The organism is Leptospira gomenensis, assembly GCF_004770155.1.
Taxonomy (GTDB): Bacteria; Spirochaetota; Leptospiria; order Leptospirales; family Leptospiraceae; genus Leptospira; species Leptospira gomenensis.
The window spans coordinates 1-52205 of the sequence record NZ_RQFA01000079.1 but is presented as its reverse complement, the minus strand read 5'-3'; the positions used below and the strand labels follow the sequence as shown (position 1 = coordinate 52205).

The window sequence follows — 52205 nt, the reverse complement described above, 5'->3', positions numbered from 1 at the left end:
TGAATGATGGAGGTCCTACCTTCCACAAGATCTACAATTATATTCTCCACCTCGATCTCTCCAGCAACCGGATCGCCCGAATCCTAAACTGCGAACCGGAACACAGCTTTTACGTGTACAACCACCCAACTCTCTACGATTCCTAAAAAAGGCGATTCCAAACATACAAACCGGCAAACAATTCCATACCTGCGGCAAGTGCAATATGCGCATACAAACCTCCGCGAATCGAACGAGTCCGTAAACTCAGAGCCCCCATCACCAAACCTCCGAAAAAAGAACTTAGAATTTCACCTTGCGGTTTTTCAAAATGAACGATACCGTAAACGAGAGCCGCCATTCCTACGGAATGGTATTTACCCGCGACGCTCAGGTAACGAATTAAGAATTTCCGAAAGAAAAATTCCGTAAAATAAAACGTGGAAAGATACACGAACTCGAACGATAGGGTCGTAAACCAATTGGCACGATACAAAAGCTGTTCCGAACTCAACGGAGCCCTCGGATAAAATTCCTGAAAGCCGGGAATCAAAGATCCGAATCCGGCCAAAACAAAACCGCCGACTAAAATGGGAAAATAGGAAGGATTTCCTTTTTTTTCGAAAGGGATATCCGGGATCTTCGCGATTTTGCTCCTATAAAAATCGTATAAAACCGGAAACAATAATAACGGAAAAAACTGAGTGAATTGTTTTAACACCTTCCAGGCCCAAAAGATGTAAGGTTTAGGTAAGAATATTAGAATTTTCTCATACGGAGGTTGCAAAAATTCCAAAACGACCAGACAAAACCAAAACGAAAAAAGAAAACCAAACGCGCCGGTTCGTCTAAATTTTTCTTTTTTGCGTTTAGAAAGAACCAAGTAGAATCCTAAAATCAGAATTCCGTATAAAAAACAGGAGCCGGAGATTTTGATAAGGAGGTTTGGCGAAGAAAAAATCGGAAATCCAAATTCTTCGTTTAAAAAAAGAAATACGAATGCGGTTCCGTAAAGGCCGAATAATAAAGAATAAATTCGGGAATTTTTTCTAAAAAAACCCCTTAAAATCCGAACGATTTCCATCCAAACCTGTGTTTTACAAAACGGTGGATTCTTTCCATTCGTTTCGAGAATTGCAAAAGAATTTCCAGAAAATTTTCGACAAAGTCCTGATTTAAGGTTGCTAAATCAAATATACTTTACAAAAAATCCAATATATAAAACTTTGGAAGTTAAATAGAGCCGTTTTTTCTTAAATCCGAGCTATTTTTGGCCTTCGATGATAAAATCAGGCTGGATATCCGAGCCTTCGATTTAAGACTGAGAGTATCGTATGTCACCGCAAGAGTTAGAACTGAAACTTGCGCCTTTGAGCCTGGAAGATTCCTTGGAATGGATCAGCAAGGAATTCGGCGATTCTGCGGCTTTTTCCACCAGTCTCGGTTTGGAAGACCAGGTGATCACTCACGTCATTTTTTCACGAAATCTGAATATCCGCGTTTTTACCTTGGATACGGGCCGGTTGTTTAACGAGACATACGATCTTCATCGTTTGACTAACGCAAGTTACGGTAAAAGGATCGAAACTTTTTTTCCGGAAACTATATCGATCCAAAATCTGATCAATCGCAAAGGCCCCGACAGCTTTTACGAATCGGTAGAAAATCGAAAAGAATGTTGTCATATCCGCAAAGTGGAACCTCTCAACAGAGCTTTGATCGGAGCGAAACTTTGGATCACGGGGATTCGTGCGGAACAATCGGAGTCCAGACATTCTCTCGCCAAAGTGGAATTAGATTCGTCCCGAAATATTTTAAAATATCATCCGCTTTTAGATTGGGATTTGGAAAAAACCCAAGATTACATCGACACGTTTAGAATTCCGGTTAACGTTCTTCATAAAAAAGGTTTTCCTTCCATCGGATGCGCTCCTTGTACTAGGGCGGTTCAACCGGACGAAGACGTTCGCGCCGGAAGATGGTGGTGGGAAGCCGACAATCAAGAATGCGGATTGCACGTCGTGGACGGTAAACTCGTCCGTCAAAAATCGGGTCCGAAAAGAGCGTTATGAATTCTACTATGAATAAATCCAGACTTACACATCTCGAACAATTGGAAGCGGAATCGATTTACATCCTTCGGGAAACCGCCGCTCAATTCGAAAGACCGGCACTTCTTTTTTCCGGCGGAAAGGATTCGATCACCCTCGTACATCTTGCGTTGAAGGCGTTTCGTCCCGGCAAGTTTCCGTTTCCTTTGGTTCACATAGATACCGGTCATAACTTTCAGGAAGCCCTCGATTTTCGGGATGAGCTTGCTTCCAAAATCGGCGAAAAACTGATCGTTCGTTACGTTCAGGATTCTATCGATCAAGGAAAGGCCGTTGAGGAAAAGGGTAAATTCCCGAGTCGCAACGGAATCCAAACGGTCACACTTCTTGATACGATCGCCGAATTCAAGTTCGACGCTTGTATCGGAGGCGCGCGTAGAGACGAAGAAAAGGCGCGCGCCAAGGAAAGGGTTTTTTCGGTTCGCGACGAATTCGGTCAGTGGGATCCTAAACTACAAAGACCCGAACTTTGGAATATCTACAACGGTAAAATCAGTCCTGGCGAAAACGTCCGCGTATTTCCGATTTCCAATTGGACGGAATTGGACGTTTGGGAATACATCCGCAAAGAAAACATAGCGCTTCCTTCATTATATTTTTCTCATAAACGAGAAGTAATCTATCGCGAGAATCTTCTCTTTCCCGTTTCGAAATTCATTACGATCGATGCGGGCGATCGCGTGGAAGACAAGATCGTACGTTTCAGAACGGTCGGAGATATGACCTGCACCGCGGCCGTGGATTCGCAGGCGGATAACATAGACGATATCATCCTCGAAATCCAAACCACTCGAACCACGGAAAGGGGTTCGCGTCTCGACGACAAACGTTCCGAAGCGGCTATGGAAGATAGAAAAAGAGGAGGATACTTCTGATGGATTTATTGCGTTTTATCACCGCAGGAAGTGTGGATGATGGAAAGTCCACTTTGATCGGAAGACTCCTCTACGACAGCAAATCGATTTTCGAGGATCAACTCGAAGCCATAGAAAAGTCGGCGAGAGGCAATAACGGACAAATCAATTTGGCTCTTCTTACCGACGGTCTTAAGGCCGAACGCGAACAGGGAATTACGATCGACGTCGCTTACAAATATTTTTCCACTCCTAAGAGGAAATTCATCATCGCGGATGCGCCGGGTCACGTTCAATATACGCGTAATATGGTTACCGGAGCGTCGAATTCCAACCTTGCAATCATTCTGATCGACGCAAGAAAAGGTGTCATCGAGCAAACCTATCGTCACTCCTACATCGCGTCGATGTTGCGAATTCCGCATCTCGTTGTTTGTATCAATAAAATGGATCTCGTCGAATTCTCCCAAACACGTTTCGAAGAGATCAAAGCGGAATATCTCGACTTCGCATCCAAATTGGATATTAAGGATATTGAATTTATTCCGATCAGCGCCCTCAACGGGGATAACGTGGTCGATAAGTCCGCGGAACTTTCCTGGTATCAAGGCAGAACTCTTCTCAATCATCTGGAAGAAGTTTACATCGAAAGCGACGAAAATTTCGAAGACGCTCGATTTCCGGTGCAATACGTGATTCGCCCGCTTTCGGACGAATTCCACGATTACCGCGGTTATGCCGGTCAGGTTCGAAGCGGAGTTTTTCGCAAAGGGGATACGATCACCGTTCTACCCAGCGGATTCACCAGTACGATCCAATCCATCGATACGTATTCGGGTGAAGTGGAAGAGGCGTTTCCTCCTATGTCGGTCACGATTCGTTTGACGGACGAGATCGACATCTCGCGCGGAGACATGATCGTAAAGGCGGAGAATCTCCCGAAAGTTTCCCAGGATTTGGAGGCGAACATCTGTTGGATGGATTCGAAAGCTCTCGTGGCGGGAAACAAATATCTACTTCGTCAAACGACTAACGCGGTAAAGGCGATCGTCAAAGAGATAGAATTTAAAGTCGCCCCCGACACGCACGCAAAACTTGAAGCGGACAAAGGACTCGCACTCAACGAAATCGGTAAAATCAAAATTCGTACCGCAAAACCCGTAAGTTTCGACGAATATAGAATCAATCGTTCCACAGGAAGTTTTATCCTCGTGGACGAAGGTACGAATTCCACAGTCGGAGCCGGAATGATCACCGGAATTGGAGCCTAATCGATGTTAAACGAGGCTGAAAGGACGGATCTTTCTACCGGTAAGGTTTATCTTGTCGGCGCCGGTCCCGGTAATCCGGAAGATCTGACTCTGCGCGCTTATCGTATTTTGAACAAAGCGGAAGTGGTTTTGTACGACGCTCTTTTGGATCCTTCCTTTTTGGAACTATTTCCGGAAAACGCGATCGTTCATTACGTAGGAAAACGTTCCGGAGCTCATTCCGCCACGCAGGAGGAAATCAACGAACTTCTCCTTTCTTATGCGCTGCGAGGAAAGAACGTAGTGCGTCTCAAAGGGGGCGATCCTTTCGTTTTCGGACGCGGAGGAGAGGAATTAATAGCATTAATCAATCATAATATAGAATACGAAATCGTTCCGGGCGTAAGCTCCCTCAATGCGGGATCCTCCTTCGCTGGCTTTCCTCTAACTCACAGGGGACTTTCTCGTCAGGTTTTGATCATGGACGGTCATACCGTTCTGAACGAAAATACCGATTGGACTTGGTTTGCGCGGTTTCAAGGGACCATCGCTTTATTTATGGGAACCTCGTCGCTCCCGAAAATCGCCTCGCTTTTACTCGAACACGGAGCCGATTCGGATTTACCCGTTGCGCTCGTAGAGAATGCTTCTTTAGAAAATTTTAATATTCAAATTTCCACATTGAAGGAAGCTGCGAGTTTCGCTATAGAAAAGAAAACGAAAGGGCCGGGGATCATTTATATCGGCAAAGTGGTCCGTTTTTCCGAAGACAAGGATTTACGATCGTCTTTTTCCGGAGTAGTGGAAAAAACTTCTTACGGGACGATTTCGCAAAAGATCCGGGGAGAGGAAAAATGAGCCGTAAATATCCGGCGTTTCTTAATTTAGAAAATAAGAATGTTCTTTTAATCGGAGGCGGCAAGGTCGCTCTGGAAAAACTTCCGCATCTGATAGACTGCGGCGCAAAAATTTCCGTAATCAGTCTCGAGGCGTGTTCGGAGGTTCGTTCCATTTTAAGGGATCACCCCGAAATCAAAATCGAATATCGCGCCGTGGAATTTTCCGATCTTCAAGGAAGAGCTTTGGTTTTTTCCGCGACCAACGATCCCGAGTTGAACCGAAGACTCAGCGACTACGCTCATTCCTGGAAAATTTGGATCAACTGCGCGGACAACCCCGCTAACTGCGATTTTTATTCCGCGGCTGTTTTTAATCGCGGGCCGATACGAGTTGCGGTTTCGACGGAAGGAGGTTTTGCCGGTTTATCGGGAGTCGTTAAATCGACGTTAGATGAATTGATTCCGGAAGACCACGAGGCCGAATTTCTCGATCTGATCGAATTCAGAAAAGAATTAAAAACGATTCTTCCCGACGCCGACAAAAGGAAAAAAGCGCTGCAAAATCTGATTCTGTCCCTCAGGGAAGAATACTTTAAACTCCCCTCCGGTCGGGGAACAATATAACGAAATTATAAACTCCCAAAAAGGTAAAAGGCTAAGTTATGTCAGAAACTAAAGAATTGTCCCCCGTGGAAGAAATCAAACTCAACTCGAATAATCTGAGAGGAAAGATCGCGGAAGGTTTGGACCGCAATATCGATTCGTACGAAGAAGAGGAAAAACAACTTCTTAAGTTCCACGGACTCTATCAACAAAAAGATCGGGACCGCAAAAAGGACGAAAACGGAAACGACATCGAAGCTCCGACCAGTTTTATGATCCGCGGAAGAATTCCCGGAGGAAGGCTTACCGCCGAACAATATCTGGTCTGGGACAACTTGGGAGATAAGTTCGGAGGCGGTGCGATTCGGTTGACGACGAGACAATCCGTACAACTTCACACTCTCCGCATCTTTCATTTAAGGGATGTTATGCGAGAGATCGATCGAATCAATCTTTCCAGCATGGGGGCCTGCGGAGACGTTGTTCGTAACGTAACTCAGGCTGTGAACCCGCTCGGGAAAAAGGATCTTTCCCTTTTGGACGGAGTGGCGCAACTTCTATCCGATCACTTCAAATATAAAACCAACGCTTACGCCGAAGTCTGGCTCGGAGACAAACAAGTCAATAAGGATCAGGACGATCCTATTTACGGAAAAACCTATCTTCCCCGTAAATTCAAAATCGCGGTTACGTTGGCCGGAAACAACACCGTCGATCTTTATGCAAACGACATGGGTTTTGCCGCGACGCTGAGTTCCTCCGGACAAATCGACGGCTATTTCGTGTTTGCTGGAGGCGGTTTCGGAATGACGCATAACAAACCGGAAACGTTCGCGAGGGCGGCGAGTTTGTTGGGTTGGGTTCCGGAAGCGCAATTGATTCCGGTTGCGGAAGCGATCGTTACGGCTCACCGCGATTTCGGAGACAGAACCAATCGTAAACACGCGCGTTTAAAATACGTTCTTGCTGATAAAGGTGTGGAATGGTTCCGCACCGAAGTGGAATCCCGCTCCAAAGCCAAGTTCGACGTAAATAAACAACTTCCCGCTTGGGAAATCCCTTCCTATCTCGGTTGGTCCGAAAGGGAAGACGGAACTTTGGCTCTCGGGTTTCACACGCTTGCGGGCCGCATCAAGGACGTTCCCGGTAAACCGTTGAAATCCGCGTTACGCGAAATCATAGGCGGTTACAAGTTGGACGTTCAGATCAGCGCGGACCAGGATCTGATTCTTATGGGGATCAAAAAAGAGGACCGTCCGAAGATCGAAAAAAGATTAGAAGAATTGAATGTAAGCGCGAAAAGCCCTTCTCCGTTGTTCGATCGGGCTCTCGCGTGTCCCGCGCTTCCGACTTGTGCTCTCGCTTTGACCGAATCGGAACGCTCCTTTCCAGAACTTCTCAACGGAATTCAAAAGGTTCTCGATAAACTCGGATTGAGCGATCGAGCGCCCGTCGTCCGCATGACCGGTTGTCCAAACGGATGCGCCCGTCCTTATTCCGCGGAAGTAGGTATCGTCGGTCAACAAGCAGGAGGAAAATACTCCCTGTTTTTCGGTGCGGACGCGGCGGGAACGAAAGTGGGGGATTACGTAGCGAAGAAAATCGCCCTCGCCGACATTCCGGCACAACTGGAAAAAGTGTTCGTACTTTGGAAGGAAGAGGGAAATCCCGGAGAAAAATTCGGGGACTATGTAAACCGTTTTCCTTTGGACAAATTTAGACAGGCGATCGGTTCTTTTTAAGAATATTAAAAAAATCTAATTTCTTCGACTACGGGTTTCATTTTCGCGATTTTTCCCGAGGTCGAAGAGACTAGAAAAATATTTCCCGCGTGTTCCAAAACGGCAGTAATTCCAGAAATCGAAGAACCGGTGAAATCCTGATAGTTTGCCATGACGTCGCCGAAATCGTTCATCGAAACGACTAACCCTCTGGGGTTTTTTTGAACGAAAAAAAACGCGGGCAATCCGCTTAGTAAATTTTTGATCTCGGGATATTCCTGAATACGATCCAATATTTCATTTCTATAATATGGAATTCCGATCCAAAATGCCGCGGACTTTCCGGAAATCAAGGTAGGAATTCCGGGAATATTGGTAAGAAAGAATTTTTCTATCCCCCGTTTTTTTCCGGTCAAAGGAACGGACGATATCCTATGACGAAACGGTTCGGACACGAGTAAAAAACGTCCGTCTCGGGATAAGGCGATTCCCGCGGGATAATACAATTCTTGATTCAAAATTTCTAATTTACTAAAATCAGGTTCCGCGATCAAAATCATTCCTTCGGGTTTGGCGGATAGTTCCTCCAAAAAGGAATTATCCCAGGAATGTTCTAAGCTGGAAACGGTGAAAAAAATCCTTCCGTCTCGGGCGACGTCGATTCCGTGGGGAAATCGAAGCGGAGTTCCGTCGGGAAGTTCGGAAATCACCGTCCGCACGTTTCCGTTTTTGTCTATTCTGACGATTCCTACCTCTTCCACACATACGAAAAGATTTCCAGCTTGATCGAAGTCCAGTCCCAAGGGTCTTCCGCCTAACAATGCGAAGGTTTCCGTCTTTTCGTTGGTCCGAATGCGTACGATTCTGCGATCGGCGGTACCCGTATAAATCGAACCGCCGGAATCGATCGCGATTCCGTAGGGACGATCCAGGACTTCTTTGTGGATCCATTCCGCTTCGAGAAGATGATTGTTCTTTCCCAATTCGAACGGCGAATCCGTTAGATACGTTTCCGTGGAAATGCCAATGGATCGGATGAAGACGATTCCGAAAAATACGGAACAGACACAAATCAAAACGACCGAAAAAAGAAAAAATTTCCTAAACATGTCCGTTAAAAACCGGTTTTTGTCTTTGATTGAATCTTCTGACTTCGAAGTGAAGATGATTTCCAGTGGCTCGCCCGGTTTGTCCCACTTCGCCGATCTTCTGACCTTTGCGGACTTTTTCTCCCGGCCGGACGGACATGGAACTGAGATGACCGTATAACGTCTGATAGCCGAGTTTGTGATCCACGACGATCAGATTTCCGTAACCGCCTTTTTGTTTGGAGAAGGAGATTTCGCCGTCGGCGGAAGCGTAAACGGGCGTACCTTCTTCGGCGGCGATATCGATTCCGCCGTGAAAGGTTTCTTTTCTTGTGAACGGATCCTTTCGTTTTCCGAAACGGGAAGACACGATTCCCTCCTCGCCCAAAGGACGATAAAATGCCATTCCGTAAAAGAAGGAACGCTCTTCTTTAGGAAGTCCTTTGCCGGGAACGAACCAAAGTCCTTTCGATTCGTCGTAGCTGAAAAATTTTTCCGAAAGACGATATTTGTCGGAAAGTTTTTTCCTTGCGGAGGGAGAATTTTCCCTTTCTTCGAAATCGTAAATTCCCCTCATATTCGGGATTAAAAGTTCCATTCCGGGATAAATGTCGTAAGGAGACGAAAGGCTGTTCACGGAAGAAATGGTGTCGATGTCCATCCCGGTTCGGGCCATGATTTTGAAAAAATTATCCTCGTGTTTGACCACGTAACGATAGAATTCCAAAGAAGTAAGATCGGATCGTTCCAGATTGGAAACGGAGATCCGCAGGTTGATTTTTACGTCCTCTCGAAGACGTTTGACCGAGTCGTTGTTGTAGTCTAGATTTTTTAAAAGTTCGGCCTTTTGCCGTGAACCGATAGGAATCGTATAAAAAAATAGAAGTAGAGCGGCGGGAATCAATCCGATGGGACATTTAATCGATCGAATCATGGTCTTATACGTGTAGAATCGGCCGATTTTAAAAAAACAATGACGCAAAAAAAGAGACAGAAATGCTTGTAACCGAGACTTCCGACACGATGGACACATTAGAAAACTCCGGTACTCCGAAAAAGAATCCGTTTGAACCGGTTTTTATCGCGTTTCAGCAGCTCCTGGTTTTGATACTAGGAACCTATGTTCTTCTTCCTTTAATCGCCACTTCCATCGTTTTGACGGTTTTGATTTCTAAGGAACTTCCGAGCGATTTTCCGTATCTCGACGCGGAAACCCGTGCGGAAATTTACAAGGAAACCACTGAGAAATTCCAGAAGGAAATCCAATCGAACACGAAACAGATTTATCAAAGATATATCGAAGTTATGGTAAAGGAAAAACCGTGGTTGCTGATCGTGGATCGTTTGGTTTGGGCCTTGTGTTTTATTCTTCCGGCGTATTTTATTTTGGGGCGTTTTTTTAAGGGCGCTTATACGAATCTCGGGGATCCGTTTTCGTTGCGTACTATGTTTACCGGAGCGGGCCTCGGCGGGCTAGTTTTTTTATTCGTCATCGTATTCGGTTTTTTTCTCACGAAAATTTTCGGCAAACAAACTCCGAACGAATTTCAGGAAGCCTTGTTCCGGGAAATCAAGGGAAATCGTTCCCTTTTGTTATGGTCCCTCTATAGCGTAGGTTTAATCACCGGAATCGTGGAAGAGGTTTTTTTCCGGGGATTCTGTCTGAAACAATTTCAGGCGAGAGGTTTGGAAATACCGGGTCTGTTGTTTACATCGATCGTATTCGGCTTGGCGCATTATAGCGGACAATCTTCCGTAAGTGTTCCTATTCTTCTGAGTTTTGTGGGGATGTTCTTCGGGCTTTTTTATCTGCGAACCGGAAATATCTGGTATTCCATATCGGCGCACGTTAGTTACAATTCCATCATGTTGTTGATCGCTTTCATAAAAGGAGGTGAAATCCAGTGAATGTTTCCCAGAAAATCCGGACGGGAATTCCGATTCAAACCCCGTTCGTTTTCGGAATCGTTTTGATTCTCCTTTTTTGCTCCGTTTCGCTTTCCGCCTCCGAAGTGATCGAGTTACAGGGAAATATCGAAGACAACAACATGAAGGTTTTTGAATCCTTGAATAAGTTCGCGGAAGGTTCGATCAAGTTCAGTAAAAACACGAAAGGATTCAAATATCATTATACGAATCCGTGGTATTCCAGATATTCCTTCAACGTTTATCTCGGCGAATTCGCGAAACGCGAAAACGTAAGTATTTTGCGCATCGAAACTTCGAAAGCAGGAATGGAAAAGGCGTTTCGAAATTACTTTAAGGAAGAATTGACGAAACGAGACGCCGCGGGAATCGGGACCGTTACCGATCCTTCCCGTACCGAGGAAAAAGGGGAAAGGTTGGAGCGTAAATCGCATCTGATTTCCCAGGGATTGAATCTCGTTTCACCCGTGTTTTCGGTCCTTTATAATTCCAGAAAATCCCCGGTTTATCTTTCCGGTGATACGTTTATTCGTTCCTCGTTTTACTTTTTGGCGGATTTGATCGTAGGCGGATTGGCGTATTATTTCGTGATGAACAACAATCATAAAAAAAGTATGTGGGACAATCTTTTTCTAAAGGAAGGTCCGAGCGGTAACGTATTCGAGGCGAGATACAGCGGTGTTTTTATCGCGGCTCTCGCGATTCCGAGGTTGTATCGTATGACCGGCGCTTTGGAGGACACGACATCTCACAATCGTCTTTTCGAGTTGTCGTATTCGTTTCGTTATTAATTCGTACCGTTCGCGGATGAACCGTATCGTATTCCTTTCATTCGAAATTCGCGATTCTTACAAAGATGGAGCAGAGTAAACAACCTTTATTTAGAATCAGCGGTAGAAGATCATTATACTTCTATTGTATTCTCACCGGTATCGTATCGGGACTTGGAGCGTTTTTATTTTCCCGACTTCTCGCCGTGTGCGAATATCTGTTTTTAGAAAGGGCCGCGGGTCTGACCTTACCGCACGCATCCGGCGAATTTTTAGTCGAACCCAAGGACGTGTCGAATTGGGGGATTCCTTTTGCGGACGAATACCGGCCTTGGTTTCTTTTTCTTCTTCCGATTTTTGGCGGTTTGCTTACGGGTTGGATCGTAAATAAGTTTTCACCCGAATCGGGAGGAACCGGCTCCGATGCGATGATCGATTCCTTTCACAATCGCGAAGGTAAGATGAATCCCGTCGTTTCGCTTATCAAATCCGTCGCTACGATCTTCACTCTTGCAAGCGGAGGAAGCGGAGGAAAGGAAGGTCCTATTTCCCAAATCGGGGCGGGTTTCGGTTCTTTGTTGGCGACGTTATTAAAAGCGGGCGCAAGAGCCAGGAGGACGCTCCTTCTTGCCGGAACCGCGGGCGGTCTGGGGGCGATCTTTCACGCTCCTTTGGGCGGAGCGCTCACTTCGGTGGAAATGATTTACCGGGAGGACATCGAAAGCGATTCCCTCATTCCGTGTATCATTTCCTCCGTCTCCGCGTATCTCGTATATTCCGCGTTAAACGGTTTTAAGACGGTTTATCGTGTGGCAGACACGGAATTCAGCCGTTATACCGATCTGATATTCTATCTCGCTTTAGGCGTTTTGTGTTTTATATGCGGGGACATTTTCATCCGTTTTTTCAGACGTATTCAGGCTTATTCCGCCGGATTGCGTATATCTCCGATCATTAAACCTGCGTTAGGTGGAATCGTCGTGGGAACGGTGGGGCTTTTTCTGCCGGAAACGATCGGAACCGGTGCCGGAATCCTTCAAGTCGCTTTGGACGGAAAAGATCCGGTCGGAACACAAGGGTTGTTTTCGGTTCTGTATCGTGACGCCGGATTATGGTTGGTCTTTCTGTTTTTTATCCTCGCCGGAATGAAAATGATAACCACCTCGTTTACCATCGGAACCGGCGGTTCAGCGGGAATGTTCGGACCTTCGCTGTTTATCGGAGGTATGCTCGGGGGCGGAGTCGGAACACTTGCAAAAATTCTAATGTATCCGGATCTTTCCGTAACCTCGTTTATACTCGTCGGAATGGGAGCTTTTTACGCGGGAGTAGCAAGCGCTCCCATCGCAGGAATGATCATGATCTGCGAAATGATCGGAAGTTATACGTTATTACCGCCGTTGATGGTGGTTTCGATTTTGACGTTCGTCTTAAGTCATAAATTGAGTTTGTATAAGGCTCAAAAAGAGAATCGTTTCCAATCTCCGGCGCATTTTTGGGATATGAATCGGGACTTTTTGGAGGAGTTATCGGTGAATTCGTATCGGGATCGTTTACGGAAAATCGCCGTAACGTACGAGAACAGACTTCTTTCCGAATTGGAAGAAGAGGCGTTGAAGATTCAAGCCAGCGATTACGTCGTTTTAAATCGGGAAAACCGTTATCTGGGAATTTTGTCGTTACGAAAAGTCAGACATACTTTGGAATCGCGAAACTCCGCCGGGAATCTGATCACCGTCGGCGATGTGATCGATACGGAAGCTCCTGTTGGTGGTCCCGAAGATTCCCTAGCGGGTTTGCTCAAATCCTTGATCGATCAGGATCTTGATAAGATTGCGATCCTGGAAAACGGGACGTTTATCGGTTATTTACGTTTCGCCGATCTAATGAAAATTTATTTTGAAAATACGTTTCCGAAACTTTCGAAACCCGCCTCATCCGAAGCAAAGTTGTAGATCAAATTTCTGATTGTAGCGTACGCTCTAATTTTTTCGATATTTTTCTCGACTTTTTATGCCCAGCTTATAAAATACCCCTACTTTTTAAAAACAACTGGTATTTAATAATAAGCAGTAAAGCCGGTTGTCCTCGGATTGGATCTTCCTTTGCTTCGGGAGGGAAAGAGGGTAGGCGAATTTGGAACATTTAAAGTTAAAAAGAATCCTAGAAATCGGCGTACTTTTTGGGATCGTTTTGCGAAATGACTTGCATGCGGGAAGTTACGGAGACATCTACGGCGCTCATCCTGCAGCGGCCGGGATGGGAAGTGCGGTGACTGCGATCGTCAACAATTCTTCGGCGGTTTTTTACAATCCTGCGGGTTTGGGGCGTTTGTCGGAAGGAGATTTGATTCTCGCAGGTATAGAAAAAGAAGCCCGAAATAAAGACCAGGAAATTCCCGAAAATAAGGACACTACTTCCGCAACCCAAACCGCCGATTCTTTAGTTACTGATCCGGCGACACAGCCGATCGTCGCGACCGGTCCTTGGTACAAGCGACTTTGGGGCGACACAAAGGAAGGATTTACGAAGGACGTTCTGAAATACAAGCCCCTCAATCGTCCCGAACGAAACGTCCATGAACTTACGTTTCAATATCATTATGCTAATCCGACATCGCATACGACGGCTCCTCGAAATCAAAGTATCGATAAAATTCAGGATAGTTTCGTAGGTTTAGGGCTTACTCTCAATCTGAACGATATGTTCGATATCGGCAGAGGAATTCGATTCGGTATCAACGCACTGGTTCCCGGATCCGGAAATCTTCTGACTATAAACGATCAAAATCCCACGGTACCACGTTATCTGCAACAGGGCATAAGCAACGAACGACCTACGATCATGGGCGGCTTAGGTTTAGAAATTTGGAAAGACAGAATTTTTGCCGGAATCGGCTTTACCGCCCTCGCCGGAGGGAGCGGAAGTATTTTGATGAAGGATGTTCCGATTTCTCCCGATCCTGTTTCTCCGAATTCGCAGGTCATACTTACCGTAAAACCTTTGGTTAACCCGACGTACGGTTTACAATTCACGTACGGAAAATTCAGCTTAGGTGCTTCCTATAAACGAGAAACCCTTATGCAGATCGATCCCGTTCCGGCACGAGCGCAGGCAACGGTTTTAGGAATTCAATTGGACTTCGACCTTGCGATTTTAGACGGATTTAATCCGAGGGTGTTTTCTTACGGTATCGCCTTTCGTCCCAACGATCGGCTTGTCTTGAGTTTGGATGCGAATCGAGAAATTTGGAGCCAGTTTAAGGTTTCGAGAATCAAGGAAAAATATTCGGAAGCCTTTTATCTTCATGATACGACGAACTTCCGTATCGGCGCGGAATACGCTCTTTTCAAATTTTTAAAGACGAGATTGGGTTTTGCCACCCGCCCCACACCGCTTCCTTCCATGCCGGGAACGAACAACTGGATGGATTCCGATCGTAATATATTTAGTTTAGGATTTTCTTATATATTTAGCCCTACGACGTTTCGATTTATGAATCGTTTGAAAAAGCCGATCGTCTTTGATTTGGTCGTGGAAAATCATCAGCTGAAAGCTATGGAAGTAAATAAGTACAATCCCACGGAAAGAAACCCGAATTACGCCTATGGAGGATATATTTGGAGCGTCGGGGTTTCTATGACCATTTTCTTTTGAATTCCAATGAATGCTCCCAAGTTATAAAAAAGTGGATTTATTCGTAACGTCCGATATTCCAAGTTTTTTAAAAGAGGTCCTTTTTTGTTGACACGAGCGTTCGCTACAGAGCAAATTTTGGGGAAGAAGTCGGGTTTTGTTGAGTAGTTTTGGTTTGGTCGGAACTCCGGACAAAATCGACCTTTTGCAAATATCAAATAGGAAAAGCGAATATGGAAAAAAATTTGATCGAGTTGATAACACCCGTCTTTTTCGTACTATTAGCGATCGAACTGGTCACCGGATATGCGATCAAAAAGCCGGTTTATCGTTTTAAGGATTCCGTAAGCAATCTGACGGCGGGAATTTATATGCAGGTGTTCGCCGTTTTCGTCACGGTCGGACTCGTATCGATCTACGCTTGGGTATATAAGAATTTTGGAATTTTCCAAATATCGAATACTTCCGTTTTGGGGTGGATCGCCTGCTACGTGTTAGCCGATTTTTTCTATTATTGGTATCATAGATTCGGACACGAAATCAACGTTTTCTGGGCGTCGCACGTCGCACATCATCAAAGCGAGGATTATAATTATACGGTCGCGCTGCGACAAGGCGTCTTTCAAAATCTATTCTCGCTTCCGTTTTATCTTCCTTTGGCCGTGATCGGATTTTCTCCGTTGATGTTCGTTCTTTGTATCCAAATCAATTTCGCTTATCAATTTTGGATTCATACCCGTTTGATCGGTAAATTAGGTATTTTAGAATACGTTCTGAATACACCTTCTCAGCACAGGGTTCATCACGCACGCAATCCTAAATACATCGATAAAAACTACGCAGGAACCTTCTCGATCTGGGATCGTATGCTGGGTACCTTCATCGAAGAAGAAGACGAACCGATTTACGGAATCGTAAAGCCGCTTCAGACGTGGAACCCCGTTCACGCACAAATACATCACTTCGAAGAGTTGTTCGGAATATCCTGGAGAACGAAACGTTGGAGGGACAAAATCGCCGTTTGGTTCAAACCTCCGGGTTGGGTTCCTGCAGATATCGGAGAATTTAAAGCTCCCCCCGAAATCGATAAAAAAACATACAAAAAATTTAATACTGAAATTCCACCAAGTTTGATGACTTACTCCGCGGTTCAATTCGTTCTCGGAGTCGGAGGTTCTATGATTTACATAGAGTTTAAGAAGGAACTTCCTCTGTTGGAAATGTCCGTTTTGGGCTTTTATATCCTCTGGACTTTCTGGAACATCGGTGCGATTTTCGAAACTAAAACGAGCGGGCTGATTTCCGAAATCGTGAGGATGAGTTCCATCGTTCTAATTTCATTCCTGTTTCCGATGGACTTTAACGGAGTAGAAAAACTCCAAGTCGTTTTGAGCCGGGAGTGGATCGTCGCACTTCCCCGAATTCTGCAAATCGGATCGATCGTTTCCCTCGGAATTTTGGGCGGTTTCTTAATCAGTCAGAAACGATTCTTCAGCGTTAGCGGTCGAAAAACCCGAACACAAAGCACATTTTAGACCTCTTCCTTCGATCGGGAAAACGGTTGACCCGACTCGGGAACCGGAGTTTCTTTCGTGAAGAAAGAGACCCGGTTTCCTGGAGATGAAGTCGTATGTTACGTTCCCTTTTTACGCTTAAATTAGAAAAAAAATTATTTCCGATTTTTTTGATTAGCTCTTCGATTCTTCTACATCCCATCCAAAGTCAGGAAGAGGATGAGGGAGCAGATCCATCGGCCGGAGTTTCCGCCGCCCTCACTTCCGGTCCAGAAAAAACGGACCGTTCCAGAATCCAATCCGTCGTCCTTTACTCCAGCTTCGCGTATGTGACTCGCAGCTTAAGAACGAAAATTAAAGCGGGAAGTTCGGAGGTTTTTATCGGAGAGATTCCGGAACAGGTTTCGGAAAGAACGATTTCCGTCCGCTTTCCGGATTCTTCCGGTAAGATCAAGATCCGCGGAATTCGGGGAAAAATTTCCGTACAAAGAAAAGCGAGGACGAAAGAGATCGCAACCTTGCTAAAACGACAGGAAACTTTAAACGATCAGATCGAATTGTTGAGCAACGAAATTCAGGAATTGATCGAAGAAGAAAAGTCCATCGTAAAAATTTCTCCCGTGCTCCGAGGGGATCAGTTTCACCAGGAAGACGTAGCCGATCCGGAATTTTTGTCCGGCTTTCAAAAACAATATCAGGAGCATCTTCAACAATTATCCGCTGTTAGACAAAAGAAATTGGAGATCTTGGATCAAGTGCGGGAGGAAGGTTTGGTCGTCGATGCTCGGTTGGATCATCTCGGGAGATTGGAATCCAAACGAAAAAAAGAACTTTATCTTGAAACGGAATCCGATGAAGAATCCGAAGCGTTGGTTGAATACAAATATCTGATTCCCGGTGCGAGTTGGTTTCCCCGTTATTCGCTGCAACTTACCGACGAATCTAAGAGCGGCGAGTTGAGATGGTTCGCCTTGGTTCGCAACGATACGGGAGAGGATTGGGAAAAAGTAAAATTATTTTTTACCGCTTCCAATCCGGATCTCGATATCGATCTTCCCGTCGTTCGGGAATGGAGAATTCAAACACAATCCTCCGTGGACGATCTTAAGGTTCAAGCTGAAACGGCGGCTAACGACGAAGAACGCCTTCGCAACGACGATTCCAATATTTCCGCAGGAACGGCTCGGGAAAAAACCAAAGAAGAGGCTAAGAAAAAAAACAAACGCGCATATCCTTCCAAAGCGGACGGGTATGCTCAAAGCGGGGTTGTTATGGGTAAACCTTCGCCCGCTCCTATGGAACAATCAAGACAAATCATCGAGCAGAACTATAACAATCGAGCCAACTCCTTGAGAACCGAAGAGAATCTCAATCAGCTTAAAAACGATCTGGCTAATCAGCAATATAACTTTAAGAACGGTCAATACGATCAGGCAAACTACTACGGACAAGAGGCGTTGAAAAAATTCTCCAAACTTTCGGATTTCTCGCGGAAGGAATTGAATTCTCTGGAAACTTATACGGAAGATCTGTTGCGAAAAGGAAGTTTGATTTCTTCCTCTCAAAAGGTCCCGGGAGGTTTGATTCCTCCTTCTCCCTTAGAGGGTTTCGATTACCAATATTCTTCCGGAATTTCGGAAACGATTCCTTCGGACAGATCGCTAAATAAGGTTTTTCTAAAGAAGAAATCCCTGTCCTTGATTCCCGGTTATGCGGCTTCGCCCGTCGCGGGACCGGGCGCTTATCTCACCGTTGAATCCGCGAATACGGACGGCGAACCGCTGTTAGCCGGACCGATGGAGGTTTTTTCCGGTAATACACTTTTGGGAAACACGGTGTTGGGGGTGAGTAAACCGGGAGAAGCGATTCGAATGGAACTCGGACAGGATCGAGACATCACGGTTGCACGTCGGGAAACTTCCTTCGAACAAAAGGAAGGTGTGATTTCATCGCGCACTAAAATCAAATACAAGGTAAGTTTGGAGATTCGGAATCGTAAAAAAAGAAACACTGCGATTACTTTGATCGATCGTATTCCTTATACGGTGGACGACAGCGTGGAGATCAGGTTCGAAGCGGGTAAGGACGTTCCGGAAAAGAACGAGGAAGGAATTTTAACTTATAAAACTGATCTTCCTCCGGGAGGAAAGAAGATTATAGAATATGAATATTCGATAAGTTATCCGTCCGAAAACAGACTTATCAGAACGCCCGGTGCGGGAGGTTATTAAGATGATGGTTATTTTTACTAAAAACGTTATCGAATTTATCATTGAGGTTCGGGGAAAACGAACCTTAAAAAATCGCAGTTTCGTAACTCACCGCGGAAAGGGAACTTTCTTCGTGTTTTTCTTTTTGTTCCTCGCGTTTTCGCTTTTCGGGAAGGAGGTGGAATTAAAGGTTCAGGACGTGACCTTATACGAATCCTCCGCCGGAGTGTTACGATCTGGGAAAATCAATCTCGAACCGGGAGTTAACGAATTATTGATTCGTAATCTTCCGGTTCAGCTTAAGGACGAATCCTTAGTCGCCTCCGTGGAACTCGCGGGCGCATCGGTGGTCGGATCAAGTACTTGGATAGAAACCGGCGCAATCATCCACAACGTGGAGGCTTTGGAATTACAAAAACAAATCCGAGTCGTGGAAAAGGAAATCGAAGGATATGAAAGCAAGGATTCCAATCTGAGGAATCTTAAGAAAATCCTGACCGATACTAGGTTTAAACTTGCGGATATGATTTCCCGGAATCTGTTTTATCGAAAGAACGAATCCGAGTCCAAGAAATGGTTTCAATCTATTTTAAATAATCGTAATTCGATTCACGCCGCTTTGGCTTCTTCCAAAGAAGTTCACAGATCTATCAAGGATCTTCATAAAAAACTTTCCGATCTTAAAGACAAACTGGATATCATTCTTTCTTTGTCCGAAAAATCCTCGAGGTTAACGAAGGTGCTGGTGAGTTTTGCGGGTTCCGAAAAACAAGAGGCTAAACTTAATTTAACTTATCAAACCGGCGGAGTCTCCTGGAAGCCTTTCTACTCCGTTCGAATGGAAGGTAGAGAGAAGATAGACTTCGAATATTTGGCCGAGATTGTCCAAGAAAGCGGGGAAGATTGGAACAATATTAATCTTCTCTTATCTACATCCAGTCCGGACGTCAGCGGAAGAAGACCTCGATTGACCAGCCAAAGATTGTACGATCAGAAAAAACAGGCCGACAAGGACGGTTTAATCGCGGTTCAAAATCAGAGCGCGACTAACGAAGTCGGAAACTCCGTCGAAGTAGAATCTCCGGAAGCGAATACGGACCCTAATCCGGGTAAAAGCGAGGAATCCGGAAGCGGATTTTTATTCCGTTATTCCAAGCCGGTCACGCTACCTTCGAGAAAGGAATCGAAAAAACTTTCCCTCTCCACTTTCAAAACGGACGGCGTCTTTAGCGCGTTCTACGTACCTCATTTGAAACGTTATCCGCTCATTCGAGGTAGTTTTAAGAACCTTTCCGAGTTTCCCATTCTACCCGGAGAAGCCGCGGTTTTTAGACAAGCGGGAATGGTGGGGACGTCGAATTTCGGTTATATCAGTCCGGGTGAAAAAGCGGAAATTTCTTTCGGGTCCGAAAACGAAATCCGTGCGGTATACAGAAAAGAATCCAATCAAACGAAGGAAGGACTTCTGTCCGGAACTAAGGTGATCGAAAAATCGATCCGAGTTGAGTTGGAAAATTTCGGGAAAGAAACCAGGACGCTTTCGTTTCAGGAGTCGATTCCGGTTTCCGGCGTGGAGACCGTGCGCATCAGCGTCGATCCCGGAACGACTCCTGGTTATACGGAAATACGGAAGGATTCTGGAATCTTGGAATGGAAAATCGAACTTTCGCCGAATAAAAAACAGGAAATCAAACTGAAGTATAAGGTAAGTTTTCCCGCGGAATTCGATCTTCACCTGTGACGTCTAACGTAACTCCTCTTCTTCGGTGACGTCCAAAGGAGAGGGGACTTCGGTCATATCCCAAAGCTCCAAAACCCCCGATAATCCGTTTTGTTTGGGGATTTCGAGAGTGAATTTTCCCTTACTTTCCGAAAGATCGAAACAGGAACTTTGATTTACGATTATACTTTCGGGCGAACTGATTCGTTTCGATCCCAGTACGGCGCCCGTTTTTCCGGATGAGTTTTTTAAATTCAAGATTATGCAATTTTTCGAATATTTATCCGCACCGGTTTTAAAACCGAACTCGATCGTATAAGATATTTTTGATTCGGTTTCCAGTTCTTTATCGATCTTCTCGAACCAGATCATACCGCGTTTCCGATCCTTGAACGTCTCCTTCGTCTGCGAAAATGCGGTGCTTTCGTTTTCGTTTAAGGAATCCAAGGCGATATGAAACGAAGAGTCGTCTTCTATTCCGAAGTATCTTCCTCCTCCTTCTTCGGAAAGAATTTTCATCTGTTGTTCCTCGTTCGACTTAAGACCCAATCCTAATATGTGGAATCGGAACGGGATTTTTTGTTTTTTCAACGTCTGGAGTTCCTTCTTAGGATCTCCGTAACAACTTTCCACTCCGTCCGTTACCAATATGATTTCCACTTTTTCTTTTTTTCCTGCGGCAATCGTTCCAGCTATGCGGATCGATTCCGCCAACGGAGTGGCTCCGGAAGGTGTTAATCCGAAAAGACGATTCTTAAAGTCTTTGCGGTTTTCCGGTTCTAAAGGATGATAAAGTCTGGAAGAGGAACATCCCGGAATACGGTTTCCATATGCTAAAAAACCGATTTCGGTTTCGGCAGGCAAGGAGGCAATGTATCGGCTAACGTGCTTTTTGGCGAGGTGCATTTTCTGATAGATTCCCAAATATTCGTTCATGGAACCCGACGCGTCCACGATGAATAACTTGGAACTTTTTTTCGTTTCCGAAGCGGAAGGGAATCCCGCGATCGCAAAATATACCAGTACGATAAATAGACGTTTTGAACCGACGCGCATACTAATACTTGTTATCGGTCGATTCCTAAAAATCTTTCGTCGTGTGATTCTTTTTCGGAAAGGAAAAGAGGGTTTAGGGAAACTAAGATCGGTTAGGCGATTTGGTTCGCGGTATTTTTCGCGGATTAAAGATTCCAAAATATAAGTTTGGCGGAAACTTCTGTCCCATTTCGCTCGATTTTTAGTTTTCCGATCGATCCGTAACCGACTTCGAAACGGAATCCCGTTTCCAAAGGAAGATTCAAATATTTGCAGAGAATACTTCGAATCACTCCGGCATGGGTCACGATACCTATCTTTTCATCCGAGGGGAAGTTTCGTTTATTTTCTAAAAAGGTCGAAACACGATCGAAAAGTTGTCCGTAACTTTCTCCGTTGGGGGTTTGGGCTTGGACGAAGTTTTCGGTCCAAAAAACCGATTCGGATTCGGGAATTTCAGACCATAGTTTTCCCTCCCAGGATCCGAAATTCAACTCCATCAGTAAATCAGAATATTCTAATTTATTTTCGAATGATTCGATTATTGATTCCGCCAAAAGAGAACATCGGAGGCTCGGACTCGAATAAATCCTGTCGGGGATTATCCTCAATTTGGAGATAACGCCGGATATGTCCGTTCGATACGAGGAAGCCAGCGGTACGTCCGTCCTTCCATAACAAGTCCCGGTAGGAACGTCCGGAGCGGTGTGTCTGATCAGATAAAGTTCCAAGATACGGAAATTCCTAGATAGATCATCAGTTCGGTCGTTTGTTGTGTGAAACCTAGGCAATCTCCGGTAAAGCCGCCGATCCATTTTCTAAAATAATATCTAAGATAAAATACCGTTCCGAAACAAAGCGCTACTGCAAGGAGTACGTTGGAAGTAAGATCCTGATTTTTTAACAGTAAATAGAACGCAGGAAGCCATCCGAAAAAAACGGAAACGATAAAATCCGAAGGAGGTAATTTTTTTACCATAGGTTTCGATTTGGAAAGATCGTTGTCCCGCGAATAAGGAATTAACATCATCAATAACAACGCGAACCAACGACTGATCGAGTGCGCAAGCCAAGTCGTTAAAAGAAAAATCGAAGGTGAAGTACGAAGCAGATGAACGAGAAGATAGAATTTCAGACCTAAAACGAGGATCAGTCCTAAGGATCCGAAGGTTCCGATCCGACTATCCTTCATGATCTCGAGAATTTTTTCCTTGTTCCAGCCGCCGCCGAAGGCGTCGCATACGTCCGCTAATCCGTCTTCGTGAAAACCTCCGGTAATCAATACGCTTACGATCATTCCTAAAATCACCGATATTTCCGGCGGTAACAAAAAGGAAAATCCGTAGATGGAAAACGAAGAACCCGCGAATACGATCCAGCCTATCAAAGGGAAATAACGCGAAGACCTGGAAACCGTAGCTTCGGAATAAAGATAAAAGAACGGAATCGGCAACCTAGTGTTGAACATCAAAGAGGCGCAAAAACGATTCAGCTCTTCCCGTAACGTCGAAAATATCAAAGTTTACGATCCACTTTGGCGCTTTCAAAGGAAGCCATTTCGTTCAAAAAGGAAACCGCAGACTTTACGATCGGATACGCGACCGCACAACCCGTTCCTTCTCCTAAACGTAAACCGAGATCCAGAATCGGTTTTACATTAAATTCTTCTAATATATATGAGTGGCCGGGTTCGACTGATTTATGACAAAAGACCGCATTGTCTTTAAGGGAAGGTTCCATTTTCGACGCGAGCAAAAACGCGGAAGAAGCTATAAAACCGTCGATCAAGAGGATTCTTCCTTTTTTCACCGAATCGATCATAGCGCCGATCATCATCGCGATTTCGAAACCTCCGAAAATCATAAGAACGTCGAAAGGGTTGTGGAAAGAATTTTTGTATTTAAGATAACATTCCTCTAAGATCACTTTTTTCTTTTCGAAACCCTGATCGTTCAAGCCGGTTCCCCGCCCGGTTACCTCCTTGAGATTCTTGTTCAGTAAGGCCGCCGTTATCAGACTTGCGGAGGAAGTGTTTCCGATTCCCATTTCACCGAATCCGATTATATTACAATTTTTTGATACGATTTCCTCCGATACCCAGGTCCCTCTTTGAAGGGCTTGTTGGCATTCTTCGCGGCTCATGGCGGGTTCCATTAGTATGTTTCTGGTGCCGAATCCGACCTTTGCGTTGATAAAATCGGGGTTTTTGGAAAACGAGTCGAGAGGAAAGGAAAAATCCACGCCGGCGTCGATCACCTTCAATCGGATGGAGTTTTGCGCGCAGAACACGTTGATTGCCGCTCCTCCATTCAAAAAATTGAATACCATTTGGTAGGTTACTTCTTTGGGAAACGCGCTGACGCCAGAATTGGCCAATCCGTGGTCTCCTGCAAAAACGAGGATATGGGGATCTTTCAATTCGGGTGAATCCGTATTTTGAATCGATCCGATTTGTAACGCAAGAACCTCCAACATTCCGAGGGATCCGGGAGGTTTCGTTTTAAGGTCGATCTTGTTTTGTAATCTAGTTAGAAGCTCTTGTTCTACGGTTTTCAAACGAAACGTCCTTTTGCTCCGGACCGAAGGCGGCCTTCGCTTTTATCCTCGCTTCGATTCGACCCAAAAATACGAAAAGTATCGGAGTATAGATGAGGTCTCCGAGCAGAGTTCCTCCAAAATAAGGGATGGCGGCGATATAGCAAGTCAATAAGCCTTCGAACGTTCCCGGATAAAAGGAAGAGAATGCCCAGACGGAAAAATTGGAGAGAAGAAAAAATTGTGTACTCGCAAGAAGCGTTACCGAGAGTAGTCTCGAAATTTTTACGTTACCTTTTAACAACGTTTTTCCGAGAGCGACGTTGAGCAGTAAAGAGAAATAAACCAGCGCGAAACCCGGATAAAACGCAGCGTATCCGTGAATTTGCGCGAGTATGATATCCGTTAAAAAGATCGTGAAAAGCGGAACCGCGAACGATTTCCATCCTTGCGTCCTCGATCCGGAATATACGGTCAAAGCTCCCACCAAAGTGAAGTTAGGCGGATGCGGCAGAAATCGGAACGTTCCCGCCAATATAATCCCGAAAAAGGAGATTCCATCCGCGCTTTTCGTAAGCCGGAATTTTTCGGCGAATCGGCTGATACGGTCGAAATAATACATTCAATTCTCCTTATGTTATGGACCAAGTTGTTTGGCGATGACGCCGTCGATGTCAGGGTTTTCGTTTGCGCCCGGAACGGGAAGTGCGGTTTGAATTTCTTTGGCGGCCGTTATTTTTATGAAAAGAAATCCGTTCGTTTGAAGTTCGTTTTTGAGGGTCGCGTCACATCCATTTCCGGAATTTCCGAAATTGGCGTCCGACAAATCGAAAGCGTCTCCTCCCCCCGTCGCGAACAAGGTCGCGGAGTCCATGGGATTGGCGATTTGATTATAATCTACGTAGTTGATTCCGGCAAAACGAATCCAATCGGCCGGATCGTTGGAATACGTTGCACCACCCGCGTATGTCGGATTCCAACCGCACCAATCGGTCTGATTATTTCCGACTTCTACTATGACCGGTTCCACGAATACGGTGCTCGGATTTCCGTTTAACAAAAACGGATTTTCGAAAACGATGAAATCGGTGCCTACGGTATCCAGAACCTTTTTACCTTCCCAGCCTAAAATCAAAGAGGCCCCCGCACCGCTCGTGTCCAAAGTGAAGACGTCTAGCGAGCCGTTAAAATCGCCCAACCCCATCACTCCGTTGACCGAACAGTACGAATCTTGAAAACCGGAATCCGTATTCGCGGGTGCGCTTACGATCTGTTTCGCGTGATAAACTCCGACTTGATCGATCGCTGTCCTGGGTCGGCATGGATTCGTCGTATCTATCTGCGAATTCTGCTGCGCCAAAAGAAGGAACGCAAGTGCGGAGTCTTCGTTCTGAGAATTCGTTCCGCAGAAAGTGAAAAAACAAACGTTAGCCGCAACGAGTGCGATTATCTTGATTTCCGAAAAATTTTTCATGAATATCCTTCGATTCAGGTAAAATAGATCCTGAAAATCTATTTTACCTTTTTTGAATGTTCTTTATTTAGTTTCCAGCCTGTTCCAGGTGAAGCCGATTCCCGGCGTAAACGTGTTGTTAGTATAACACCCGGTAATCATGTTCGTCTTGTCGTTTATCTGAGTGCTGGCTTTAATTTCGGCTAACGTATTTTTGTTGCCGGACACGTCGCCGCAGACGTACAATTTATTATCCGTAAAACGAGTCCAATAATAGGCCGAAAATTTTCCGGTCCCTCCGAACGGATGTTGCGTAAACTGAACGTAGACCGTCTGCTTCGTGTTGTCGTATTCGACGATATTCGCCTGAAATACGGAAGCGCCGGATATCTGCGTTAGGATCTGATTGTCGAAGTAGAATTCCCCGGCCTTTTCCGTTCCAGGTGCGTTGAACATATCTCCCGGATAATCGGGGGTTCCGTTGAAATAATCCCAATAACCGGTTACTTCCAATCTGGTTGCGTTTACAAGAGCGAGAAGAGCGTTGTTGTTTTGCTCTTCGTTTTCTTTCGATTCGAAACAGTTCACAAATCCTAAAATCAGGATAACAACCGTTGCGATTTTCCAAGTCGTTTTGCGTTTCATGTCTTACCTACAAAAGTTTTCTTTTGCCGGTTTCCCCCGATTCTAAACTTAGAATACGGAACTATATTTAGAATCCACACGTATGGTTTCTAAGATCGTAATTCTCGCAGGGGTCCGCCGGCGTTCTTCGTCTTTCGGGACCCCATCGCGGCGCATGAAATGCTAAGGCGAGTTTCGAACTGTCCCTACCTCGAGGACGTTGTTCGCGGGGAAGATCTGGCTTATCGATTCCTTACGGAAACGAAATCACAGTTGCGGGTCAGCGTGGGAATTTCACCCAACTTCCTCCCTGAAAGCTTGAGTACAGAGGAAATTTCCGAAGTTGTGAGAGCAAGTTTTTTTATAATCGGAAAATCGGTTTTTTAAAATCGAATAAAATCTTACCGAGAAAGGCGGTAAAACTACCGAAACTCATAAAAGGAAGAATTTTCCAAATCATTACCGGATAAAAACAATGAAACTTACCAGATCGGAGTTTATCAAACTCGGAGTATTGACCGCAGCCGGAATTTCGGGATTGCCCGGTTTGAATCTTCGCGCACAAGGACCTTCTTCGCACAAGACCGTGATCGTGTTAGGCGGAGGGATCGCTGGTTTGTATTCCGCGTATCTTTTGGGAAAAACCGGGATCAAGGTAAAACTTTTGGAAGCTACGGATCGTTTGGGTGGAAGAATTCGAACGGTAGCGGATTCGAGCGGCAACTTTCTCGATCTAGGAGCGGAGTGGATCCAATCCGATCATCGTACCGCGAGAAGTTTGATTCGCGAATTGGGATTGAAGACGAATGAGTTCGAAGTTCAATCGGATCTCTTTTTCGGTTCGTATCAAAAGGCGGGAACTTGGGATATTTCTCCTAAGTCGCAGGAGACTCTGAATAAACTCGTGCAGATGAATTCCAAAATCAATTCCGTACAACAACAGGAATTGGACAGAATCAGTTTTTATAATTTTCTCGCCTACCAAGGAATGACTTCGGAAGACCTTGCGATTTTGAACTTTAAGTATTCCTTATATTACGGAGACTCGCTCCGTTCCTTATCCGCACAAAAGGTTTTGTCCGACTTAGTCAACTTTCCTAAATACAATACAAGATTGGAAGGCGGAATGGAGTCGCTTGCGAAAGCGCTCGTATTTTCCTTGGAAAACACGGAGACGAGTTTTGCGGATCCCGTCGTATCCGTTTCTCAGGGAGAAGGAAAGGTCGTCGTGACGACTGCCTCCGGAAAAAAAATTGAAGGCAACGCCTGCGTTTCCACTCTTCCGGCCAATCAACTCACATCCATCCAGTGGGATCCCGAATTGGATAAGGAGAAAAAACTTTCCGCGTTACGGATCCGCTATTCAAGAATATATAAGACTTTTCTAATTCTTCGGGAAGCCCCTTGGAATAGGGAAAACTTTTCCGCATATTCCGATTCCGCCGCCGGTTTCGTTTACGACGCCGGTACCAAGCCGAATTCGGAGGACAAAGTTTTGGGAATGATTTCCACGGGCGATCGTTTCGACGTTTTGTCGTCTTCGACGGATGCGATGAAAGTGGAATACATCCGTCTCGCGTTGGAACGTCTGGGACAAAAAAAGGAATTACAAGTATTGAGAATTCAAAGTAGCGAAACCTCATATTCGAAATACGTTCCGAGCGGGATCGCGACCTTTCCTCCGGGAAGTTACGGATCCATCATTTCACTTTTGAAACCGATGGATCGGATTTTTTTCGCGGGAGAACATACCGCGGAATCGAACGGAACCGTCGAAGGGGCGCTTACTTCCGCGATTCGAGCCGTAAATCAGGTGTAATAAGTCTTACTTTAACGCTCGTTAAAGATCGTTTTTCGCTGTTTGGCGGTTCCTATCGGTTCTGTTTTTTGAAAGAAATCGATAATTTACGCGAATTTTCAGGAGTAATTGGGTTTCGTTTGTGGTTTTCAAACGATTCTTATTTCAAAATTATTTCAAAACTCCGAAATACGAATATTTTTTCTTGACCTAAATTATAATTTTACACCTTAATTCCTCTCAATTGGAAATCCGCAACTATGGCGAAATTGAGATACACGGGAATCGGCTTGGGATGTATGATTTTACTTCTTTTTTCGGGAGTGAAATTCGTCTCTTGGTACGAAACAGTTCCTACACTTCTCCAGTTTCGTTGTTCCTCAGATTATAAAACGAATTGTTTTTTCTCCTCAAAGACAGCCGTTAGGCGAAATCTTGTTTCGTTCGGACCCAATATGGATTCTCCGTATCGCTATGATTTTTCCCATTTTGACACGTTGAAAATCAAAACCCATTCTCCCGCATCGGTTTCCTCTTTGAAAAGTTGGCTTCGTTCCAATCCGATACGTTTTGCTCCGGGTCGGGACGATATTACCGCTTCATACATTAGAGAATCGGAATATCTTGCCTCTCAGTTCGATTTTTTTCTAAAAGTCGTCTGTAATCCGAAAATTAGATTTTTGCGTTTAAAGAATTTTTCGAAACCGTTCCATATCGGAAAACCTGCTTCCGAAAATAAGGGCGGATCATTCTTTGCCGAAACGACGTTTATTGCAACGGCTGCCGATTCGGAGAAGCGGAACTATAAACCGCTCCCCGTTAAAAATGTGAAAACATATTCCATTTTTCTAAAACACTTTTCGGTTTTCGACTCGATTCCGTCGCAGCCCGATCGAGCTCTGATAAATTTTAAATTTCACCGTTACCTTACCTTACTTCTAAATTTTCCGCCTAATCTTATCGAAGGAACATTTCTATGCTGAACACAAAATCCTCTCACAACTCCTCTTTCTCTTTTCCGCAATATTCAGATCAAGATCGCAACCGGGATTCCGACTTTTCCGATCGAAACATTTCGATTCGTTTTTTTTCTAAGTCTTTTTTCTTCCGAAGAACCGGTCGTTCGTTGGAAAGCGGAATTCGTTTTCTCGGCCGGCCTCTTTCATTCTTTCGTAAAAAACAAGAACGTCCTCTTCCGACGGATAACGATTTAGGTTGGGCCGCATCCGACATTCTCCAGGGTGGAATCAAAACCGCTCTCCGTCATGCGCCTTGGACCAAGACGATCGCGTTGAAGATGATTTTCGTATTCTTATTCGAATTCGTTTTTATGCCCGTGTTTGAAACACGAAATCTCTTCGCCGATCCGTTCGACAAATCCTTCGAAGATAGAAACAAAGCCAAAGGTAGATTGGAGTCGTATTACAACGCCGCCCAAAAGGCCCAAGATTCCGTCGAGTGGCAGACTGTGATCGACAGTGGAAAGCGGATCTTGGGAGCGGAATGGGAAGCGAACGCGAACGCGGAGATAGAAAAGCAGCTGAAGAATTTCACGGGAAATTCCGCTGCGCGCGAAGAAGAACGGAAGAAACTTCAGGACCTTAAACAGATCGCGTCAGACAAATGGGAACAGGAGCTTTCTCAAGAAATTTTGGAAAAGCGAGGTTCCTGGAAAGCGAATCTTAAAAAGCAGGACTTCGACGCTTATTTCACTACGGAAAAGAAAAAGGAAATCCGAACTGCGTTGGAAAATCTCGTTAAGGCGGCTAACGTCGCCAAAGATTCGACTAACGGTGATTCGGTGGCTAAGTTGGGAGCTTGGGACGCTACGATCGCCGCCGGATTGACGGGAGCGTCCGGTATTCGCGCACTTTGGGAGGATCAGATCTCCCAGATTAAAACGAACATTTTAGGCGGAACATCCGCGTTGAGCGGAGCGGAGAAGACCGAGTTCGAGAAAAAACTCGGCGAGATAGAACTCTATTATAGAAATTATTTCAACCTCGAAGAGAACGGCGTCAAACTTCCCGCAAGGCAAAGTCTGATTCAAGGTTTGAACCGCGACATGGATATCGCGATCGCTCAGGAAACAGATCCGACAAAACTCACCGAATTGCTAATCGAAAAAACCCGTCAGCAGTTGGATCCGGCTACGGGACAACTTCTTAATACGTTAGACGAAACAGGTGCCATTCCCACTAGTTTCGACGATATTACCGGCGCTAACGCGCAGGAAAAAATCCTCAAAGCGCTTCTGGACGGACAGGCGCTTTGGGACGAAGCGATCGAAAGATTAGTCGTCAAAAAATTGGAATACGATCGTGTCGCGGAGGATAAAAGAATCCGCAACGAGGATCAATGGTCGCGGGCTTATTACGCATTGTTGGACGCTCAGGCAAAGTGGAATCGGGACGTTAATAAGCAGATCGAAGACGGTCTTAAAAAATGGGACGAATCCGAATTAAAACTCAAAGAAAATAAGCAGAAAGCGATCGAAGAGTTGAATCGTTATCTCACGACTAGTCAGGAACAATACGTCGCTCATATCAACGGATTACAGGGAACGTTACTTTCCAGTTCCGATACGATCGCTTCCATCGTTTCCAACATCGCTTGGTATCAGGATCAGATCGATAAGGAAAATAAAAAGTCGCCGCCCGACTCGAGTATGATTTCTACTTATACGATCGAACGCGATAAGTGGGCGGCTTTGCAGAATCAATTCCGCCAATACGTGGCCTCGGTTCAGAATAAGATCCATGACGAGGATATTCGAGGCGCCAACGGAGGCGCGGGAATTCTCGACGACAACGGAACTTCTTCCGATCCTTATCTTTATAGTACGGCGGAATTCGAATACAGATTGGCGAAGGCCGAACTCGCCGAAATCGAAAAGAAAAAAAATCGCGCCCAAGCGGTCGTCGATTACGCGGAAGCGAACGTCAACGTCACCGATATGGCTGCGCTTCAAACCGGTTTGGATTCCGCAAAAACCGATTACGAATCCAAACAGACCGCTTATCTCAATCTGTTGAAGGAATTGAACGGAACCGTTCCCGTTGTGGGCGCGACAACCGGAACGGATCCTAACTCGGGAAGCGATTCCGGCGCGTCAACACCCGTTGCGACAACCGTTTTGTCCGAATTGGACGCCGCTAAAAAGAATGCGGATGAAAAAAGAAAAGCTCTGTCGATCGCGCAAGCTGAATTGGAGAACGCGCGCAAACGTTTTGACGAAGCGAAACAACTTCAGATTTTGGTTTTGAATAACTCGCCCGAATTTTTAGGAAGTATCGGCTCTCTCAATACGGACGGCGCGACATACGATCCCAATAAACCGAACAGCGGTATCAAATACGAAATTTATCAAGCCGACCTTCAGATCGCGGAAGCGCGCGAAAAATTAAAGGACAACGAAAAGGTTTACTTTTCCAAAAATTACGATAGGACGAACGCAGCGAGAACGGAGGACTTCTTCGGAGATTTGTGGAATCGGATTCAATCTTTCGAAACGAACAAGGAAAAGCTGAGTCTTTTAGAAGGTGCAATTTCAGGTTCAGGAAAAACTCTTTTGGAAAAAGTGAACGACCTTTTGAAACCGGATAACGCGGTTTTGGTGACCGTTTTCGGAAACCAGGGCGCCGCGCAGATCAAGGCGCAGTTACAAGGGTTGACCGACGCGCTGGCTAAGAAGGTCAAGGACGAACAGAACGGCAACGTAGAAAAAGAAAAACTTCCTTATGCGATCGAAAAATATTCCGCGAGCCTCGATCCTATATTAGCAAAATCGGATGAACTTTTGGCCGATTTCGAGGATGCGGATAAAAACCAATATCAACAATATCTAAACGGAATCGCAAATATTTCCTCGTTTCTGACTTCGTTTGCAAATACGTATAATTTGAACGGCAATTATCTGGAGATCGAAAATTTCGACGTCTGGAAAACGGGACTTTCCGAAGCCTTGGGAGATTGGAACGAAAATCTCACCGGGTTTCAAACCGCCAAGACGGAATTTTCGCAGGCTCTTTCGACTTACAAGGCTTATGCGACCGCGCACCCGAACACGGAATCCACTTTAGAGTATCAATTGGAAATCCAGAAGTTGACTACGGCGTTTTCCAAGTATCAGGAAAAAACGGCCGATCTCGAGGAATACTGGGATGATTTATCGACCAGGTCGCAACATCTGAGATACGAGGCATTGGATCGTTTACAAAGGGCGAAAACACTCGTCGATATGTCCACATTGGATTTAACGACGAGAAAAAACCTGAAAACGCAGTTGGACGGTTTCAATAATATTTTCGTTAAAAAAGATTCCTCCGGAAAAGAGATTCCGGACGATACGAGCGCGTTGATCGCCGCTACGGGAACCAAGTTCGGCGTTCTCGGAAATACGTTCTCCGATTATGCGAACCGTTATTCATATTATAGAAATACGATAGACGAACGAAGCGCAATCGTGGACGGAATGACGTCCGTATTGATCCAAGCCTTGGAGACACAACGGGCATCCGTCACCGCCGGTAAAGCGCAGCTCGGTTTTCTTTTGGACGAGGACGGGGATATCGACGATTTGCAGAACGCCGTCGCGGGTGTCGAAGAAACCGCCAAAACGGAAGCTGCAAAATTGGACGCTAGAGTTACGGAAATATTATATTCTAAAATTGGAAATTTAGGTGCGAATAAGTCTGATCGGAAATTCGAACCGATTTATCTGTCGCTCACCAACGAGATCAACGCACTTTATTCCGGTTTTACCGGAGGCGCCGACGACATTCTTGAAATCCGCGCCAGAAAAATCGCTTTGAGTCATCTGCAAAACGCAGGTCAAAGTTTTTCCGCGATATTCGACGACGATCAGGAATATTCCAAATTGAAGGAAGACCTGAAAAAGATGCGGGATCAAGCCGCGGAGACGCTTTCCTTTTACGAAGACGATCACGGATTTCTCGACGAAAACGATCGGGTTTCTTTGAGAATGTCCGACGACGAAAACGAAAGAAGAAAGGTTTCCGAATATTACAGTTTTGGAAGTACGTTTTTTTTCGCGAATCAAGTGCTTCAGTCGTCGTCCACTTGGATGAACTTAGCCGGCTCCATGAAAAGTTTCGCCGAAGCCGTGAAGTCCGGAGCCATTTTAAGCGGTTTAAGGGACGACTATTTTAAGGAGCAGGAAGCGACGGCGACGGGGTTATTCAAAGAACTAACCGTTGCGGCCGGAATCGGTTCCTATACTTCCGCGGATTTTTATAAGGATTCCATTCGAACAAAATCCGGCGCGGACGAATTGGATTCCGCGAAGATCGCCGAAAAAAAAGCGGAACTTGCCGCGCTCATTTCCGGAATCACCGATCCTCAGGAACAACTTGCGAAACTCGTTAAGGCGAACGAATTGAGTTCGATATTCGGTCTTCTTACGGGTTCGGCGGTTAAACAGGACTTGAACGTTTGGCAAAAAGAAATCGCCGACGCTAAAATCCTTTTCGAAAACTTGGATCGGAATATCCAGGATCCTATCCTGTCTTTTTCCGCAGAGTTCGATAGTCTATTAAACTTTTTTAATACTCCTGCGCTCGCACAAATGCAAGGTTATTCCAACGGGGTTTTATCCGGAATCGACACGTTGAAGAATACGACCGATTCGTCCAAACCGATTTACGACCCGGTAAACGACATCGACGGCAATTCCCCCTATTTGGCTGCTCCCGACTCGGAAGGAGATCCGGTCGGTTCTCCTTCCTGGAACCCGACCTATTTGGATACAAACGGAAAGCTGCCTTGGGAATCAGGATATCAGGCGGATAATCTTCAGATTTCGCCGGTTTGGACGCCTACTTATCGGGACGTGAACGGTCTCGTTCCGACCGATTCCGGCTACAACGGAAGTTCCCTGAAAATTCTCGGATATAGAAAACCTCTTTCGACACTCGATACTTCGAACCTATCCTCGATGAAGAATACGTTCGATACGGAGGCGGCAAAATGGAACACGATCAAGGCGACCGCCTTAACACAGTTAGGCGTATATAAAACAAGTCTCGCCGCGGTGGTTGCTTTTAAGGCGGCGCATCCGACCGATTTTACTTCTGCGGAAGGTGGTACATATCTTACGTTGATCGCGAAACTTAAGGACGACGGTCTTGTTTTAGCGGATACGTATACCGCGACCACGGCTTATCTCAAAGACATTTCGGATAAATTTCAGGAAATGAAAGCGGAACAGGATTATTTAATACGATCTGCGAAGCAGATTCTCGGTCTTCCGATCGATAAAATATTGGTTCCCGAAGCGGCGATGGCAATCACCCTTCCTCCTTTACCTCCCGGCCCGAACGAATTACCTTTGAACAGTCCGCTTAGAAACCAAATCGCGAACGTCAAACCGGAAGATTATTCCATCGTATCGGGAACGCAGAGGGCGATCGTTCAAAGTGTTGCCGCGTTCGAATTCTCAAAGGAAAAAGAAGTCGGTCAGTTTTCGGGTGCAGCGGACCAAGGCGCGTATTTTTTCTTATACAATCTGGGTCGCGCCAATGCCAAGCTGGAACCCGCGTCACAGGCTTTCTCCAAAGACGCGGCGGCTTGGGTGAATTCTCTTCAGGGAAAAGACGTTCCTTTAAACGGATTGGCGGCACGTCTGAACTCCTTGAACGACAGAGTCGTTTATTATAAGGAGGGAGCCGGTCCGAATCAAATCGGTCAGAGCGAACTGGTAGGCATCGTAAATAGGTTACGCGATTTTCTTTTGGAAAAAAGTTTAAACGGAATCGAGTTCAATCCGGTTCTAAAGGAGATCGTCGAATCAGCCGGGGCGTTCACGGATCAGATAGAGAACATACAATATCTTCAATCCTATGCGAGCACGGATAAAAAAGTTTCCGACGCTAATTTGTTGGCGGTACAGGAAGCGCAAAAAACCTTAACGGAAGTTTCGAAACTGGCTACGGAACTGAACTCTTTTCTCGTAGCCGGAAACGGACCCGCATATACCAACCTCTCCCAGGTTCAAGGAATATTAGAAAAGTATGAAACTTTAAAAAATAAACCTATGGACCAATCCGCTTTTGAAACCCAGTTCCGAAATAAACTGGGCGATTCATACTGGTTAGGCGCGTTCCAAACCTATAAGGACACTCTTGCGTCCTCGGAATATTTTTTCTCTCCTACAACCAGGGAAAAGATAGAGGAACTCAAAGCCAACAGTTGGGAGATATACAAACGCAATCTTTCGAACGCATATCTCACACAAAGGGTCGGGAATCCGATTCTGTCCGAATTCTTAAACGAATTGCGCGGAGGTAAGTTCAGCGTATTGATTCCGAACCAAGGTGTCATTTCGATCGATTCAAAATTTTTAGGCAAGAATTTGTCCGAGGCGCAAATCGTCGAAATCGGAGATTACCTAAAACCTTTCGATTCGATGGCTTTGGTTCAAAGACAAGGACTGATTTCCGATCTGGATAATTTTTTAAAAGACTACGATCCGGATCTGAAAGCTCAGATGAAAACTTTTTCCTTGGTGAATCAGTACGGCGAAATACGTTCCGGCGTGGCGCAAGGCGCGGTTTTTCCGGATCGAAATCTTCCTCCGGAGTTGAAGGACTTCGCATTAATAAGCGCCTTCGAATATTTTCTCGATACGACTCGGGAAACGATAACTACCGGTGAAGGCGAAAATAAAAAAACGGAACTCGTCGCCAAATACGATCCTAAAAACGCCGATTCGAGAAGAAAGGCGATGAGCGATTTCCTTTTGAAACTGGGCCCGGTTCATAAAATGGGAACGGACGGAAAACTCGTTTTGGATACCGCGAGACAAACCGAGATAGAAAATTTAACCAACGGTTATCTCGCCGATTACGGAACTAAAAATCCGGCGAGTTTCTTAAATTCCCAAATCCTGAAAGACTTCGAAGCGCGTAACGCGTATTATACGGAAAAGGAATTAAGGATTAGAAAAAACGCGGATCCGTCGGTTCCCGCCGAGGAAAAAAAGAACGAGTTGAGTTACGACGATCTTGTCGCATTAAAATCCTGGATTGTGGAGGCTAAATTCGACGTTTCCACCGAGACCGCGGTAATCGAAGCGGCTCGAATGGATTTCCTTCTTTCGCATTATTACGGTGAAGATACCGAGGATTTAAAACCGGAAGAACTCGCTAAAAATCCGGAACTCTCTAAATTTTACGGAGACGGCGGTAAGGGTTATTTCTCCGAAATGGATTCCTACTTTACCGGTTTAGGACAAGGAGTTTTGACCCAAGCCGATAAGGATCGATTCAATCTTTTGAGTTCGGGGGTTGCCGACGTCTGGGGACTTTGGCAGTACGATCCGAGCAGTTTGATTTCAAGCCAAATCGTTCTGAGAAACTTTTCCTATGCGGACGAATACTCCGACCTCGTCGAATCGTTAAACGAAGAAGGAAAAAGGCTTCAGAAGGAATTGGCGAAGTCGGACGCTCTCGTAAAAAAGGAAAAATACGTCAACGACTACCGCAACGGTCTGATTAAATTCACCAGTTATCAATCCTATCTCGGCGTTCCCACCGATAACGTCGCGTCCGATGTTACGACTAACGAAGGTTTGGCGATTCAGGGAAAACTCAGGGAACTGGAGATGGACGCCGAACAAAAATTAGGCGGTCTTTTCAATCTTCTCGAAACGCATAAAAGTTACGTGTTCGACGATACACAGCTTGCGGACGCCTTGCCGGACGACGCGATTCAAACGGTTGCGGATTTGAATCCGGGTTTGAGGACCACCGCGAAGTTTATGAGTTCCTCTTATACTTTGGGCGATTCGATTCTTCCGAAGGACGGCGACGGAAATTATAATTTCGACGGGGACTTCACGAATTTAAAAGCAAGGTTGGATCAGGCGTTGAACGTCGTTTCACCGGGCTCCGTCGATTATGATAAGTATTCGCAGGAAGTTTCCAAACAATCGGGTATGATCGGTACTTTAAAAAACTCGATAGAAATGGCGGGTCAGAGTTACGTTCTTCTGAGTGAAAAACTCAAGTCGGGTGTGGATCCGAGAGCGGAGCTCGCCGCCGCGACGATCGCGTTCGAAACCGCAAATTCCAAAATAGAAGATCCGACGACCGGTTTGAAAAAACAATACCAGGATGCGGAAGCGGCCGTCGCCGCTAAACAAAACGAATACCTGAACAAGGAAAAGCAGGTAAGCGACGCGTATAAGATCATGCTTTCCGCTCAGGATACGTTTAATCAGAAAGCGGCGCTTTACGATTATGCGACGCTTCTCAACTATTCCAAACACGACTTGTTCCAAGCGTCAACTAACGCGGCGAATACGACCGAAGCAGATTCGATTCCTCCCGGTTATATCGACACTCCTAAAAAGATGGCCAAGGAACGTCTTGCCGCGGTTCAAAAGGAATATGACGAAAAGGTGAAACAGGTCGAAAAACTCGAGAAAAAAATTTCCTCCCAAATCGGCACGACCGATCTGAAAAATTACGTTCAAAACGAGGAAAAGGAAGTCGAGAAGTGGGCTCAACTAACGGTGAAATACAATACCGCGGAAACGTTGCTTCGGCAAAAAATTGCGGATCTAAAAAGACAAATCGGTACACAACAAGCCGCATTGGACGGCGAACTCGATAAACTCTGGGGACTTGCTCCTCCTTTGGATATGAATTCCGCCGGCATGATGGATTCTCTGGACGGTTCTCTCGATTTCGGAGGAGCGCGTTATATCAAAACGGAAAATTGGAATCGGGATCGAACCCGTATAACGGAAGGTATCATCGGCGGACAACTCGGTTATATGGATGTGTTGACCGCGTATCAATGGGAGTATTCGAAAGGTGTTCCTCCCGAAATGGAGCAATATAATCTCGGAAACTTCTTAGGACGTTGGAGCCATGAGTTGCAGTATTCATCGTTTAAGTCGTTGCCTAAACGGGCCAACGAACACATGAATTCGATCCTATTTCCCGCTCCCGATACGCGTCCCGCTAGATTCGGCGCGGGATCCGGTCCGGACTCTGCAGGAAAATACGTTCAAGGTTATATGGGCGCCCTCAATATTCAAACCATGGCGCAGATTTATTTTCTGCAACAGTTGGATCTGATTTGTATGGGGATGTGTATGTTGACTATTCCTTATGTCAACGAAATCCAAACCCATTTTAATTATCGGGATCAGCTCAACGACGCGGTGGGCGGAATTAGAAACGAAGGTATTAAATTAAGAAATCTTTATACGGAACTTCAAACGCTGACGGACGTTGACGATACGGATCAATTGTTGGGCGTGTTGGGTCGTCCTGAGTTCGGTTTAACGGCGGAAGATTTGACTATGATCGGCAAAGTTTCGCCTTCAGGTAACGGTCTCAAAGACCTGGTGTGGAAATCGACGGCGGACACCGCGACACCACTTTCGTTCAACGACTTGGTCGGAAGCGACGGTCTCCGACTCGCACAACAAAAAGCGATACACGATTCCTACGGAAACTATGTAAGAGATAATGAATATACCGCGGGCGGTGCCACGGCTTCGATCGAACAGACGGATCAATACGGAAGAAAAACCGCATTGATGGTGGGTTCGGACGAATTTCTGGATGCAATGGGTGTTTTGGCGGAAGCGCAATATCAGGTCGCAAGGGACGCTTATTTCAAAAAGGCGGAAAGTTTCGTAAAACAGGTCGGTACCGGAGCGGATAAGGTCGCCGTAAAGGTGGATGCGAAAGTGATTCTCGACGAACGGGAACAATTCATGTCCGATCTTCTTAAAAAGATCACCAAAACCTCCAACGGCGAGACGGTTGCGTATAACGTGGAAACTACGATCTATAAAACCGTCTTGAACGATTATATGGGTCCGACCGGGGTCGTTTCACAGATATTCGGCGCGGAACTTCAACAAAGACAACGACAGCAAATGCAACAGTGGGATCTGAAAGAAAGGGAATTTTACGATCTCAAATCCGACTGGGTTCAGAACGTATCCTATATCAAACAAACGGGTACCAAACGTTGGGAGAATATGGTTCAGGAATTCCAAGCGAAATGGACCGACTGGAGAGCGGAATACAAAACCCAACACGAGGCGAATCAAAAAGTATTTTTGGACAGGATCGAACAGACCTTGGAAAAAAAGGAAACTTGGACGAAAGACTTTTTACAAAAGAGCAGCGAAGTCTCTGACGAACTTTCCCTAAGACAGATGTACGATTCGATCGCCGGAATCGTATCTTCCATGCAGGAGAATTTGCCGACCGGCGTTTCGGTGAACATCAACGTAAACGATATTCTATCGAACATCTTGTCCAAAAAACCGGGAAGTATTTCGACTTCCCTGATCGATCGCGCATCTTCGATCGATACTAACTTCTTTTTGAACGAAGTGAAAAGATTCAACTTCAACGACGGAGGAGTAAAGGAACAGTTTAAAAATCTAATGAAGGAAATGGACAAGTTATCCCAAAACTTGATCATACTTCAAACGTTGGAATCACTGAGAAGTCTGCCCGAGGCGTTTGCGACCGCCGTTAAAAAACAGAACGAAGCTACGGATAAACAACTGGATTCGACGATGGCCTACGGCGGCTTTGCAAGAATGGGCGGCACCTATATGCGAAGCATCAAAACCGCGAGCGGAGGGGACGAGATACAAGTGCTCGGGACTTATCTTCCGTTCTTATACAATCCTCCGAATAAATTTCCGGAAGTGAAGGATTCCAACGGAAAACTCTGGGATCTCGGAAAAGCGGATGCGCTTATCAACGGAAGCAACGTTCCGAGTCCGAGCGATTTGACGGTTATGGTTCGTCTCGCTAAGAACAAGATGAGTTCCGATTTTAAAAAAGTATTAAATCCTGAAAAACAAAGAAACTACGAACTAGAGTTGGGTCTTTTCGATCCTTCCGAATTGGTCGATAGTATGGACAATTTTATCGAAGGCGTTCGTGAAGGTGAGACCGTTTCTTGTATGAATAAAACTCCCGAAGAATGTGCCAAGTCGGCGATGAGCTCCGGTTTTCTCGTGGGCGAGGTGCCTGACGGAGATTTCGGTTTTGCGCAGTTCGGCCAGTTCTACCAAATCCTTAAAACCAAAAAGGAGATGGATAAACGCAAGGCCCAGATGGATCAAGCGCGCAAAAGAAAGTCGGGAGGAATGGGACGTTTTTACAATCAGATAGGCGCCATCGGTGAAGGATATGCGGAAGTGATCAAAGGAACCGGGCAGATGATTTTGAGCGGAGGTAAGGCGTATTTAAAAGCCATTACCGGAGATTTCGACGGAGCGAAGAAGGATTTAAAAGCGGCAGGCAAGGCGGGCGAGCGAGCGCTTCAGGGATATCTCTATGCCGTGTCCGGAGTGGTTGACTTCGTTATGTTTGCGGCGGAGACGGCGATTGAATCCGTACTCGGTGTTTTTACCGCCGGTACGGTAAACATGCGGAATACGGGTTTGGACGGGACATTCGCGGAAGGGAATTACGAACTTGCCAAGTTCCGAGACAGCAACAAAGCCCAAAGACAACTGAACGAACTCGGTACGAGAACCGGAGCCGAGATGTATGAGAACGACGCCATCGTGGATAAGGTGGTCAGCACTACGTTAGCCGTCGCTGGGATCGTAGGCACGATTCTGTCCTTTACTCCTTTGGCGCCGATAGGAGCCGCTTTAGTCGTGGGTTCTACTCTTGGATTAGCCGCATGGAAATCGTTTCGAGGAGCGTATGAAGGCGGAGGCGCCGGCGCGCTTGCGGGGATCGCTTCTGCAGGTATCAATTTTGGTTTAAATAAACTTACCGGAGGTGCCGTTTCCGTAAATTTAAGCTATAGTTATGCAGGAGGTTTTGGCGCCGGTGTCAACGTAGGTGGTGCTGGTTTGGCGGCCGGAGTGAACTACAACGAGAAAACGGGTTACGGTGTGAGCGCGGGAGTTGCGTCCGGTGATTTCTCGCTGATGTATACGGAAAGTTATGGTCGCGGAGATAAGCGCGCTAGTCACGGTTGGTCAACAAAAGTTGGAGGATTGAACGTAAGTTACGATAATTTGGATGGTTATTCGGCGAGTTTACAAGCTGCCAGCGCTATGTTCGGAACCGAATTCGGCGCGATCGGCGTGGAAAGTGCTTTGACCTGGTCCGATAAAAGCGGTTTTAACGGCTCTGCCGATATCAAAATGATGGACCATGAGCAGTATCAAAAATACCAAAAAGGGCAGCAAGAAAAAGCCGCCGCTACCAAAGACGCTTGGAATCAGAATATGTTTTTGGGTGTTTTGGAAGGAATGGGAATTGCTGTGGCGAATCGTCCCGGTAGAAATACGATCTTAGACGATATCAGCGAAGCCTTCGGTGGAGCCGCAAGTACGATTTGGGGAGGCTTAAAGGGAATCGGAAATGCGATTGCCGGCGGTTACGACGCGGTCAGCAATTTTATTAAGGATCGCTGGAACAGAGCGTTTGGACCAAAGCAGGTATTTATGGGGCCTGTCATGGGTGGAGTGCCGATGAATAACAGCGTAGTTCAAAGACAAACTGCCTTGGGTACGTCAGCCAATCCAAATACCTTAAATGAGGCGATTGAAAATGGAGCCGATCCGAATAATTTGCGACAACAAATTAATGACGCTTTGGATTCGAATCCGAAGCTGGCCGCAAACTTAAATGACGGATCAACGTTAAATAACGTTATTATCATAGATTACAAAGGAGGCTCCGGACAACCTTCAAACGTAAAGGCTATCGGCGGAAACGGTGACACTGGATTATCTTACAATCCGGAAGATTTATTAAATGCCGATACAATTTCGAGATTAGGCGGTGGGCATGATATAAAAGTTATATACGGTCAGTTTACGTATACGGATGAATTGGGTCAGCAAATCCCCACCATTAAACAATTGATATACGTAAATTACGGATCTGAATCAGAACCCAAATGGACTTTAGGACGGGATACGAATTACTATGCGTATAAACCGGGTGTTCCAATCGTCGAAGGTCAGCGCGCAGGTTTACACCCATCAACCAACGGTGAACCTAATCAAAGTTACCAACCGACGGTCGCATTAGCTTTTTTTAAACTCGGAAGGGATACAGGTCAATATGAGTTGTCATATTTCGAAAGGTATAACGTGATAACCGGAAATCAGGTCGATGCATTTGGAAAAGACGGCAACAGACAAACTCCTTTTCATTCCGGAGCTCTTGAATCAAATTATAATGGCGCTTTAAATGGAACCTGGCCAACCGATACGGGTTTACGCGACGGTTTTCACATGTTGATAGATAACAACGTCAATGAAGAACCAAATGGGGCGGCTTATCGCCCATATAAGGATCGATACTACCATTACAGAAACGGCGCTTGGGACGTTGATCGAAGGATAAGACAAAACCAAAGGAGCGGGGAATATTAGTATGCGATTACTATTTTTTTTGCTGATTTTTTTAAATGTCTCTATTTTCGGAATCGATAGGCAAAAACAATCCGTTACTGCCATTAGTAGTCTTTTCGAAGAGTTGGTTATTAATCCGTTAGATCAAAGATATCGAAAAGACTGCAAAAATTTTCCGGCTCAAGTTAGAATCGCCTGGCAACAACGTAATATCGCAATAGGCGAATTACAATTTAAAAAATGTAGGGTAGTTAAACTAGAGATAAAACCATTGGAGGAATCTAGTAGTTTTAAATTTTTAAATTATACTTATTCAGTTGATTTCGCGGAAGATCAAGTGCGTCAGATTTGTAAAGGGTGGTCGAACGTAGTCGAATGTCGTAGATTCGAAACGGATTTAAAGGGAATAATAAAAAAAGAAGTTATTACAAAGAAAAAAGACGAAAAGATCTTAATTAGCGAATATTGCAATTATACGTACGAAAAAAATAAAACGAATATCCAGTGCTACCGAAATGATTTCACTGAAGCTGTTTATAGTTACATTATTGATTATGATGAAAAATTCTTAATGATAAGAAAAGAAAAAAAATATTTGGATTTAATTGAGTCTTTAAGGCCGGCAAAAGATGTAACGGTCTTTCAGAGAGATTATACTAACAATACAGTTAAAGTAAAGACAAGAGGAGAATGGGAAGACGGCTCCGTAAACGATTGGAAGATCGATTATGAGGTCAAATATGATATAACTGTAAATTTTTCAGAATATACCGTGCCTTCTTTGTTTCCTTATAAATATCATTATGATTCTGGTAAAATGACTATAGAACAGAGATATTCAAAGGAAGAAATGTTAACCGTACACATCGAATAAGTGTATAGAAAAAGTATTCACCTTACACTTCATCCAAAAGAAATTTGTACAGAAACAGTATTCACCTTACAGTTCATCCGAAATAAATTTACTAATTTTCAGAAATAGTTTTTTCTTTTCGTTCGAACCTATCTCAAACCTTTGTTATGAACTGCGATACGAAAGGATTCTTCTTGTTGCGTATCTTGTACCGTATGCTCTGAAACCCACGGTTCTTATTTTATAAATGATTTCCTTTCGTTTTTTCGCGTGTCTTTCCGAAATTATATCGCGCAATACTGTAAATCGAAAGGATGAATACTTCTTATAATTTGACATTTTGCGAAGTGTGTTTTTGCCTGAGCGCAACGGTTTTAGAATTTTCCCACGTAACATTTCATGGGTTCCTTTCGTTTTTTTTTGAGTCGTGTCTGGAATCCTATCGAATCCCTTGTATCCGAGTTCTTTCTCCCTACGATAAAGTCTCATTCGTTTTGTTTACGGAGAAATTTAATGCGAAGTGGCTTTTTTCTTCCATCGTTTTACTACGCGAATCATTCGGCACATTATCCTAAATTTGTGTGCGTTCATTTTAGAGAATTTCGATTTTGATCCAATCATAGCATAACGTCGTTTCGTCCGTTTATAATTCGTTCGAATAAAAAATCATCGGCATTATTTTTTTTAGTGGACGGTGTAGGGGCCTTTTTATTCATAGTCGATCTTAACTTTTTTTTAACAAGAACTCTGGGTTTTTGAAACATTTGCGGTTGTCGGTCGCCGAAGCGTGCCCATTTTGCAAAACATTCGAATTATTGAATGTAGAGTATTGATTGAAGACAAGTGAAAGGCGAGAAGGGGGCCTAGGCGTGTTAAAAGCCGTTTTTAATTTTACAAAAGTATGTTTCTTTGTGGGCATAACTTTAATGATTTCGATTTTAAATACCTGTAGTTGGGTCGAAAAGGATCGCAACTCTAACGAGGATGTCAACCTCGCCGGTGCGACTTGGCTTGTGGCCGAAGCCGTGAAAACCCAAGTGGATAACGAAGGTGTGACCGTACGTCCGGGCAATCCGAACACGACTCCGCCTCCCGTAATCGAAATTCATAATTTGTTCAGTCTTCCTCCGGGTAGACCGGTTGCGGCTAACGCGTTATCGGGAACTATCGATCCGACTGGAACTACGATCGTAAACGATTTCGACGGAGACGGTATATTGAACGCGAACGAGACGACTTCGAACGTTTTCGTCTCGGACTATCCTGTGATAGAAACGGTGATCGCACCTCCCGTCACCATGAAGATCGAAATATTAAAAAATTCGAGCAACCAAAGCGACGAGCTTGTGAGCGAAATCAATTCCGACGATTTCGAATCCACCAAAAACGAAGGTTCCGAAAAAATTCATCAAACTGAATTGAATCTGAAGACGGTTCAATATCAGGATTCATTCAGCAATTCGAGTCAAAGTTCTGAATCCGTGTCTTCCGGTTTCGGTGCGGGAGTCACCTCGAGTTCTTTCGGTTTTAATTACAACCAAAACAATTCCAGCTCTTGGGAGAGACAAAACTCCACTTCATCCACTACGACTTATTGGGCGGACAAGCCGTTTAAGAATAACATCGATTCGGATTCCTTGAGCCGCAAATCGACGAACGCCAACAACAAGGCAAGAAAATACAGATCGGATAAAAGTCAGAAAGTGAATAGCACTTCGATCGTGGACGCGAACGCGGGTTATATTCGGGCCGCTTTGTATATTAAAAATTTGTCGGTGAATATGCCGGTGAAGTTATCGAATATCCTTTGTTCGGTGATGTTCGAAAACGGAGCGGGGGAGTTGATCCCCATTCAGAGTTTTCGGCTTAGAAACGACGACTACAGCCTCTTCGAGATCGAGGTTTACGGAGGTTCGGAATTCGGTCCTTACGTTATCGAATTATCGAATTTGAATACTGTAGAAATCGAAAAGGCGATCGCTCTCGGTTACAACCCGAAGATTTATATCGTGGATTATCGTATGACGCACGTTCCCGATTCTAATTACAGATCCTCTCTCTTGAACTTTACCGGAGACAATCTGAAAATCATCGAAGAGAACGCGAAGAGCAGAACGAGTCTCGTTAAAATCTACGGACCTAACATCCGGGATCTCTATCGAGTGGCGGCTTTCGATACTCCGGGAACTACGGAAAATTGTTCTACGAGAACTGCTTCCACGCTTGCTCCAGGAGTCACTCTGCGAAAGGCCTTGAATCGGATCGCTTGTTCCGGACCGGAGGTTACGTTTAAGGATTATGTTATCGATCTTTCGGAGATCGCTCCTAGGTTGGGCGAGTCTCGAGCGCATTTATCTTTGATTCATTCGATCGCCGGTGTTACGAGTAGGATCCCCTGCGATCCGGGTACGTTTACCGGATCGGACGGCGTGAGCAGAACCGCTTGTATTCAAAAACCGATCTCGCAGTGGACCGACGACGAAAAAAACAATTCGGGTGTTTGGGCGATCTATTCCAAAGGGAAATACTTTAACACTACACAATATTATAAAGACGGCACGGACGTAAGATTTTTCGATCCATCGAATCTGAATAAGGCTCCGATGTTGAAGAGCGTGGATTCCACAATTTGGGCGGGAGACAACTACGATATAGTTTACATTTCCTTCAGGGATACCCTGTTTAAAAAGCAGACGTTCGGAACCAATCCTCTCGAGACGGGTAAGGAATATCCGCTGAATACCGCTTGGGATTTGAAGAGTATGGGCGACCATCCTTATTATCCGGATATGAATTCGTTGTATTTGGGTGAGGCCGGTTTCGGCGAGAAGATCGAACTGAAATTCAAATTGAATAAGACTAAATATCTGAGACCGGATTTCGGAGTTCCGACCACGAGCGGTGTTTCTCAGTTTTTTCATAATTTCAGTTATAATCCGAGAGAGGTTAACGATCGCTTCGAGATCGATGAAGTTCCGGATTTCGAGATCAGTTTGGGATTCGGCGGAACGAGACCCGACTGGATGCATATCGTCCGTGATCTTTCCACTTCGGATCCGTACAAACCGCAGAGTTGCGGTCAGACTTTGGACTTTCTCTCACAGACTTTTACGTTATGCGTTCGTTTACCGACGATGCACGATACGGTGAGCACCGCTTTGGGTTTGATCAAACTCTACGTGCGCCCCGCATTAAACAGCGGTTATAGAAGAACGATTTGGCCTTTGGCTTATACGGACGTGAGAAAAGTGAGAGCGCAACTGGCCGCGCCTCTCGTAAGCGGAGTTTCTTTCGTTATCGTAAAACCCGGATTCGGGGATAACGGTGTGCCGGAGATCGGAGACTTGTTGTATGTATTGGGAAATAATACGACTGCGTATCGAGTGAATCAGGTTTCCGTTCCGGCTGCGGACGGCACGTATCGAATCGACGTCGATACTCCGTTTCTGCAAGACGCTCCGAAGACGACGGAAGTGTTTGTAAAGAGCAATCTTACCGAATCGGATATCCGCGTTACGTTGGATAACGGATTCATTACGGATTGGAACGCGCAGAACAATGCGAATCTTTCCTCGCAACAATGGACGAACCCGGTGAATTTACCCGTGCTTACGAGTTCCTCCGTGAACTGTACTTCTCAACCGTTACATCCGGGCGGTTGTTTGGGATTTCATCCGGATTTTAACGCGGTCAACTGGATGGGGGCGTACAATCTCGGAGTCGCGTTATGGAACTCCTGGACGGACGGCGGAAACTTTGAATCCTTTTTGTCGGGCGGCTTACCGCAGTTAGTCGCTAACACCGGTAAGATGTTTCGGTTGGAATCCGCGAAAACGGATTTTACGATGAGCACGAATTCGGGCGCCACTGCATTGAGCGAACCGATGGTGGAGAATTTCGGAGACGTTAGTTTCGTTCTCTACAAACGGGATGTGGATTTGTTCGGAAGATTTTTCCAAATATCGACGGGGATGCCTTTGTCGTCGCAAACAAAATTAAATACCGCTCCCGCGAACGGTCTCGTTTCGATGGAAGCATACAACGGTAAGATCGGGATCGTTTGGGAGAGCGGAAGCGATATCTACGTTACCTTTCGGGATATGGCTACCTTCTCAGCGATCGGAACGGAATCGAAGGTGGCGACCACCATGCACGTAACCAATATTCCCTCGCTCGTGAAATCCTCTTTGGACATTGCCGTGGGTTTGAACGGCGCGATGGTTTTCTGGAACTACAACAGCACGGTAATATTGCCGGGAGACAATCCAGGTTGCGGCGTGTGGGGACTCTTCGAATGTCCGCCGAATTTCGATTCGACCGCGATCCTGTTTGGAAGGACGTACCGTTTGGATACGGGAGCGGCGGTTACACCGGCGACCGTCATCCACCAGTTGTTTTCCACTCCGGTCAGACACAGAGGAAGCGAATTGCCGATCGATTACGCGGTTGTCGCCAAAGGTGTCGGCGATCAAGCGGCCGTCGGATTTTGGTTCCGTTCCTGGGGAGCGGAGGCAGCACAGGACGTGCCTTACGTCGCGCCGCTTTTCAATCTTTATACGAACTCGTTTAACTTAAGTAACGGAGCAAGGATCGGCGGGGCTAATACTGCCGTCGATTCCGCTGCGGGTCCGAATGTGACTACGGCTTCTCTTCCGATTTCTATGGCGATTACGGGAGAAGGGAATCGCGGTATGATATTCTGGCGATTAAACGACGGTCTGGGAGATATTTTTGCGAGAGGTTGGAATACGGCGACTAACACGTATTTGGCGAATCGGTTTAAGGTGGATACGGGTATTTCGGATTTCAAAATCAAAACGTACGATACTCTCGCGGTGTTCAATTATTCGAAATCTTCCCGGACGGGAGTTCGGTTGATCGACTTGGCGGGCGGGAATGCGTTGTATTCGAATGCGTTGCAGTTGTATTCTTCGAACAATCCGAGTGCGACCCGTAAGTCGGGGCAAAGTTTTATCTCGGGGAACAACGTGATTTCGCTTTGGGAACACAGGGAAGGTTCCGGTAAATCGACGATCCGCGGTAGAATGTTTACGATCTCTCCGTTCGCGTTAAAAGGAAGCGGCGAATTCATCGTGAGCACGACCAACCAAGGAGATCAAGCGGGTCCGGACGTCCACGCGTATGGCAATAAGGCTTTGGCGGTTTGGAGAGCGCAGGATACGACTCAACCTTGGATCCGCGGTTTCAAGTTGGATTTGAATAATCCGGGTGCGATCACCTACGGTTTGAACAACTTCTTCGTGGCGCCGATGATCGAACGGGATTTTACGGTAAAGGCCAAGATCCAATATTGATCGGTTTCCACGGATCGGAATCGAAGAGGAGCGTCCGCGAAACGCGTTTTAGCATTTTTTCCGCGGAAACTCCAGCTTCGGTTTCGGATCCCGATTTTATCGTATATACAAATGTATTATAAAATTTGAATTTTATAAATTAGAATATCGATATGTAATTTGTCCCTGGAAGGGGCGTTCGTCATCTATCAACCAAATACGGTATACATCCAACCATGAAAATTTTTCTCCGTTCGATTTTTATTCTCGCGATTCTATCGGTTTTTTCCTGCAATCCGTTGGGGGGAAACGGGAAGAATAAAAATTGGTGGTGGTTGTTTTTCGGACTTCCGAGCGGCGCCGGTTTTCCTTCCTCCGGCTCGGGTCCGGGTTCCGCGCCTGCTCCGGAAGGTAGCGATCTTTTTTCGATTTCCACGAACTATAGCAGCGCTTTGGAAGATCCGGAGTCGAAGGCGGATCCTTTGGCGGGCGCTTTGTTTGTCGCACCTCCGGAACCGAATCATTTCGGCGGTATCGGCTTTTCGGTTCCGATCGTCCTTCCTCCGGGTAGATCGGGGGTGGAACCGAAACTTTCCCTGAGTTATTCCTCCACAGGAGGAGACGGTTGGGTAGGCGTCGGTTGGAGTTTGGGATTGGGCGCGATCACTCGTTCGGAGGAATACGGCGCTTTGTATTACGACTCGAGAGATAGTTTTCGTTGGAACGGTTCCGCGCTGGTGAAGGTTTCCGGGAGTTCCGTAAACGAAAACGGGTTGTACAGACTTGAAATTGCGAATGAGGAAAGTATAATATTCAAATTATCAAATATAGAAAACGGAGGGATTTGGGAGGTCTTGGATTCTTCCGGTACTAAATCGTTTTTCGGTGATTCTAGTTCGAGCAGGATTTACAATCCTTCCCTTCCTTCCCAAACTTACAGTTGGTATTTGAGCAAAACCGAGGATAGGAACGGAAACTTCCTGCAAGTCGATTACGACACGTCGGAATACGCCGAAAAACGCAACTTGTATCTGAAAGAAATCCGATATACCGGTAATTCCGGTACTGGTTTGAGCGCTAGACAGTATGTGCGTTTTCATTCCAAAAGAAGAGACGACTTTTACGTTTCCACGGCACCCGGCTTTCTGATGAAGATGGACAAGATCCTGGATCGGATCGAGGTGGGTTGGGACGGCGGTGGAAAACTTTGGGATTACACTCCCGTCTATGATATTTCCTCCGATTCGGGAAGACCGATTCTCCGTAAGATTGTTTCGAGCAGACATTCCACCTCTCCCGAATTCGAGTATCAGTCTTCGAGCAGGATTTTGTCTTGGAGAAACGCGGTCAATCAGGCGTCGATCGAGCCGGAAGACAATCCCGATTCGACCCAATACTTCGAAGGCGATTTTAACGGAGACGGCATTTCCGATTTATTATTTTTTAATCCGAAGTCCGGAAATTGGAAAGCGGCCGAAGGCAGAAAGGAAGGCGGATACAACTTCAAAACGTACGGCAATCGTTATCAAGGTTACAGCGGTCCGGAACGAATCCGTTTTTTTAAAGGAAATGTGAGCGGGGATTTCAACGGGGACGGTAGATCGGACATCGCGTTTTTTCTTCCGGAGACGAGAGACTTCGTCGTGGCGGAACACGACGGTCGCACGTTTCAGTTTAGATCGTACGGTAGACTGATGATCGGTGCGCCGGATATTTTTAGAATGGAATGGTTTCCAGGCGACTACGACGGTAACGGTCTTTCGGATTCCGTGTTGTACGACGAACCAACGGGTCAGTGGACGTTGATGCTGAATCTGGGAGGAAGATTCGAGTTTCTTCGTTTTGCGAAAAAGTTTCAGAACGTTTTCAGATCGGATTATTCGCCTAACGGTAACTTGGACAGTCCGAGCACGTTCGATTCTTCGAAAGCGGGTAAGGACCGCGACAAGGTCCATTTTTTAATCGGGGATTACAACGGAGACGGTAGGACGGATATTTCTTTGTTCGATTCCCGTTCGGGGAAGTGGTTGGTAGGAGAGAATCACCGGAACGCAAACAGAAACGATCCGATTTTTTTTCAGATGCAATGGAAATTGTACAAGACGTTTACGGCCCCCGAACAGGCGCTTTTTTCCCAAGACCGTTTTTCGGGAGATTTTAACGGGGATGGATTTTCCGATTTCCTAATATTCAATCGTTCTAATGGAGAATGGACGCTCGGTGAAACCGGAAACGGAACGATCCAGTTTAGAATTTGGTCGAGAACCCCTCAATTCAAGTCGATTACGCGCTGGTTGCAGGGCGATTTTAACGGTGACGGCAGATCCGATATCGGCTTTTTTTCCATGAGCGACGGTAAGTTTTGGATCGGCGAATCGACGTTAGACGGCTTTCGCTACAAAATCTACAGCGATATGAGTTACGGTCCCGATGCGGATCGAGTGATGAAAACTCCGCTTCCCAAAGACGAGGTGCGTTTGCAATCGGAGGTTTCCCATTTCCAAGTTGCGGGCGGTTCCAAAACGGTCTTGTTGAATTTCCAGTTCGACGGTAATTTGAATCCGGCGCGAGGCGAGTTACCGTTTGCGGGTTGTTTTACGACGGATGATTGTTCCGCTTCTCCCGAACTTTTGTTGTACGACAGAAAAGCGGGCGTCTTCGATTTCAAACGAGGCGGTTCGCTTTTTTCGAACGTTTTTTCCTCCTTCAATCCGGAAGGCTCCGGAATTTCGGCGCTTTTCGGCGGAAGGCCGGGCAGGTTTACGAATTCCTCCAAAGACGAAATTCTTTTTTTTAAAAAACAGGGAAGTGCGAACCTGTTTTTCGTTTTGAAACATTCGAGCGGCAATTCGTTCACCACCTCCAATTTCGTTTCGTTTAACGACGCGGACGTCACCCGTTTTGATCCGCAAAACAGCGGTTATGTGGTGGATCATTTCGAGAACAATTCCTCCCAATCGGTTTTGATCTTGGACGATCAATCGGCGAGCGGGAACGCTCGGTTTCTTCTTTCCGGTTCGGGAGGCAACAGATTTCTTTCTCCTTCCGGGGATTTGTCGTCTTCCGATTTGAACGATCTTTTTCAAGCGGGAACGAGCGAGAATCGTAACAATCGAAAGAGTTTCAGTTTTTTTTCAGGGAAGTTCACTTCTTCTTTGGCTCAGATTGCGATCGTGGACCGAAGGACTTCGGTTACCAAGTGGTATTTGGGAACCATCAGCGGAACGCAGATCGTGTTTAAGAGACTGACGGGGGACGTTTCGTTGCCGTTGGGCGCGGGGGATTTCGATTCTTCGAATCCCGCGGGGATAGAGTTTTCTTTAACCAACGATTCCGAAATCGTTTGCGGAAAAGTTTTAGACAACGGCACTTCTTTTTTCAAGTACAAGATCGGCGCGACTTCCGTTTTGAAATCCGTCTACAACGCCGGGGTCGTCGGGTTTTCGAATCGTTTTGAGAACAACGGGAATCCTCTCGTGGTTTCGGGAGGAGACGATAAAGTGTTCGATCTTGCGACCGGTAGAATCGTCGCTCTTCCCGGATCCGTCTTGGAGAAAACTTTGGATCGTCCGGATCTTTTGTCGCAAGTGTACGTTTTTCAATGGATCCAAGGCGACTATAACGGGGACGGTTTGACGGACGTCGGGATCTTTCATCTGAAGGAACCTACTTGGTACTTCGCGCTTTCGACCGGTTCGGTTCCGGACGTGATCGCGAAGGTTAAAAACGGAATCGGCGGGACGTATGATTTCGTGTTCGAGAATTCCACGAAGTTCGACAATACCGGCGGGGACGAGATTCCCGATCTTCCCACGAACTTCCGGGTTTGCACGCGTCTTACTTTGGAGGACGGTTTTTCGAATCGAATCATTAAAAATTTTGAATATAAAAACGGTTTCTCTTTTTCCGCTTTCGTGAACGGAAAAAAAGAAACGGATTTTTTCGGCTTTAGCGATTTCGTCGTGAATGACGTTTACGGAGGTAAGACGTATTATTCTTA

Annotated in this window: 29 protein-coding genes; 19 read left to right on the top strand and 10 right to left on the bottom strand. The window is 45.6% G+C overall.

The features are described from left to right. On the top strand, positions 1-146 hold a 146-nt coding region (locus EHQ17_RS17545; protein WP_135590160.1), incomplete at its 5' end, for a DUF1564 family protein. Here EHQ17_RS17545 and EHQ17_RS17540 read toward each other — a convergent pair. Beyond that, the gene (locus EHQ17_RS17540) at positions 143-1063 is read right to left on the bottom strand and encodes a CPBP family intramembrane glutamic endopeptidase (RefSeq protein WP_135590159.1); all 921 of its coding nucleotides are present in this window, start codon (positions 1061-1063) and stop codon (positions 143-145) included. The genes EHQ17_RS17545 and EHQ17_RS17540 overlap by 4 nt on opposite strands. Before the next feature lie 250 nt (positions 1064-1313). On the opposite strand from EHQ17_RS17540, the gene EHQ17_RS17535 reads away from it, so the two are divergent. From EHQ17_RS17535 to EHQ17_RS17510, 6 genes are read left to right on the top strand one after another with little or no spacing between them, the layout of a single operon-like run. Then, a complete protein-coding gene (locus EHQ17_RS17535) occupies positions 1314-2051 on the top strand; it encodes a phosphoadenylyl-sulfate reductase (RefSeq protein WP_135590158.1) in 738 nt (245 codons plus the stop codon). Between the two features lie 8 nt (positions 2052-2059). Beyond that, positions 2060-2965, top strand: coding sequence for a sulfate adenylyltransferase subunit CysD (cysD, locus tag EHQ17_RS17530; RefSeq protein ID WP_167881179.1), 906 nt, complete (start codon positions 2060-2062; stop codon positions 2963-2965). Further along, positions 2965-4215 (top strand): sulfate adenylyltransferase subunit 1, encoded by a 1251-nt coding sequence (locus EHQ17_RS17525; RefSeq protein WP_135590156.1) that lies wholly within the window; start codon positions 2965-2967, stop codon positions 4213-4215. The genes cysD and EHQ17_RS17525 overlap by 1 nt, the downstream gene beginning before the upstream one ends. A gap of 3 nt (positions 4216-4218) precedes the next feature. Further along, entirely contained in the window at positions 4219-5052 is an 834-nt protein-coding gene (cobA, locus tag EHQ17_RS17520) for a uroporphyrinogen-III C-methyltransferase (RefSeq protein WP_135590155.1), read from the top strand. After that, positions 5049-5657 carry a precorrin-2 dehydrogenase/sirohydrochlorin ferrochelatase family protein gene (locus EHQ17_RS17515; protein WP_135590154.1) on the top strand — a complete coding sequence of 203 codons (609 nt, stop codon included), beginning with the start codon at positions 5049-5051 and terminating at the stop codon, positions 5655-5657. The genes cobA and EHQ17_RS17515 overlap by 4 nt, the downstream gene beginning before the upstream one ends. Positions 5658-5695: 38 nt before the next feature. After that, positions 5696-7378, top strand: a complete 1683-nt coding sequence (locus EHQ17_RS17510) for an NADPH-dependent assimilatory sulfite reductase hemoprotein subunit (RefSeq protein WP_135590153.1) — start codon at positions 5696-5698, stop codon at positions 7376-7378. Positions 7379-7383: 5 nt separating this feature from the next. Here EHQ17_RS17510 and EHQ17_RS17505 read toward each other — a convergent pair whose 3' ends face one another. Together EHQ17_RS17505 and EHQ17_RS17500 are read right to left on the bottom strand one after the other, a co-directional pair. After that, positions 7384-8466, bottom strand: a complete 1083-nt coding sequence (locus EHQ17_RS17505; RefSeq protein WP_135590152.1) for an SMP-30/gluconolactonase/LRE family protein — start codon at positions 8464-8466, stop codon at positions 7384-7386. Beyond that, positions 8459-9379: a LysM peptidoglycan-binding domain-containing M23 family metallopeptidase gene (locus tag EHQ17_RS17500; protein ID WP_135590151.1), complete on the bottom strand. Its 921-nt coding sequence runs from the start codon at positions 9377-9379 to the stop codon at positions 8459-8461. Before EHQ17_RS17500 ends, EHQ17_RS17505 begins: the two co-directional genes overlap by 8 nt. 62 nt (positions 9380-9441) lie before the next feature. Here EHQ17_RS17500 and EHQ17_RS17495 point away from each other — a divergent pair, with 62 nt between their 5' ends. From EHQ17_RS17495 to EHQ17_RS17465, 7 genes are all read left to right on the top strand, one after another. Next, positions 9442-10353, top strand: a complete 912-nt coding sequence (locus EHQ17_RS17495; protein ID WP_135590150.1) for a CPBP family intramembrane glutamic endopeptidase — start codon at positions 9442-9444, stop codon at positions 10351-10353. 32 nt (positions 10354-10385) lie between these two features. Beyond that, complete coding sequence (locus tag EHQ17_RS17490; protein WP_167881180.1) at positions 10386-11162, top strand: hypothetical protein; 777 nt, start codon at positions 10386-10388, stop codon at positions 11160-11162. A 65-nt stretch (positions 11163-11227) separates the two neighbouring features. After that, a complete protein-coding gene (locus EHQ17_RS17485) occupies positions 11228-13096 on the top strand; it encodes a chloride channel protein (protein ID WP_135590149.1) in 1869 nt (622 codons plus the stop codon). A 181-nt stretch (positions 13097-13277) separates the two neighbouring features. Next, positions 13278-14798, top strand: coding sequence for an OmpP1/FadL family transporter (locus tag EHQ17_RS17480; protein WP_135590148.1), 1521 nt, complete (start codon positions 13278-13280; stop codon positions 14796-14798). 212 nt (positions 14799-15010) lie between these two features. After that, entirely contained in the window at positions 15011-16312 is a 1302-nt protein-coding gene (locus EHQ17_RS17475) for a sterol desaturase family protein (RefSeq protein ID WP_135590147.1), read from the top strand. Between the two features lie 95 nt (positions 16313-16407). Then, positions 16408-18522 carry a DUF4139 domain-containing protein gene (locus EHQ17_RS17470; RefSeq protein ID WP_135590146.1) on the top strand — a complete coding sequence of 705 codons (2115 nt, stop codon included), beginning with the start codon at positions 16408-16410 and terminating at the stop codon, positions 18520-18522. A gap of 112 nt (positions 18523-18634) precedes the next feature. Beyond that, the gene (locus tag EHQ17_RS17465; protein ID WP_246057611.1) at positions 18635-20242 is read left to right on the top strand and encodes a mucoidy inhibitor MuiA family protein; all 1608 of its coding nucleotides are present in this window, start codon (positions 18635-18637) and stop codon (positions 20240-20242) included. Between the two features lie 3 nt (positions 20243-20245). Here the strand turns inward: EHQ17_RS17465 and EHQ17_RS17460 are convergent, their stop codons facing one another. From EHQ17_RS17460 to EHQ17_RS17430, 7 genes are all read right to left on the bottom strand, one after another. Next, positions 20246-21277, bottom strand: a complete 1032-nt coding sequence (locus tag EHQ17_RS17460) for a vWA domain-containing protein (protein WP_135590145.1) — start codon at positions 21275-21277, stop codon at positions 20246-20248. A gap of 125 nt (positions 21278-21402) precedes the next feature. Continuing rightward, positions 21403-21987, bottom strand: coding sequence for an alpha-ribazole phosphatase (gene cobC, locus EHQ17_RS17455; RefSeq protein WP_135590144.1), 585 nt, complete (start codon positions 21985-21987; stop codon positions 21403-21405). After that, positions 21972-22775 carry an adenosylcobinamide-GDP ribazoletransferase gene (gene cobS / locus EHQ17_RS17450; RefSeq protein ID WP_135590143.1) on the bottom strand — a complete coding sequence of 268 codons (804 nt, stop codon included), beginning with the start codon at positions 22773-22775 and terminating at the stop codon, positions 21972-21974. Before cobS ends, cobC begins: the two co-directional genes overlap by 16 nt. After that, complete coding sequence (cobT, locus tag EHQ17_RS17445) at positions 22772-23812, bottom strand: nicotinate-nucleotide--dimethylbenzimidazole phosphoribosyltransferase (protein ID WP_135590142.1); 1041 nt, start codon at positions 23810-23812, stop codon at positions 22772-22774. The genes cobS and cobT overlap by 4 nt, the downstream gene beginning before the upstream one ends. Next, positions 23781-24413 (bottom strand): DUF6580 family putative transport protein, encoded by a 633-nt coding sequence (locus EHQ17_RS17440; RefSeq protein ID WP_246057610.1) that lies wholly within the window; start codon positions 24411-24413, stop codon positions 23781-23783. Before EHQ17_RS17440 ends, cobT begins: the two co-directional genes overlap by 32 nt. 15 nt (positions 24414-24428) lie before the next feature. Next, positions 24429-25265 (bottom strand): LIC_13355 family lipoprotein, encoded by an 837-nt coding sequence (locus EHQ17_RS17435; protein WP_135590141.1) that lies wholly within the window; start codon positions 25263-25265, stop codon positions 24429-24431. Positions 25266-25328: 63 nt separating this feature from the next. After that, positions 25329-25889: an LIC13354 family exoprotein gene (locus EHQ17_RS17430; protein ID WP_135590140.1), complete on the bottom strand. Its 561-nt coding sequence runs from the start codon at positions 25887-25889 to the stop codon at positions 25329-25331. Positions 25890-26343: 454 nt separating this feature from the next. Between EHQ17_RS17430 and EHQ17_RS17425 the strand changes: the two genes are divergently transcribed. The 5 genes from EHQ17_RS17425 to EHQ17_RS17405 all read left to right on the top strand — a co-directional run. Beyond that, complete coding sequence (locus EHQ17_RS17425; RefSeq protein WP_135590139.1) at positions 26344-27687, top strand: flavin monoamine oxidase family protein; 1344 nt, start codon at positions 26344-26346, stop codon at positions 27685-27687. 955 nt (positions 27688-28642) lie between these two features. Next, positions 28643-42079 carry a hypothetical protein gene (locus tag EHQ17_RS17420; RefSeq protein ID WP_135590138.1) on the top strand — a complete coding sequence of 4479 codons (13437 nt, stop codon included), beginning with the start codon at positions 28643-28645 and terminating at the stop codon, positions 42077-42079. A 1-nt stretch (position 42080) separates the two neighbouring features. Beyond that, positions 42081-42932: a hypothetical protein gene (locus EHQ17_RS17415; RefSeq protein WP_135736222.1), complete on the top strand. Its 852-nt coding sequence runs from the start codon at positions 42081-42083 to the stop codon at positions 42930-42932. A gap of 848 nt (positions 42933-43780) precedes the next feature. Further along, positions 43781-48226, top strand: a complete 4446-nt coding sequence (locus EHQ17_RS19870; RefSeq protein WP_281276592.1) for an LIC12048 family lipoprotein — start codon at positions 43781-43783, stop codon at positions 48224-48226. A 215-nt stretch (positions 48227-48441) separates the two neighbouring features. Beyond that, a partial coding sequence (locus tag EHQ17_RS17405) for a SpvB/TcaC N-terminal domain-containing protein (RefSeq protein WP_246057609.1) occupies positions 48442-52205 on the top strand: 3764 nt, incomplete at its 3' end.

What these genes read in the sequence shown, in the direction of transcription:
- cobA (WP_135590155.1), top strand. Translation starts at nt 4,219, where the DNA reads ATGTTAAACGAGGCTGAAAGGACGGATCTTTCTACCGGTAAGGTTTAT.
- EHQ17_RS17475 (WP_135590147.1), top strand. Translation starts at nt 15,011, where the DNA reads ATGGAAAAAAATTTGATCGAGTTGATAACACCCGTCTTTTTCGTACTA.
- EHQ17_RS17515 (WP_135590154.1), top strand. Translation starts at nt 5,049, where the DNA reads ATGAGCCGTAAATATCCGGCGTTTCTTAATTTAGAAAATAAGAATGTT.
- EHQ17_RS17430 (WP_135590140.1), bottom strand. Translation starts at nt 25,889, where the DNA reads ATGAAACGCAAAACGACTTGGAAAATCGCAACGGTTGTTATCCTGATT.
- EHQ17_RS17420 (WP_135590138.1), top strand. Translation starts at nt 28,643, where the DNA reads ATGCTGAACACAAAATCCTCTCACAACTCCTCTTTCTCTTTTCCGCAA.
- EHQ17_RS17440 (WP_246057610.1), bottom strand. Translation starts at nt 24,413, where the DNA reads ATGTATTATTTCGACCGTATCAGCCGATTCGCCGAAAAATTCCGGCTT.
- EHQ17_RS17505 (WP_135590152.1), bottom strand. Translation starts at nt 8,466, where the DNA reads ATGTTTAGGAAATTTTTTCTTTTTTCGGTCGTTTTGATTTGTGTCTGT.
- cysD (WP_167881179.1), top strand. Translation starts at nt 2,060, where the DNA reads ATGAATAAATCCAGACTTACACATCTCGAACAATTGGAAGCGGAATCG.
- EHQ17_RS17435 (WP_135590141.1), bottom strand. Translation starts at nt 25,265, where the DNA reads ATGAAAAATTTTTCGGAAATCAAGATAATCGCACTCGTTGCGGCTAAC.
- EHQ17_RS17510 (WP_135590153.1), top strand. Translation starts at nt 5,696, where the DNA reads ATGTCAGAAACTAAAGAATTGTCCCCCGTGGAAGAAATCAAACTCAAC.
- EHQ17_RS17485 (WP_135590149.1), top strand. Translation starts at nt 11,228, where the DNA reads ATGGAGCAGAGTAAACAACCTTTATTTAGAATCAGCGGTAGAAGATCA.
- EHQ17_RS17460 (WP_135590145.1), bottom strand. Translation starts at nt 21,277, where the DNA reads ATGCGCGTCGGTTCAAAACGTCTATTTATCGTACTGGTATATTTTGCG.
- EHQ17_RS17495 (WP_135590150.1), top strand. Translation starts at nt 9,442, where the DNA reads ATGCTTGTAACCGAGACTTCCGACACGATGGACACATTAGAAAACTCC.
- EHQ17_RS17525 (WP_135590156.1), top strand. Translation starts at nt 2,965, where the DNA reads ATGGATTTATTGCGTTTTATCACCGCAGGAAGTGTGGATGATGGAAAG.
- EHQ17_RS17425 (WP_135590139.1), top strand. Translation starts at nt 26,344, where the DNA reads ATGAAACTTACCAGATCGGAGTTTATCAAACTCGGAGTATTGACCGCA.
- EHQ17_RS17500 (WP_135590151.1), bottom strand. Translation starts at nt 9,379, where the DNA reads ATGATTCGATCGATTAAATGTCCCATCGGATTGATTCCCGCCGCTCTA.
- EHQ17_RS17540 (WP_135590159.1), bottom strand. Translation starts at nt 1,063, where the DNA reads ATGGAAATCGTTCGGATTTTAAGGGGTTTTTTTAGAAAAAATTCCCGA.
- EHQ17_RS17470 (WP_135590146.1), top strand. Translation starts at nt 16,408, where the DNA reads ATGTTACGTTCCCTTTTTACGCTTAAATTAGAAAAAAAATTATTTCCG.
- EHQ17_RS17535 (WP_135590158.1), top strand. Translation starts at nt 1,314, where the DNA reads ATGTCACCGCAAGAGTTAGAACTGAAACTTGCGCCTTTGAGCCTGGAA.
- EHQ17_RS17415 (WP_135736222.1), top strand. Translation starts at nt 42,081, where the DNA reads ATGCGATTACTATTTTTTTTGCTGATTTTTTTAAATGTCTCTATTTTC.